42 protein-coding genes and 1 pseudogene (1 of these 43 running past the window's edge) are annotated in these 57,671 nt (G+C 45.3%); 32 read left to right on the top strand and 11 right to left on the bottom strand.

Translation table 11 applies throughout. The features are described from left to right. Nucleotides 1–71: 71 nt before the first annotated feature. A complete protein-coding gene (locus tag QUA13_RS15535) occupies nucleotides 72–170 on the bottom strand; it encodes a chemotaxis protein CheB (protein WP_333199839.1) in 99 nt (32 codons plus the stop codon). 284 nt (nucleotides 171–454) lie between these two features. On the opposite strand from QUA13_RS15535, the gene QUA13_RS15540 reads away from it, so the two are divergent. Then, a complete protein-coding gene (locus QUA13_RS15540; RefSeq protein WP_172184986.1) occupies nucleotides 455–817 on the top strand; it encodes a hypothetical protein in 363 nt (120 codons plus the stop codon). A gap of 347 nt (nucleotides 818–1,164) precedes the next feature. Beyond that, complete coding sequence (locus tag QUA13_RS15545; RefSeq protein WP_333199841.1) at nucleotides 1,165–2,187, top strand: tetratricopeptide repeat protein; 1,023 nt, start codon at nucleotides 1,165–1,167, stop codon at nucleotides 2,185–2,187. Nucleotides 2,188–2,278: 91 nt separating this feature from the next. Here the strand turns inward: QUA13_RS15545 and QUA13_RS15550 are convergent, their stop codons facing one another. The 3 genes from QUA13_RS15550 to QUA13_RS15560 all read right to left on the bottom strand — a co-directional run bounded on the left by QUA13_RS15550 (nucleotide 2,279) and on the right by QUA13_RS15560 (nucleotide 5,169). Beyond that, nucleotides 2,279–3,025 carry a hypothetical protein gene (locus QUA13_RS15550; RefSeq protein ID WP_333187860.1) on the bottom strand — a complete coding sequence of 249 codons (747 nt, stop codon included), beginning with the start codon at nucleotides 3,023–3,025 and terminating at the stop codon, nucleotides 2,279–2,281. Nucleotides 3,026–3,598: 573 nt separating this feature from the next. Next, nucleotides 3,599–4,321 carry a pyridoxine 5'-phosphate synthase gene (locus QUA13_RS15555; RefSeq protein ID WP_333199842.1) on the bottom strand — a complete coding sequence of 241 codons (723 nt, stop codon included), beginning with the start codon at nucleotides 4,319–4,321 and terminating at the stop codon, nucleotides 3,599–3,601. Nucleotides 4,322–4,383: 62 nt separating this feature from the next. After that, the gene (locus tag QUA13_RS15560; protein WP_333199844.1) at nucleotides 4,384–5,169 is read right to left on the bottom strand and encodes a nucleotidyltransferase domain-containing protein; all 786 of its coding nucleotides are present in this window, start codon (nucleotides 5,167–5,169) and stop codon (nucleotides 4,384–4,386) included. 315 nt (nucleotides 5,170–5,484) lie between these two features. On the opposite strand from QUA13_RS15560, the gene QUA13_RS15565 reads away from it, so the two are divergent. The 6 genes from QUA13_RS15565 to QUA13_RS15590 all read left to right on the top strand — a co-directional run bounded on the left by QUA13_RS15565 (nucleotide 5,485) and on the right by QUA13_RS15590 (nucleotide 13,733). After that, the gene (locus QUA13_RS15565) at nucleotides 5,485–6,345 is read left to right on the top strand and encodes a Tab2/Atab2 family RNA-binding protein (protein ID WP_333199846.1); all 861 of its coding nucleotides are present in this window, start codon (nucleotides 5,485–5,487) and stop codon (nucleotides 6,343–6,345) included. A 261-nt stretch (nucleotides 6,346–6,606) separates the two neighbouring features. After that, on the top strand, nucleotides 6,607–7,902 hold the full coding sequence (locus QUA13_RS15570) for a TldD/PmbA family protein (RefSeq protein WP_333199848.1): 1,296 nt from the start codon (nucleotides 6,607–6,609) through the stop codon (nucleotides 7,900–7,902). Nucleotides 7,903–8,044: 142 nt separating this feature from the next. Beyond that, a complete protein-coding gene (locus tag QUA13_RS15575) occupies nucleotides 8,045–9,001 on the top strand; it encodes a GDSL-type esterase/lipase family protein (protein WP_333199850.1) in 957 nt (318 codons plus the stop codon). 369 nt (nucleotides 9,002–9,370) lie between these two features. Then, nucleotides 9,371–12,184, top strand: coding sequence for a chloride channel protein (locus tag QUA13_RS15580; RefSeq protein WP_333199852.1), 2,814 nt, complete (start codon nucleotides 9,371–9,373; stop codon nucleotides 12,182–12,184). Nucleotides 12,185–12,366: 182 nt separating this feature from the next. Continuing rightward, nucleotides 12,367–13,488, top strand: a complete 1,122-nt coding sequence (locus tag QUA13_RS15585; RefSeq protein WP_333199854.1) for a glycosyltransferase family 4 protein — start codon at nucleotides 12,367–12,369, stop codon at nucleotides 13,486–13,488. 11 nt (nucleotides 13,489–13,499) lie between these two features. Further along, nucleotides 13,500–13,733, top strand: a complete 234-nt coding sequence (locus QUA13_RS15590) for a hypothetical protein (protein WP_333187882.1) — start codon at nucleotides 13,500–13,502, stop codon at nucleotides 13,731–13,733. A 153-nt stretch (nucleotides 13,734–13,886) separates the two neighbouring features. On the opposite strand, the gene QUA13_RS15595 is transcribed toward QUA13_RS15590, so the two are convergent. Next, nucleotides 13,887–14,822: an exopolyphosphatase gene (locus QUA13_RS15595; protein WP_172185008.1), complete on the bottom strand. Its 936-nt coding sequence runs from the start codon at nucleotides 14,820–14,822 to the stop codon at nucleotides 13,887–13,889. A gap of 66 nt (nucleotides 14,823–14,888) precedes the next feature. Between QUA13_RS15595 and bioF the strand changes: the two genes are divergently transcribed. From bioF to QUA13_RS15640, 8 genes are all read left to right on the top strand, one after another. Continuing rightward, the gene (gene bioF / locus QUA13_RS15600; protein WP_333199856.1) at nucleotides 14,889–16,061 is read left to right on the top strand and encodes an 8-amino-7-oxononanoate synthase; all 1,173 of its coding nucleotides are present in this window, start codon (nucleotides 14,889–14,891) and stop codon (nucleotides 16,059–16,061) included. Nucleotides 16,062–16,342: 281 nt separating this feature from the next. Continuing rightward, nucleotides 16,343–16,492 (top strand): arginine synthesis PII-interacting regulator PirA, encoded by a 150-nt coding sequence (pirA, locus tag QUA13_RS15605; RefSeq protein ID WP_172185012.1) that lies wholly within the window; start codon nucleotides 16,343–16,345, stop codon nucleotides 16,490–16,492. A 976-nt stretch (nucleotides 16,493–17,468) separates the two neighbouring features. Next, nucleotides 17,469–20,399, top strand: a complete 2,931-nt coding sequence (locus QUA13_RS15615; protein WP_333199858.1) for an ATP-binding protein — start codon at nucleotides 17,469–17,471, stop codon at nucleotides 20,397–20,399. A 148-nt stretch (nucleotides 20,400–20,547) separates the two neighbouring features. Next, complete coding sequence (locus tag QUA13_RS15620) at nucleotides 20,548–20,706, top strand: hypothetical protein (protein ID WP_333199860.1); 159 nt, start codon at nucleotides 20,548–20,550, stop codon at nucleotides 20,704–20,706. A gap of 342 nt (nucleotides 20,707–21,048) precedes the next feature. After that, nucleotides 21,049–23,979, top strand: a complete 2,931-nt coding sequence (locus tag QUA13_RS15625) for an ATP-binding protein (protein ID WP_333199862.1) — start codon at nucleotides 21,049–21,051, stop codon at nucleotides 23,977–23,979. Nucleotides 23,980–23,983: 4 nt separating this feature from the next. Beyond that, on the top strand, nucleotides 23,984–24,355 hold the full coding sequence (locus tag QUA13_RS15630; RefSeq protein ID WP_333199864.1) for a response regulator: 372 nt from the start codon (nucleotides 23,984–23,986) through the stop codon (nucleotides 24,353–24,355). Nucleotides 24,356–24,455: 100 nt separating this feature from the next. Continuing rightward, nucleotides 24,456–25,793 (top strand): response regulator, encoded by a 1,338-nt coding sequence (locus QUA13_RS15635; RefSeq protein ID WP_333199866.1) that lies wholly within the window; start codon nucleotides 24,456–24,458, stop codon nucleotides 25,791–25,793. Nucleotides 25,794–25,978: 185 nt separating this feature from the next. Continuing rightward, nucleotides 25,979–27,343 (top strand): response regulator, encoded by a 1,365-nt coding sequence (locus QUA13_RS15640; RefSeq protein WP_333199903.1) that lies wholly within the window; start codon nucleotides 25,979–25,981, stop codon nucleotides 27,341–27,343. 258 nt (nucleotides 27,344–27,601) lie between these two features. On the opposite strand, the gene QUA13_RS15645 is transcribed toward QUA13_RS15640, so the two are convergent. Next, nucleotides 27,602–28,969, bottom strand: a complete 1,368-nt coding sequence (locus tag QUA13_RS15645; protein ID WP_172190825.1) for a TldD/PmbA family protein — start codon at nucleotides 28,967–28,969, stop codon at nucleotides 27,602–27,604. A 456-nt stretch (nucleotides 28,970–29,425) separates the two neighbouring features. Here QUA13_RS15645 and QUA13_RS15650 point away from each other — a divergent pair, with 456 nt between their 5' ends. From QUA13_RS15650 to QUA13_RS15665, 4 genes are all read left to right on the top strand, one after another. Further along, the gene (locus QUA13_RS15650) at nucleotides 29,426–33,703 is read left to right on the top strand and encodes a PAS domain S-box protein (protein ID WP_333199868.1); all 4,278 of its coding nucleotides are present in this window, start codon (nucleotides 29,426–29,428) and stop codon (nucleotides 33,701–33,703) included. A 364-nt stretch (nucleotides 33,704–34,067) separates the two neighbouring features. Continuing rightward, nucleotides 34,068–34,907, top strand: a complete 840-nt coding sequence (locus QUA13_RS15655) for a DUF1361 domain-containing protein (RefSeq protein WP_333199870.1) — start codon at nucleotides 34,068–34,070, stop codon at nucleotides 34,905–34,907. A 299-nt stretch (nucleotides 34,908–35,206) separates the two neighbouring features. Then, entirely contained in the window at nucleotides 35,207–37,171 is a 1,965-nt protein-coding gene (locus QUA13_RS15660; protein WP_333199872.1) for an ABC transporter ATP-binding protein/permease, read from the top strand. Nucleotides 37,172–37,606: 435 nt separating this feature from the next. Continuing rightward, nucleotides 37,607–39,250 (top strand): NB-ARC domain-containing protein, encoded by a 1,644-nt coding sequence (locus QUA13_RS15665; protein WP_333199874.1) that lies wholly within the window; start codon nucleotides 37,607–37,609, stop codon nucleotides 39,248–39,250. Between the two features lie 67 nt (nucleotides 39,251–39,317). Here QUA13_RS15665 and QUA13_RS15670 read toward each other — a convergent pair whose 3' ends face one another. Together QUA13_RS15670 and QUA13_RS15675 are read right to left on the bottom strand one after the other, a co-directional pair. Then, entirely contained in the window at nucleotides 39,318–41,048 is a 1,731-nt protein-coding gene (locus tag QUA13_RS15670; RefSeq protein ID WP_333199876.1) for an NAD(P)H-quinone oxidoreductase subunit 4, read from the bottom strand. Between the two features lie 249 nt (nucleotides 41,049–41,297). Further along, a complete protein-coding gene (locus QUA13_RS15675) occupies nucleotides 41,298–42,227 on the bottom strand; it encodes an ADP-ribosylglycohydrolase family protein (protein WP_333199878.1) in 930 nt (309 codons plus the stop codon). Between the two features lie 316 nt (nucleotides 42,228–42,543). On the opposite strand from QUA13_RS15675, the gene minC reads away from it, so the two are divergent. The 8 genes from minC (at nucleotide 42,544) to QUA13_RS15715 (ending at nucleotide 49,149) form a co-directional block, all read left to right on the top strand. Beyond that, nucleotides 42,544–43,347 (top strand): septum site-determining protein MinC, encoded by an 804-nt coding sequence (gene minC / locus QUA13_RS15680; RefSeq protein ID WP_172190818.1) that lies wholly within the window; start codon nucleotides 42,544–42,546, stop codon nucleotides 43,345–43,347. Nucleotides 43,348–43,655: 308 nt separating this feature from the next. Next, nucleotides 43,656–44,462: a septum site-determining protein MinD gene (gene minD / locus QUA13_RS15685; protein ID WP_172190817.1), complete on the top strand. Its 807-nt coding sequence runs from the start codon at nucleotides 43,656–43,658 to the stop codon at nucleotides 44,460–44,462. A 215-nt stretch (nucleotides 44,463–44,677) separates the two neighbouring features. Continuing rightward, nucleotides 44,678–45,049, top strand: a complete 372-nt coding sequence (gene minE / locus QUA13_RS15690; RefSeq protein ID WP_333199880.1) for a cell division topological specificity factor MinE — start codon at nucleotides 44,678–44,680, stop codon at nucleotides 45,047–45,049. Nucleotides 45,050–45,252: 203 nt separating this feature from the next. After that, nucleotides 45,253–45,501 (top strand): hypothetical protein, encoded by a 249-nt coding sequence (locus QUA13_RS15695; protein ID WP_333199882.1) that lies wholly within the window; start codon nucleotides 45,253–45,255, stop codon nucleotides 45,499–45,501. Between the two features lie 157 nt (nucleotides 45,502–45,658). Next, the gene (locus QUA13_RS15700; protein WP_333199884.1) at nucleotides 45,659–46,234 is read left to right on the top strand and encodes a TerD family protein; all 576 of its coding nucleotides are present in this window, start codon (nucleotides 45,659–45,661) and stop codon (nucleotides 46,232–46,234) included. Nucleotides 46,235–46,246: 12 nt separating this feature from the next. Then, a complete protein-coding gene (locus tag QUA13_RS15705) occupies nucleotides 46,247–46,849 on the top strand; it encodes a TerD family protein (RefSeq protein WP_333199886.1) in 603 nt (200 codons plus the stop codon). A gap of 123 nt (nucleotides 46,850–46,972) precedes the next feature. Beyond that, a complete protein-coding gene (locus QUA13_RS15710) occupies nucleotides 46,973–48,331 on the top strand; it encodes a VWA domain-containing protein (protein ID WP_333199888.1) in 1,359 nt (452 codons plus the stop codon). Between the two features lie 116 nt (nucleotides 48,332–48,447). Next, nucleotides 48,448–49,149 carry a zinc-dependent metalloprotease family protein gene (locus QUA13_RS15715; protein ID WP_333199889.1) on the top strand — a complete coding sequence of 234 codons (702 nt, stop codon included), beginning with the start codon at nucleotides 48,448–48,450 and terminating at the stop codon, nucleotides 49,147–49,149. 27 nt (nucleotides 49,150–49,176) lie between these two features. Here QUA13_RS15715 and QUA13_RS15720 read toward each other — a convergent pair whose 3' ends face one another. Then, nucleotides 49,177–49,632, bottom strand: a complete 456-nt coding sequence (locus QUA13_RS15720) for a TerB family tellurite resistance protein (protein WP_333199891.1) — start codon at nucleotides 49,630–49,632, stop codon at nucleotides 49,177–49,179. A gap of 443 nt (nucleotides 49,633–50,075) precedes the next feature. Further along, nucleotides 50,076–51,245 (bottom strand): DUF58 domain-containing protein, encoded by a 1,170-nt coding sequence (locus QUA13_RS15725; protein WP_333199893.1) that lies wholly within the window; start codon nucleotides 51,243–51,245, stop codon nucleotides 50,076–50,078. A 288-nt stretch (nucleotides 51,246–51,533) separates the two neighbouring features. On the opposite strand from QUA13_RS15725, the gene QUA13_RS15730 reads away from it, so the two are divergent. From QUA13_RS15730 to QUA13_RS15745, 4 genes are all read left to right on the top strand, one after another. Then, on the top strand, nucleotides 51,534–52,817 hold the full coding sequence (locus QUA13_RS15730) for a PilT/PilU family type 4a pilus ATPase (protein ID WP_333199895.1): 1,284 nt from the start codon (nucleotides 51,534–51,536) through the stop codon (nucleotides 52,815–52,817). Nucleotides 52,818–53,395: 578 nt separating this feature from the next. Further along, complete coding sequence (locus QUA13_RS15735) at nucleotides 53,396–55,027, top strand: polysaccharide biosynthesis protein (protein WP_333199897.1); 1,632 nt, start codon at nucleotides 53,396–53,398, stop codon at nucleotides 55,025–55,027. 432 nt (nucleotides 55,028–55,459) lie between these two features. After that, nucleotides 55,460–56,665, top strand: coding sequence for a glycosyltransferase family 2 protein (locus tag QUA13_RS15740; protein ID WP_333199899.1), 1,206 nt, complete (start codon nucleotides 55,460–55,462; stop codon nucleotides 56,663–56,665). Between the two features lie 249 nt (nucleotides 56,666–56,914). Beyond that, a complete protein-coding gene (locus QUA13_RS15745; RefSeq protein ID WP_333199901.1) occupies nucleotides 56,915–57,481 on the top strand; it encodes a DUF4365 domain-containing protein in 567 nt (188 codons plus the stop codon). On the opposite strand, the pseudogene QUA13_RS15750 reads toward QUA13_RS15745, so the two are convergent. After that, nucleotides 57,471–57,671, bottom strand: a pseudogene (locus QUA13_RS15750) (IS4 family transposase); its annotated part runs 264 nt beyond the window's last position; the annotation flags it as partial. The gene QUA13_RS15745 and the pseudogene QUA13_RS15750 sit on opposite strands and share 11 nt — an antisense overlap.

Raw genomic sequence — 57,671 nt, forward strand, 5'->3', positions numbered from 1 at the left:
TTCGTAATTCATATTATTAAGCTCATTTTTTCTTTTATTTTACCTAGAACGATCGCACTTTCGCAAGAGGTCTATTGAATAATCGCAATGGCCACACCGAAGTTTGCTGGTAGGCGGGAGAGAATGGCGGCTAGAGCTTTGGGACCACCTGTTGAGGAGCCGATCGCCACTAGGGGAGGAAGTAGGGAGGAAGGTGTAGACCCCTAGGCCTCGGCGGGCAAAAATGCGCTCCTTCGCTGTTGCCAGTAACTCTTCTAGGGCTTGGCATCTCGAATTATTTTAAAAAAATATATTTTCGTATCTGCCTTTAGATACATTTTGGATCTTTCTTTAGGTATACTTTGTTAAAAGAGTTGCGGTAGAGCCTGCGTCAGCTACGCTAGGGCAGAGCCTGGTAGCGGCTACTGTTTTTACTCTGATTAGTGCTTTAAAAACATAAAAGCCAGTGCCAAGCATGAATCATTTAGAACTCGAACAAGAAATTGGGAAGATGGCTAGAGCGATGATGACTCGCAATAGCTTAATTGGTAAAGATTTGATTGCGGATCTGAGAGGGCGGCTGTCTGTTGACAGTGTAGCTGCTTTGATGATTGTCAGTATTGAGCGTTTGATTTGGTATGACTGCGAGTCCGTGATCTGGAGTTTGAGTTATTTGATTCCTGCTGACGTGATGGAAGAAATTCGCCGGATTACTGCGCTGGTTGTTTGCCAGCGGTTGATGGGCAAAGGTTTTGTGCTGGGGAAAGATTTTAGTATTGATGCAACAGGCCAGTTGCTGTTGAATGAGAATGCTAAAACAGCGGTTGTGGTTGCTTGAATTGGGCAAGCAGAGGTTCGATCGCACTATGAGATTTGCAGTTAGACTTTGGGCTGCCTTGGACTCTTTGTGTAACTGCAAACCTAATTCGGGATGCGGTAAATAGTTCCGCGATTCACGCTGATTTGAGATGCGCAGCACCTCTAACAAGCGATGAGTGGGGTTAGCGAAAAAACCATCTTACGAGAGGAAAATATTTAGTTTCGACCGCCAATTGTTGAGTTTGTTACTGGTAGTTTGTACGGGCGATCGCCCTGTATCAAATATTTCAGATTTTTAGTGGAATTACCGTTTTATTCCAGCTATGGTTTCAGGTAAAATCATCCCTAAGATAGATACAAAATATTATGAACTTAATTCAAAACTTGGAAGCGGCTTGGTATTACCATCTGGGTTCGCGTCACCTCGAAGCTAACGACGATCGTGCTGCTCTGGCGAACTTTAACAGAGCTGTGAAGTTGCAATCAGATCATTATAAGGCTTGGTTTGGGCGAGGCATGGCTTTGGGGAACCTAGAACGGCACTTAGAGGCGTTACATAGTTTTGATGAGGCCTTGGCGGTGCAGCCGAATGCGAGCTTTGGCTGGCACAACCGGGCTATTGCTTTAGGAAAGTTGGGTCAGCACTTGGAGGCTCTCAACAGTTTTGACAGGGCTCTGGAGTTTAGTCCGTGGGCGGCGAGTATTTGGCACAACCGGGGACTGACGCTGATAGATATGGGGCTTTACAATAAAGCGGTTCTGAGTTTCGATCGCTCTTTAGATTTGCACCCGGAGGCTGCTGGGGCGTGGTACAACCGAGGTAATGCTCTGTTGGAACTCAAGCTTTACTATATGGCGCTCAACAGTTTTGACAGGGCGATCGAGTTTAACCCTGACGACGCGAAGGCTTGGTACAATCGCGGTATAGCTGCCAACTCAATGGGACTTTACAAACAAGCAGTGGCTAGTTTTAGTCGATCGCTCGATCTGAAACCGGGCCGAGCCGAAGCTGTGGGCGAACGGAGAGTGGCTTTGGGGAAATTAGTAGGTTTAAATCAGACAAATGCCAAGTTCACTCCCACATCTGAGTGTCCCTTTGAAGATTATTTAATTTGGTATAACCGGGGTGTAGAATTGGCGCGAAAAGGCGACTACTCGGAGGCGATTGCTTGCTACGAAATTGCTTTAGAAATAAATCCTGATTTTGCTAATGCTTTTTACAATAAAGCTTGCTGTTATGCGCTACTGGGATTTGCTGATTTGGCTCTTGACAATTTGCAGCGGGCTGTGGAGTTTATCCCTAATTTATACCGAGAACTAGCTTTAGCTGACTCGGATTTAAGCTGCATTTGGAAACAAGAACGTTTTGAAGCGCTGATCCAAGGTTGATTTTGTGCAAAAAACAGCTCGCCGATCGGGCGAGCTGTGGTAATTGGGCGGCGCAAGTTCGATCGCGCGACAGTATTTTTGCCATCTTTAGCTATCGCACATAAACTTTGATGGAGGGCTTGACCGGCCTTTTGGCAACTACCATCACCCGGTAGATGCCGGATTCGGGGAGTTGAGCAAAAGTTTGACCTTCGCCTTGATCTAGGAGTTGTCCCGACGGAGATTCGATCGCCAGATCTAGATTTTTGTTGCTAGCAGTTACCCTGATTGTCTGTCCCTGCTTGCCTTGAACCGTGATGGGCTGGATTTGGTAGCCGGACATTTTGAGTTTGATTGTGGCTTCTTTTTCCCTGAATGCTATGGGCATTGCGCGATCGGGCCTATAAGTCCACTTGGCGTTAAAGTCGCGTCCGAGTACGAAGCTGCTGGTCTGACCTTTCGGGGTAACTCGCACGCGGTAGATGCCGGACTCTGGTAACTGACCCACCCACTGATTGTCGCTTTTTTCAATAACCCCCATATTTTCACCATTGGGACTGTAAAGTTCGGCTTTCAGTTGTCCCGCCCACAAGGAGAGAGTGAGTTCTCGCCCTTTGACGCCTTCAAAAATATAGGTTGTGGGTTGGTTGATGGTTTCTCGAATTTCCGAGGTTGACATTCGCTCGATCGGTTCGATGTTGGGAACTGCGGCAGATGTAGCGGTTTTATTAACGGTTTCTGTAATTTCCGAGGCAGCCATCAGCTCGCTCGGTGCAATTTTTGGAGCTACTGGGCTGGCAAATACAGATTTGGCCGCCATCACGAGTAGCATTCCAGTCAGTAAAATTAGTTTTTTCATGTCGCACTTCCGATTGGTAATGAGTTGTATATGGTTACTTGTGTTTGCCTGTTTTCACCGGATTAAATCTGGCGATCGCACAGAGGCTACAGCAGTATGGAGAATACAGGTAAATATCCCGTACTTGCACAAAACCTGCTGGTAGCAGATTGGCAGTGCTGGAGCTAAGTAGTAGCCTCAGTTTTTCGAGACATTTCAATGATACTCCCTACACATAATATCATTAGAGAATATTAGTAATTTGGTCGAGGAAAATTCAAGCTGTTTCGGAGGATCTTGCTTCAAAAATGCCCCCACCCAAAAAACGCGGTGTTTTGGCTGTGGGAGGAGCGTTGCTACTAGAAAAAGCTAGCCCCCGCAGGGGGTGACGGCCCCTACTGCTACCTATTTTTGGACGATCGACTAATTCTGTATGGCGATAGACACCGCACCTTACCATATTCGTAGCGTGTTAAACAACTTTTTGCGTAAGTTTTGATCCTGTATGCTTGTCGGGGCGGATTTCGTGAGTCTCTCTGATACAAATGAGTTTACCGCGGTAAAATCCGCCCTTCCCCACGAGGTTAATTTGTACTACGAACCTGCCAGGATTTTTAGGTAAGCTTGTACTGTGTTGGACAAGCCCATTTCTAGCGCTTCTGCAATTAAAGCATGACCTATCGATACTTCTAGTATATCAGGAATAGAGCAAAATTTAGCTAAGTTTTGCAAATTTAAATCATGTCCGGCATTCACTCCCAAGCCTGCTGATTGAGCGGCTTGAGCTGCTAAGACATATTGTTGAAAAACAGATTCTACTCTACCTTCGCGAAAAGCAGTTGCATAGGGTTCCGTGTACAGTTCTACTCTGTCTGCTCCAACTTCTTTTGCTAGCGGCATGAGAGCAGCATCTGCGTCCATAAACAAGCTGACTCTGATGCCGTTGTTTTTTAATTTTTGAATGATTGGTAAGAGCCGATCGCGATTTTCGGGAATATTCCAACCGCTATCCGATGTTAGCACGTCGGGAGCGTCCGGCACTAAGGTACACTGAGCCGGTTTTACGTCGCAAACTATATCCATAAATGGCGGCTGAAACGGATTTCCTTCGATGTTGAACTCGACAGTTAGCATTTTGGCTAATTCGTAAACATCGGCAGCTTTGATGTGCCTTTCGTCGGGGCGGGGATGGACTGTAACGCCGTGAGCTCCGGCAGCAATTACTGTTTTTGCGGCTTCCGTAACGCTGGGGATACCGATGTTTCGAGAGTTTCTGAGAAGGGCGATTCTGTTGATGTTAACGCTGAGTTTTGTCACGGGATGTTAATCTTTAAGGTTGATGCTACTATATTAATCGTTTTTGGTACAAAACCTTGATCCTATTGCGGTAGTCTTAGGGTATTATCAAAGTAAAAATTAGCTTCTGCAAGCGGTAAGCTTTCTGCAAAAAAAGCCTCAGCTATTTGCTGTTTGGCAGCTAAATCTTCAAGGCTGGCGATGCAGAAAAGCGGTGCGGTGCGATCGACTATTTCGGGCGGAAAGTCTCGGCTAAAATATTTTAGTTCAAAGTCGTATCTCTGAGGACGGTAAATCATGCCCAGCAGTTCGACTAATGGTAGAAGCGTCCAGTTGTGATAGTTGCCGATCGCATCTACTAAATGTCCGCGATAAATCTCTTTTTTTACCAGAGGTTGCAGCAAATCGAAACGGATTTTAATTTCGTTGAATCTCAACTGCATTGTAGATAAATGTTTGCTTCGATCCAAAGGAGGCGGTACAATTAAATTAGCTTTGTCAAAGGCGATCGGCACTTTTCCGTGTCTCTCTATTTCCAGAAAATCGTTGCTGCTGCTGCGCCGGAAAACAGCAAAATCAATTAGCAAAAAGGGTGGAGTTTCTTTGAGCCGCCAGAAACACTGCGACTGACCGTGCCAAGCGGGTTCGGAAACTCGATATTTGAGTTCGATTTCGCCAATTTCTGCGAGGGCTTTTTCAACAATCTCAAATGTTTCTTCCACGCAGTTATCTTCAACCACAACCGCAATATCGAGGTCAGACCACTCGTCGGTGTATCCGTGGGCTGCTGAACCTCCTTGCCATAAAGCGAGAACAAAATCTAAAGGTTGTAAGGTTGAAACAATCTTTTCGAGAATGATTTGTCTCATGGAATCAAGCTATACAGTTGGTTTTCCCTGGCTTGCACAAGTTTAACAAACGATCGCAGGTTGAGATTGCTCCGCGACAGTTCTCCCAAGAGTTGCTAATGCGTCCGGTTGTGCGCTGCTGCCAAAAATTACACGGGAAGCTGCAAGGGAAAGTGGCAATCTTTGGGAAAGTGCGATCGCCCTAGAGTTGACAGAGGCATAATTAGTTGGGTTAATGCGATCCCCAGCGATTGAAAATCAATGTTGAATTCTCAAAATCAGAAACCTGCCCGCTGTCCGGTAACATGAGAAAGGATTAATTTTTAACAGCGCGGCATGGCTACTATTTGGGAACTCGACTTTTACAGCCGTCCAATCATAGACGAGCGAGAGAAAAAAAAATGGGAAGTGTTGATCTGCGAAAGCCCGCTGAATGTAGGCGACAAGGCCGAATCTCTGTTTCGCTACTCGCAATTCTGCTCCAGTTCAACCGTGAATTCCCTGTGGCTGGCGGATGCAATTAAAGATGCGATCGCCGCAGCACCGAAACCACCCGAAAAAATCCGCTTTTTCCGCCGCCAAATGGCGAACATGATTACTAAAGCCTGCGAGGAGTTGGACATTCCCGCCGCCTGCAGCCGCCGCACCCTCGCCCTCAGCCTGTGGCTGGAAGAACGGATGCAAGACGTTTATCCCGCCGAACCGGGCTATCAACCGGTTGTGAACCCGAGCGTTCAATTTGTACCCGAAACGCCAGTTGCGCTGCCGGATGCTTTAATCGGCGAAAAATGGGCGTTTGTGAGTTTGCCGATCGCAGCTTTTGACGAAATGTCCGACTGGGATATCGGATTTGGCGAAGCTTTCGGACTGCCGATGACACGCCTGGGCCCGGAAACGCAAATTCCGGGACTTATTATCTACTCGTCGAGAGCAGCAGCCCTGGCAGGTTGGATGTCGGGTTTGGAGTTGGCTTTTCTCAAATTTGACAGCGGCCCCCCCGCTAGGCTGGTATTAGATACGGGAGCTAACGATCGCTGGATTTTAGCTAATCTCAGAGACGCAGCAACTGAGAGAGAAGCGAAAGGATTTGAAGCCGCTAAAAAGCAAGCAAAAAAAGTACATTTTTTAGCAATTCAGTCGAAGCCGGAATCGGAATCTTTTGCAGGGTTTTGGCTGCTGCACGAACTAACTATTTAGTCATTAGTCATTAGTCAACAGTCATCAGTCAGCAGTTAATCTACAGTTATTTAGAAAGAGAGTTAACAGCTATATTGACTAATAACTAATGACTAATGACTGTAAAATCTTGTTCTCGCCCATTCCACCAGTTCCCCAAAAGAATCTAAATGTAGGCTCGTGCTCCCAACCCATACCCAGTAAGTCATTGCCAATTCTTTAATCGAAAATCGAAAATCGAAAATCGAAAATCGAATCGCCCATTACCAACCACAGACAACAATGACCAATGACCAATCAGCAGAACAACTGCTAGAATTAGCCACCAAAGCAGGTGCAGAAGCTGCTGAGGTATTGGAATCGCAATCGCTCTCGCGGCCGGTCTTTTTTGAAGCAAACCGCCTCAAACAGCTAGAAACCGCCCAAGCAGAAGGCATTGCCCTGCGGCTGTGGCGGGACGGGCGGCCGGGTTTGGCGGTGGCCTACGGGCCCGTGGAACCGCAAATTTTGGTGGACAGGGCGATCGCGCTTTCGCAACTCAACGAACCGGAAACCATCGAACTCGGCACCGGTGAGAAAGTTGTTTATCCCGATCGCGGAGTGTCGGTGCCGGCCGAACAGCTAGTAAACTGGGGAAAAGAGGCGATCGCGATCGTCCGCGAAGCCTATCCCGAAAGCCTCTGCACCGCCGAACTAGACTGCGAAATCGAAAGCACCCGCTTGCTGAACACCAGAGGCTTGGATTCCAGTCACACCGACACCACTCTCAGCGGTTACTTGTCAGCAGAATTAGTGCGGGGAGAAGATTTCCTCAACATTTGGGAAGGCGAAACCGAACGCGGTACCCTCGACTTAAACACCAGCGCCAAGAGGGTTTTGCAGCGTTTAGAATGGGCCAAAGATAATGTTGCTCCCGCCACGGGCCGCGTGCCGGTGCTGTTTACAGCCAAAGCAGCCGATTTACTGTGGGGGACTGTCTGTGCGGCGTTGAACGGCAAACAGGTACTCGAGGGCGCTTCGCCTTGGAACGATCGATTAGGCCAACAAGTAACATCGCCTCTTGTCACCCTCTCGCAGCAGCCGGATACCGGGCCCTATAGCTGTCCTTTTGATGACGAAGGTACTCCCACTCGGGCGATCGTCTTTATTAACAAAGGAGTGTTGCAGTTATTTTATACCGATCGCACCACCGGTCGAGCCTTGGGTAGCGGCACCACCGGCAACGGATTTCGCCCGGGTTTGGGCAGCTATCCCACGCCGAGTTTGTTCAATGTTTTGATTAAACCAGGTTCGCTTTCGCTAATCGATTTAATCGCTCAATTAGACGACGGAATTGTAGTCGATCAAATGCTTGGTGGCAGTGCCGGAATTTCCGGCGATTTTTCGATTAACGTCGATCTCGGCTACCGAGTCAAAAAAGGTCAAATAGTCGGCAGAATCAAAGACACAATGGTAGCCGGCAACGTCTACAGCGTTCTCAAACAATTGGTAGAATTGGGAGGAGACTCCGAGTGGAACGGTTCTTGCCACACACCGTCTCTAATTGTAGAGGGATTGTCCGTCATCGGCAAAAATTAAAGTCAGTTGGCAGTTGGCAGTTGGCAGTTGGCAGTTGTTAGTTGTTAGTAGTCATCAATCATCAGTTAACAGTCAACAGTCAACAGTCACCAATTCCCAATTCCCAATTTTCAATTCCCAATTCCTAATCCCCACACATACTATGCGTATTTGTTTTATCGGCGATTCTTTTGTAAACGGTACTTGCGATCCCAAATGTCTCGGTTGGACAGGACGGATTTGCGCGGCTGCTTGCGGACAAGGACACGATATTACCTACTACAATTTAGGAATCAGGGGAGAAACCAGTGCCGATATAGAAACTCGCTGGTTCAGCGAAGTTTCTTGCCGCTTACCTCACTACGGCGACGGCAGAATAGTATTTTCCTTTGGCGTCAACGACACTTACCTAGAAAATGAAAAAATTCGCATTGAAATTGAGAAATCAATTGAAAATGCGCGATATATTCTCAAGTCTGCCCAAGAAAGAGTCCCTGTTTTAATGGTAGGGCCACCGCCAGTTATCGATGCCGATCGCACAAGCCGGATTGCCAACTTATCGGAACAATTTGCTCAAGTTTGCAGCGAGTTAAACGTGCCTTATCTAGATGTTTGCACCCCCCTGCAACAATCGGAAATTTGGCAAAAAGAACTTACCGAAAACGATGGAGCCCATCCCCGCGCGGCCGGTTACGCTGAATTGGCTAAAATAGTTCACAATTGGGACGGTTGGAAAGCTTGGTTTAAAAATATCAATATATCAGATCGAGAGACAGTAATGCTGTTCCGAGCCGTCGGCAAAAAAGAAATGGAACTGATTAAAGAAAGCGATTTTCTGGCATTCCCGCCGCGCTTATCCTTTCAGCCTACTTTTTATCCGGTACTTCACAAAGCCTATGCCATACAAATCGCGCGAGATTGGAATACAAGAGATGCAGCATCGGGATATTTCGGCTATGTCACCCGCTTTCGGGTTGCGGCAGAATTCTTAAAAAGATATCCCGTTCAAAATGTGGGTAGTTCAATACAAGAAGAGTATTGGATTCCGGCAGAAGAATTGGTCGAATTTAATCGCAACATTGTCGGAAAAATTGAGATTTTTGCTGAATATCAACCGTAGAATAGAAGCAATGACAGAGGTTAAATTTTAATCAATTTGAATTTGTAAGTTTTGACTGCTACGACCCTCTCATAGATTGGGAAAGCGGAATACTACCAGCCTTGAGACAATTGCTGTCAAGTCGCGAGATAGATTTGGGTAAATCGCAGACACGAGAAAACTGGATTTGGGGCGACACTGCCGGCCTGCGGCTAGCCTGATTTAGAAGTGCCGGATTTGAAAACACTGGTGGAGGCTATAGGGTAAAAAAATCGCAGATTGATATCAAATCCGGTAGCATCGGAATTACAGCAGATTTCAGGTAAGTATCGAAGGATTTTTTGCTAAAGTTTGATCGAGCAGACAATTCTCAGGTAATCAACGCTATTTATGCCGTATATTACTATCCCTAAACAATTTAGGGAACCTTCCAGGGTCATCGCATCTCAACTTTTTTTACGGCCGAAACGCCTCGCTATTTTTGAAGCTTGTCTGATCGGTTTAATTTCAGGACTGGCTGGCGTTTTGCTCAAATCAGGAGTTGGATGGCTCGGCAGTTGGCGAGTTGCTACCTCGACAGTAATTCCAGCTTGGATATTACTGCCCAGCGTCGGTTTATGCGGCGGGTTGCTAACAGGTTTCTTGGTTGAGCGTTTTGCTCCCGAAACTGCCGGCAGCGGCATTCCTCACGTCAAAGCTGCTCTCGGCGGAGTCAATCTTTCCTTAGATTTGCGAGTAGCTGTCGCCAAACTTCTGACCACTATTTTAGCAGTTGGTTCCGGTTTAACTTTAGGCAGGCAAGGCCCAACTGTGCAAATAGGAGCATCTTTGGCCGGCTGGATAGGTCACTTGATGCCTACTTCCCCAGACTACCGCCGACAATTGATTGCTTGCGGTGCTGCTGCGGGATTGGCTGCTGGTTTCAATACTCCGATTGCAGGAGTTTTGTTTGTAGTTGAAGAACTGCTGCACGACGTTTCGGGATTGACTTTAGGGACTGCAATTATCGCTTCATTTATCGGTGCAGTTGTCTCGCAGCTTTTGGGCGGCGATAGTTTAAGTTTGAACCTTCGCGAGTACCAAAGCAGTTTTGAGGCTCAGGAAATTCCGTTTTACATACTGTTAGGAGTTTTAGCGGGATTGCTGGGAGCTTTGTTCACCAAAGGGATTGTTGCTAGCTTGCAATTTAACAGGCGATCGCTCAAATTAGCTTTGCCCGCGCGAGTGGCTCTAGCTGGCATAATCTGCGGTTCAGTAATAGCTTTTCTCCCAGAAGGTTTCCGCAACAATACGGGTTTGCGGGAGTTTTTGCTGACCGGTGAAGCAAGCGGCATAACGAGTTTAATTGCTTTTGTAGCTCACTTTTTTCTAACAATTATTTCCGCTGCTTCTGGAGCTCCGGGAGGATTGTTCTCCCCTTCCCTAGTTATGGGTTCTGCACTCGGTCACATGGTGGGCATTGTGCAGGCAGATATCCTGGGTATCGGTTTGCCGGTAACTTATGCTTTGGCGGGAATGGGAGCGTTTTTTTGCGCGGTTACTAGAGCGCCGATTACTGCGGTAGTAATTGTGTTTGAAATTACGGCGGATTTCAAATTAGTGCTGCCTTTGATGATCTGTTCTGTAGTTGCTTATTTAATGGCAGAAAAGGTAGAGAGCGGCTCGCTGTACAATCACCTTTTGGAGTTTAACGGCATTGAACTGACAAAGGCACAAGCTGCCAGCAATACTTTAAGCGACTTGTACGCAGAGGACGTGATGCAGCGCCGAGTTGAAACTCTTTCGAGTCTGCTGACTTTCGATGAAGTGATGCAGGCATTTTCGCGATCGCACCACCGAGGATTTCCAGTAGTTGAAGATGGCAAATTAGTCGGAATTGTCAGTCAAACCGATTTGGCAAATGCCAGCGAGCGCAATTTTTCCGGAGACTCGCTGCTCAAAGAATTTATGACTTTACACCCGATCGCAGTCAAAGCAAAAGATACTTTAAGCGAGGTATTGTACAGGCTCAACAACTACAATATCAGCCGCTTGCCAGTCATAGAAGGCCGCCGTTTGGTGGGAATTATTACCCGCAGCGACATTATCCGAGTGGAATCCGATCGCCTCAGCGGAGAAACAACTCAAGGCCCGCATCCAGAACCTTCCTATGTTGTCTATCAAACCAGGGCTCCGCAAGTCGGAAACGGCCGCTTATTAGTGCCGCTTTCCAACCCCCAAACAGCACCCGCTTTGCTGCGGCTGGCCGCGGCGATTGCGCGCGATCGCAATTACGAATTAGAATGCCTGCAAATCATCTTAGTACCGCGCAACAGTTCCCCCTCAGAAAGCGCCGTGCGGACAACCAAAAGCCGCCGCCTGCTGCAACAAGCCGAGCGAATTGTTCGCAATTGGAACTTGCCAGTCCACACCCAAATACGGGTAGCTCACGACGTGCCTAACGCGATTTTGGAGACAATTAGGGAGCGGCATATCGATTTAATTTTGATGGGCTGGCAAGGCGAATTTTCCACAAAAGGACGCATTTTTGGTGATGTTGTGGATACCGTAATTCGGCAAGCCGGCTGCGAGGTTATTTTGGTTAAATGGAGCGAAAAAATATTAGCAACCCGCAAGAAAAATGAGTTTTCCTCCTCTTTTAACGGGCGGAAATATGCGTCTATAGAATGGGAGTTAAAGCCCGAAGGAATTGACGGCGCAGATAATCCCGCATTGGCGATCGGCTCAGATTCATCAGCGACTCCAGAGACTGAACTTCCCCCGCCGAATTCAGACATTCCAGCGCCAGAATTGGGACTGCACACGCTGATGGGTTTGCAGCGCTGGTTGGTGCCTATTCGCGGCGGTTACAAGCAAGCTGCGGCTTTGCGGCTGCTACCTGCTTTGGTGGCTGCGAGTGCTGTACCGGAGATTAAATTGTGTCAGGTTCACCAGCCTTCTGTTGCACAACCCGATCGCCGCGAATTAAAGCAAGCGGCGGAGTTTATCCAGCGCAGGGTTAGCTGTTCGATAATAGCGACTTCGGTTTGCGCTACATCGGTTTCTGATGCTTTAATTGATTTGGCTCAGAACGATCAGTGCGATGCGATCGTTCTGGGAGCGAGCCGCGAAGGGCTGCTGAAGCAGGTGATTCAGGGGAACATCCCGGAAGCTGTGGCGCGCGGGTGCGACTGTACAGTCATTTTAGTGCGATCGGCCAATTAGCCCTTAGTTAGTTGTTATTTGTTATTTATTAGTTGTTATTTGTTGGTATTTTAGCCTTCCAGTCTTGTTCCCAGGCTCTGCCTGGAAATACATACCCGGAGGCTCTGCCTCCAATAATCAATAATCAATAACCAATAATTAATAACTAATAATTAATAACTAATAATTAATAACTAATAAATATGGTTCACTTTAACGTCGGCTTTCAACACTTTAACTCCTTCGCCGACATTACACTATCCCTGGCGAAAACTTTAGACCAGATGGGAATTCCTATTTCTGTCGAACCCTCGACAATCGCCTCTCACCTCACCCGCAATTCCACAACAGAAGAAAACCACCTGTTACAGAAGTGGATGAACACCGCACCCTCAGATTTATTTCAGATAAAATGGTCTCATTACTGGAAACCTTATTTTTTAAAAGAACTCAAGGGACATCTCAACTTAGAACTTTTTGCTATCAATTACGAATTCGCCAAAAACACTGATGATTATGATTACTGGATTTACGATGCTGTCAATAACTTATCCCACAAACTAGCCGTCAGCCAATATTCTAAAAACGTCTTAATAAAAGCTGGATGTCCGGCGAAAAACGTATCAGTCATGCCTCTAGGTTTCAATCCTTTAATCTCGCAACTCTATTTTCCCAAACCGCAAAAAAACCAAAAAGATGTAAAATATATTCTGCACATGACCAATTCTTTTGATTTGTATAGATTTGGCACGGATGTCGCCATTCAAGCTTTTTATGAAGAGTTTCAAGACAATTCCAACGTAGAGTTAATTATCAAAGATGGCGGCAAAAATCCAGAGGTTATAGTGGAACATCTCGTCAATATCCAAAAGCGCCTCGGCAAGTTAAAGCCAAAAATTGTGATAATGCCTAAATTTTATAATAAAGCAGAACTAGCTGATTTATACTTGTCAGCCGATGCTTTTTTAGCTCCGTTTCGCGGCGAGGGTTTTGCGATTAAAATTTTGGATGCCTTTGCAGCAGGTTTGCCAGTCGCTATGACTATGTACGGAGGCCCGACTGAGTACGCCAATGCTGATAACTGCTATCCCATTGCTTACGATCTCATGCCTGTCGGAAAGTGTTACGATACTGAGTATCTAAAAATTAGAAATGCTCCTCATTGGGCAGAACCAAATGTTCAGTCTGTTCGGGAACAGTTGCGAAAACTTGTTGAAGACCCAATGCGTTTTCAGGTAGCTCAAAAAGCTAAAGAGACGGCGGATTTATTTAATTGGGAAGCTGCGGCTCAAAAATTGCTAAGATTAATGCGAGAATTGTTTTAGGAGCCGAAATTATGGGACTCGAACGTAAAATGTTTAGGGGAATGTTTTCACCGGGGGAAGTGGTACGATTGAAACAGCCTTGTTTTACTCCCGGGCGATTGTTTGAGGCAGGAAAATATAACGCTGATGAGTTGCCGGATATCGCTTTTGATATGGGTTTGGTAGACCATTTGCCGCCAGTCAAAGGCAAGAGTTCAGAAAATCTCAATGCCCCGAACCCGCCATCTCAAAACCTTGAGGACTAAACTCCCGTTTGCAGTAAGGACTTTAGTCCTGGAAATTCCCGTTTGTAGTAAGGACTTCAGTTCTGAAAATCCCTGTTTGTAGTAAGAACTTTAGCCCTGAAAAATAAAATCATCAAAGACTCAAGTCCTGACTGCAAAAAAGATAAAGCCAATTTAACCATTTTGCTCTATCTGGGCAATTAACTCTTTCAAAACTTTACTAGCTTTATCATTCTCAATCTGACAAGTTCCGGCATTGTGGTGCCCGCCGCCCCCATATCTTAACATTAACTCCCCAATATTTGTTTTAGAAGTTTTGTTAAAGATTGACTTGCCAACTGCGAAAACAGTATTTTGTTGTTTCAGTCCCCACAGTGCGTGAATCGATATATTGCACTCGGGGAACAAAGCGTAAATGACAAAACGATTTCCCGCATAAATCACATCTTCGTTGCGCAAATCCAAAACAACTAAATTATTATAAACTTTGGCACAGCGCTGTATTTGCTCTTTAAATTTTTCTTCTTGATCGAAGTAGAGGTCTACTCTTTCTTTCACATCAGGAAGCTGCAAGATTTGATCGATGGTATGATTTTTGCAGTAATCGATTAACTGCATCATTAACTGATAATTGGAAACCGTAAATTCTTTAAACCTTCCCAATCCGGTTCGGGCGTCCATTATGAAGTTTAACAGCACCCATTCTTGTGGATGCAGAACCTCTTCTTTGGCAAATTGAGCGGAATCTGATTTATCAACTGCCTGCATCATCGCGTCGGAAATATCAGGAAACTTTGCTTTGCCTCCATAATATTTGTACAGAACCCTAGCTGCGGAAGCTGCATAGGGGTCGATGATGTGGTTGATTTTGATTTTCTCGTGTCTGAGAGTTTCGCTGAAATGGTGATCGAATGCTAGATGAATTCCCTCAACATAGGGTAAATTGGTGCTAATATCGTTATTTGTTATTTCGATTTTTCCATCCTGCATATCTTTAGGATGCACGAATTTAATCTCGTCGATCATATCGAGTTCTTTGAGCAAAACGGCACAGACAAGACCGTCAAAATCGCTGCGGGTGACTAATCTGTATTTTTTAGTGAGTGGCATATGCTTGTGTGATAGGCAGGGACTGACTATAAGACAATATAACTTATTACCCGATCGCTTTCCAAAATGAACGCTGACCCTTACGCTTGGATAGAGAAGTCTCTCGACACTATTCGCCGCGCCCATTGGTATCGATCGCCACAATCGATCGAGAGTTCCCCCGGGCCTGTGGTAGAATTAGCAGGCCGTCGGCTGATTAACTTTGCCAGCAACGATTATCTGGGACTTGCCGGCGATGACAGGTTAATTCAAGCGGCTATAGCTGCAACTAAGGAATTTGGTACGGGCGCGACGGGTTCGAGGTTGCTAAGCGGACACCGCGATTTGCACCGAGAGTTAGAACTGGCTATTGCTAATTTAAAACAAACTGAAGATGCTTTAGTCTTCAGTTCCGGATATTTGGCGAATTTAGGGGCGATCGTATCCGTTGTCGGCAAGCGCGATTTAATATTATCTGACAAGTACAACCATTCGAGCCTGAAAAACGGAGCCGCACTCAGCGGTGCAACTGCCCTAGAGTACAGTCACTGCAATCTTGAGGATTTAACGGCCAAGTTAGAGCAAAATCGGGCGAGATACCGCAAGTGTTTAATTATTACCGATAGCGTATTTAGTATGGATGGGGACTTGTGTCCGCTGCCGCAGTTGTTAGCTTTGGCCGGAAAATTTAACTGCATGGTATTAGTAGATGAAGCTCACGCTACAGGAGTTTTCGGTGCTAGCGGTGCCGGTTGTGCAGAACATTTCGGGTGTACGGGAACACCGCTGATGCAAGTGGGGACACTCAGCAAAGCTTTGGGAAGTCTGGGCGGCTACGTTGCGGGCTCTGCTGCTTTAATTGATTTTCTGCGTAATCGAGCTGCGAGTTGGATTTATACTACGGCATTGACGCCTGCTGACGCGGCGGCTGCTTTGGAAGCTGTAAGAATTGTACAGCAAGAACCAGAACGCCGAGTTCGGTTGCGACAAAATATCGAAACCTTCAAATATTGCGCGATTACCAATCACCAATTACCAATTACCAATTCCCTCTCCCCAATTTTCAGTCTTCCGTTAAAAGATGCAGCCGCAGCTTTAATAGCGGGCAGCAAGCTCAAGGAAATGGGTATTTTTGCTGCGGCGATTCGGCCTCCGACTGTCAGCGTCAGCCGAATTCGGATTTCGCTGATGGCAACTCACGAGCTCGCACACCTTCAGCAGTTGGTAGAGGCGCTGGAGCAAGTTTTGAGTTTTGACTAAATGTTGGGTGCGCATTGCGTCGCTTACCCTTTGAGTAAATGTTGGGTGATGGGGAGTATTTCTACTTCTGCCTTTTGCAGCTCTAGCCTTCTGCTGCTCTAGGCTTTTGCCTTCTTTGGGATTGTCAAGATATCGCTATTGACTTCTGGTCAATATTGTACAGTAGTTTGGTCTATCGGTCAACAACTGTAAATTTTTTGTAAATTTAGATACTTTTTGAAATTTAGCGCTATATTAGAGAAGTAGCAGGTACACCAAATTTAACATAAGGAACGTCCACCATGAACACAAATCGTCAAAACGTAAAAAAAGTCGCAGAAACCCACCGCGCTAACATTCACAAGCAACTGATGCACCGCATAGAAGTAGCAAGATCCAGTGGAAACCAAGATTTGGTTCGGGTGCTTGAAGAGGAAATGAGACAGCTTTAAAGAAGCTGCAACTAGAATTTGCCCGTAGTTTGGTTTAGAGGGTTGTGCGAGAAATGCAGAATTCCGGCAACCGCTACCTGTGAACTTTTGACTCCTCTGTTAGTTGGTAGAAAAAACCCCGGTTTCTTCAAGAAACCGGGGTTTTTTATTGAGAAGGAAGAATAAACAAGGAAGAGGGAACAGTCCTGGACGCCTAAACTTTATCTGTAGGGTGCGCTTCTGTCCACAGAGACTCTAGAAATAGCGCAGTGAACCATTTTTTGCGTAAGTTATGAAGTCAAAAGAAATAGGGAAGAAGGAAGAACAGGACTTACGCTGCATTCCTTCTATTTTTACACTATCTGTAGTAGTAAAGTGCGCCGAAGCGCACCCTACTAATAACTACAGGACTACGCAACTGGTTAAGGTGAGGGCGCGAGCACGCCCTCACCTTAACCGATCCGGGGCACTGACAAGTTGACAGTCGCGACTAACGACCAAACTCAAGCCAGCACGAAGGACGTACAAAAACTGTGTGCTATTCGTTGGAAAATTGAGCAATTTCCTAGGGGAATTAAGCAACTAATCGGCAGAGAGTATTGCCAGTGCCGTCAAGCTATAATTCCAATAAATCATATTGCTTACCATGAACTTGTGTGGGTTTGGCGCTCAAAAGTTTAGCCGATAAAATTCGTCAAACAATATATCAAATTAAACACGGGATGCTATCAAATTATTTAATTAATCGACTAAAAATTTCCGATGTTCAGATGTTTATTGTCTAATTTTAGGGTGCCGGTACACGGATCTGTGGCAGTTGCGTAAGTCCTGGTAATATTAAAGATGGATTGAGATAGATGTTCATGGGGTTGACTGGGAAAGGCCGCTTTGCCAAAATTTAAGAGTAGCAAAAATACTTAATACAAAAAAGTTGAACTCTATAAAGCGGAACATCGGGGTGGCGACTGCAAAATCCAAAAAATAATAGGTAAAACTGATGGCGACAGACATCCGACACCAGCCGGAAAACGGCTACCACTCAGATCCAACTCAGCCTTCCCCAAGAGAAAATCTGAATAGGCGATCGCCTATGCGTTTGGAGCGAACCCTCAGTTCCTTAGAAACTTGGGGCTTTGGCCTGACTTCTCATCTCGGTTGGCTGAGCATTGCGCCGACGCTCCAAGGCGCTCTCGGAACTGGGGCGCTTTTAGTCTGGTTGCCTGGAATGCTCGTCGGTATGATGCTGAACTTGCAAATGAAACGCTTAGGCGAGCATTGGCCAAACGTAGCCGGAGGAACGCCGAACTATACCACTCGACTGCTAAAAAACTACCCGGCTATAGGACTTTATGCAGCCCTGGGATATTACATAGGCTGGGCTTGTGGTGGGGCGTTTAACGCCATCCTACTCACAGACACGATCGCCATCAACCTGGAGCCATTGGGGATTACTTTTCCGAAGCGCCTATTGCAAATTGGATTTACAGTGCTACCCCTGATTGTGGCTTGGAGCGGCACTAGGGGGTTGAGCATCCTGCATTTATTTTTCATCATCCCGGCTATTGGATTCTTATTTACTTTTTCCGTTCAAGGGTTGGGCTGGTTAGCCTTCTCTCCAAGCAGTCCGGGCTTTTTTCCCACCACCGTGCCGAGCCTCAGCTTTTTGGACTGGGTAAAATGGTACTTCTTTGCAACGATTATAGTTTATGCCTGTGAAACGGCTGCTTCATTTGTCGCCGATAGTCGCCGTCCTGGGGAAACGCTGCGGTTTTTGAGAATCTCGACGGGTTTTATGCCTCTGACCTTTATGGGTGTTTCCTGGATCGTGATGCGATCGCCCATTACTCCAGAGATCGCCGCCAATCCGTTCTCAAGTCTCATAGTAGCAGCCCGACCTTTCTGGGGCGATTCAGCTCCCCTGCTCGTAACATTCCTAGTCTTCTCCGGCTGGCTGCTTTCTTCGACAACTTACATGTCCATCAGTCCCCGCATTTTGTATCAACTTGCCGTAGACGGAAAAATTTCCCCCGTCTTCGCTGTGGTGTCTCGACGGGGAGTTTTTGGCCCGGCCCTGATGGCTACGCTGTTTGTCAGCCTGTTGTTTCTAATTTGGGGGGACTTAGCTCATATAGTAGTCGTGGCAGGTGTTAGTTACCTGGTCTCGATTATGGCAGTCCATCTAGCACTGTGGCTGCAAAGAAAGCGGCCAGAGGTTCTGTGGCCGTGGTGGTCTCTAGGCTTCTTTATGATAGAGACGGTTGTTTTGGTTTGTGGCGGATTGGCTTGGGGGTGGCAAGATTTCATCCTGGGTCTACTGTGTCCGATCGTCTTGTGGGCAGCGGATGGGGCGATGCGACGCATAAACTTTCCCCCCTTCCATGCGGAGTGGTGGATTAAACTTTACAGGACGCAGAGCAATCGCCTGGTCGCAGATTTTGTAACGTTTCAAGTGGTAATCCTGATTTTACTGGTCTGTAGCGCTGTGGCGATCGGTTGGAGTTCTGGGATCAGATTAAACGCTAACTCTAGTGTTGGTTCTAATCTTTTGCTGGCGCTGCTTTTGTTAGTTGCTTTTGTGGCGGTGGCGATCGCCTGCTGGACGAGTTTACCTCAGGTTGTATCAATGGATGAAGCACGGGAGGGAGCAGAACAACTATTTACCATTGCCCTAGATGCGATCGTAGTGCTGGATGAAAAAGGTGTAATTCGCCAGACTAATCCCGCTGCTGAAAGCGTCTTCGGAATAGATTCTACTAGGCTAATTGGGTCTTACCTCAACAAATTTCTACCTGGATTAGCGGCTCAGCCAGAGCAGTGGCTCAGTCGCAGCGAACAAAATCTCAAGCTGCCCGATGGAGACTCGCGCATCCTGGAAGTTGCCATCTCCGACCGATTCTCTCAAGATGCTTCGACAACCAATCAGGATCTGCAAGAATATGTGGCGATCGTCCGCGATATCACCGATCGCAAGCAAGCCCAAGAAGCACTGCAAAAAGCTAATGAGGAACTAGAAATCAAAGTTGAGGAGCGTACATCTGAACTCACCCATACTGTGGAGCAATTGCAAAATGAGATTGAAGAGCGCCAGCGGATAGAAGTAAATCTCAGAGCTATGCAAAATCAGATTGTTGTCCAAGAAAAATTAGCTTCTCTGGGCAGTTTAACAGCCGGAATTGCCCACGAAATCAGGAACCCTTTAAACTTTGTCAACAATTTCTCAGAACTTTCTGCTGAATTAACCGAAGAACTGTTTGAAGAACTGGAAAATCAAGGAGAACGGTTAGAGCCAAAAACAAATGAATACATTACCGAGCTGTTAACCGATCTCAAAGGAAATCTTAAAAAAATTCATCAACACGGTCAAAGAGCTGACAAAATCGTGGGCAATATGCTGTTGCATTCGAGAGGACAAAGCGGTCATTGGGAAGCCACAGATATCAATAGTTTATTGGCCGAATATATCAATCTAGCTTATCACGGGATGCGAGCTAAAGAAACAGCTTTTAACATTACCATAGAAACCGACTATGACAATGACATTGGCCAAGTAGAGGTCGTGCCACAAGACATAGGTAGGGTGTTTCTTAACATTATTAGCAATGCTTGCTATGCAGCTCATAAAAAGCAACAAGAAATGGGGTCAGGATTTTCACCTATACTTGACGTGAAAACTCGCAATCTGGAAGGTCGGATTGAAATCCGCATTCGCGATAATGGCGCAGGTATAAAGCCAGAGGTACTCGATAAAATTTTCAATCCATTTTTTACGACAAAGCCACCAGCAGAAGGTACTGGTCTAGGTCTTTCTATCAGTCACGATGTTGTCGTCCAGCAACATCGCGGAGAACTAAAAGTAGAAACAGAAGTAGGAAATTACACAGAGTTTATCATCACATTGCCGAAAAAAACAGCAGAAATCAAGGAGTAAAAAAATGAGAGTAATGGTTGTAGACGACGAGGAAGGTATTCAGTTATTGTTCAAAATTTCGGGTAAGAATCAGTGTTAAAGATCGTGGATCGGGATGACGAGCGAGGTAAGAAAGCGACTGTTTAGTCCTTTCTTTACAAATAAACCTGTGGGTGAAGGCACTGGCTGGGGATGCTGCATCAGCTATCAGATTGTGCATAAGCACGGCGGAGATTTGAGGTGTTTATCGCAGCCAGATCGGGGTACAGAATTTGCGATCGAGATTCTCACTAGGCAGAGCGATCGGGTAGAGATGAAAGCGAGTTAAGGGGAGTTAAACAAAAAATCAGGGTAAAGCCTGGTAAAATCTAGCTCGCGATGATCGCATTTTTCCAATTTCTTTGTAATACCGGAAGTCCATAAACACCCAACGACTTAGCCGAAGCCCTTAAGGGCTTCGGCTAAAAGAACGCGAAATTAGCAAAAGCCAGAAGTCAGAAATAAAATGTAATATTTAAGAGGGATTGAGATAGATTTTCATGGTTGACTGGGAAAGGCAGCTTTGCCAAAATTTAAGAGTGGCAAAAATACTTAACAAAAAAAGTTGAACTCTCTAAAGCTGAATATCGGGGTAGCGATTGCAACATCCAAAAAATAATAGGTAAAATTGATGGCGATAGGCATCCGACACCAGCCGGAAAACGGCTACCACTCAGAACCAACTCAGCCTTTCCCAAGAGAAAATCTTAATAGCCGATCGCTCATGCGCCTCCCCCGAACCCTGACTGCCGTCGAAACATCGGGCTTTGGTCTCACCTGCCAGGCCAATTGGTTTACCCTCGCCCCAGCCATTCAAGCAGCGATTGGGCCTAACGCCATTTTCGTCTGGTTGCCCGGTATCATCATCGGCATGATGATCAACCTACAGGTGAAACGCATCGGGGAGTATTTTCCAGAAATGGCTGGGGGAACGCCCAACTATACCACTCGAATGCTGAAAAATTATCCGGGTCTGGGAAGCTATGTAGCGATCGGATACTTTTTAAGCTGGCTAGCAACACTTCCGATTTCTGCGCTCGTCATCACGCAACTCATCAAAGTCAACCTTGATAGTTTAGGTGTTAGCTGTCCCGAAGCTTTACTGGCTGTTAGCTTCACCCTTCTCCCCTTCATTTTGACATTCAGCGGCACTCGCGCCTTAAGTATTCTCCACGCCTTTTTTGTGCTGCCGACAGTCGGCGTATTATTAATTTTTTCTATTTACGGTCTGTTTTGGTTAGCTTTTTCCCCAGACAGTCCCGGCTTTTTCCCCACCACTTGGCCGCTATTCACCTTTATCGACTGGGCTAAGTGGTTTTACTTTGGTACATACATCTACTACTGCTGTGACTCAGCCGCCTGTTTTGTAGCCGATAGCCGCAACCCTACTAAAACCTTGGAGTTTCTCAAAATTTCCGCACTGGCAATGCTGCCTATTATTTTAGGAGGTTCCTGGGTATTGATGCGCTTGGCCACCGACCCCGGTCTGAAAGATGACGTATTCTTGAATGTATTAGCGGCCTGTCAGGTATTATGGGGGCCCTGGGTTCCCCCCCTGGTCACCTTTCTAGTCGTCGGTACCGGTCTTCTGAGTTGCGCCACCATAGTTTCCAACTGCCCCCGGATGTTATACCAACTTGCCGTAGATGGACATATTTCGCCAACATTCGCAGTTGTATCCCGACGGGGCGTATTTGGATTTGGACTCGTCCTGGTTTTGGTTCTCAGTTTAATCTGTCTAGCTTGGGGAAATATACCTCGGCTGGTGGCGATTACTAATGTTGGCTTTGTTGTCTGCCTGACGATGTTCCATCTGTCACTATGGCTGCGACGGGGTAGGCCAGAAGTTCGGTGGCCTTGGTGGTCGCTAGCCTTCTTCGTACTAGATGTGGTGGTTCTAGTAGTGGGAGGCTTGGCTTGGGGCTGGGAAGATTTTATCATTGGGTTGTTTTTTCCCCTTGCCGTTTTAGCAGTCGATGCAGGGATGAGTCGCATTGCCTTTGCCCCCTTCCATCCGTCGTGGTGGATTCAGCGTTACCGCAATAGTAGCAAGGTTAAAATCCCAGATTTTGTAGCGTCTCAGGTTGTAGTTTTGATCTTGCTGATCGTCAGCGCCGTTGCGATCGGCTGGATTTTTTGCCTCAAATTATATGCTAATTCCAGTGTTGGTTTGAATTTATTGGTAGTGCTACTCCTGACAGTTGCTTTTGTGGGGGTGGCCGTTGCCTGCTGGACAAGCTTACCCCAAGTCATCTCAATGGACGAAGCAAGAGAGGGAGCAGAACAGCTTTTTACAATTGCCCTAGATGCTATTGTAGTGCTGGATGAAAATGGTGTAATTCGTCAGACTAATCCCGCTGCCGAAAGTGTCTTCGGCATAGGTGCTACTGGGCTAATTGGGTCTTACCTGAACAAATTACTACCTGGATTAGCGGCTCAGCCAGAGCAGTGGCTCAGTCGCAGCGAACAAAATCTCAAGCTGCCCGATGGAGACTCGCGCATCCTGGAAGTTGCCATCTCCGACCGATTCTCTCAAGATGCTTCGACAACCAATCAGGATCTGCAAGAATATGTGGCGATCGTCCGCGATATCACCGATCGCAAGCAAGCCCAAGAAGCACTGCAAAAAGCTAATGAGGAACTAGAAATCAAAGTTGAGGAGCGTACATCTGAACTCACCCATACTGTGGAGCAATTGCAAAATGAGATTGAAGAGCGCCAGCGGATAGAAGTAAATCTCAGAGCTATGCAAAATCAGATTGTTGTCCAAGAAAAACTAGCTTCTCTGGGCAGTTTAACAGCAGGGATTGCCCACGAAATCAGAAATCCCTTAAATTTTGTCAACAATTTCTCAGAACTTTCTGCTGAATTAACCGAAGAACTGTTTGAAAAAATTGAAAATCAAGCAGAACGTTTAGATCCTGAAACCAGTGAGGATATTGCCGAGCTATTAACCGACCTCACAGCTAATCTTAAAAAAATCAATCAACACGGTCAAAGAGCCGACAAAATCGTTGGCAATATGCTGTTGCATTCGAGAGGACAAAGCGGTCATTGGGAAGCCACAGATATCAATAGTTTATTGGCCGAATATATCAATCTAGCCTATCACGGGATGCGAGCCAAGGAAGCTAATTTTAACATTACCATAGAAACTGACTATGACAATGACATTGGCCAAGTAGAGGTCGTGCCACAAGACATAGGTAGGGTTTTTCTTAACATTATTAGCAATGCTTGCTATGCAGCTCATAAAAAGCAAGAAGAAATGGGGTCAGGATTTTCACCTATACTTGACGTGAAAACTCGAAATCTGGAAGGTCAGATTGAAATCCGCATTCGCGATAATGGCGCAGGTATAAAGCCAGAGATCCTCGATAAAATTTTTAATCCATTTTTTACGACAAAGCCACCGGCAGAAGGTACTGGTCTAGGTCTTTCTATCAGTCAGGATGTTGTCGTCCAGCAACATCGCGGAGAACTAAAAGTCGAAACAGAAGTAGGAAATTACACAGAGTTTATCATCACATTGCCGAAAAAAACAGCAGAAATTCAGGAGTAAAAGAATGAAAGTAATGGTTGTAGACGACGAGGAAGATATTCAGTCTTTGTTTACTCAAAAATTTAGAAAAGAAATCAAATCAGGGCAAATTAAATTTTATTTTGCCCTGTCAGCAGAGGCTGCATTAGACTACTTAGAAAACAATAAAGAAGCGTCGATTGTTTTGATTTTGTCTGATATTAATATGCCAGGAATGAATGGGATAGAACTGCTCAGAATTATCAAAGAAAAGTTTCCCGATCTAAAAGTTTTTATGATTACCGCTTATGGAGATGAAAGAAATTACCAAACCGCAATCGCTTATGGAGCTGATGACTATATTACTAAACCTGTTAATTTTGAGAGCCTGAAAAATAAAATAATCAATTTGGAGTAAATTCACAATAAAACATAATTGGTAATTGGTAATTGGTAATTGGTACCTTCCCATCCTCTCCTTCTGCCTTCAGGGTCCTACTAGCAACTGAGAGACTAATATGTCAGTAAAAATACTGTTTGTAGATGACGAAGAAAATTTAGAGTATGTAATTTCCCAGGTATTTAGAAAAAATATCCGCACGGAAGGATGGCAGATTTTTTTTGCTCGTAATGGTTTAGAAGCGCTGGAAAAATTGAAAGAACACCTGGATCTGGATATAGTATTGACCGACCTTAATATGCCTGAAATGGATGGCCTGACTTTACTATCTAGACTTAATCAAATAGACCTACCGCTGAAAACAATAGTTATATCAGCCTATAGCGACATGGAAAATATCAGAAATGCCATGAACTTAGGTGCCTTTGACTTTCTAACCAAGCCGATAGATTTGGAGGATTTAAAGATTACCATCAACAAAACGCTGCGTGACGTGCAACACTTAAAAGAAAACCAGCGCTTGCGGGAATCAGAAGCTCGCGCTAGAGAACAAGCTCAGGATTTACAACAAGGTCTGCAAGAGCTAAAAAAGACCCAAGCTCAACTAATTCAGACCGCAAAAATGTCTTCTTTGGGTCAACTGGTTGCGGGAATTGCTCATGAAATTAACAACCCTGCTAGCTTTATCTATGGCAATATTAGCCACGTCAGTGATTATATCCACAACCTAACCCACCTGCTAAATCTCTATCAGCAGCAGTACGACCCACCCACTTCTGAGATTGAAGCTGAAATCAAAGCCATAGATTTAGAATTTATGATAGCAGATTTATCCCAAACTCTGGCTTCGATGAAATGTGGTGTTAACCGCATTCACAAGATTGTTTTGTCTTTGCGTAACTTCTCAAGGCTGGATGAAGCTAACATAAAGTCTGTTGATATTCACGAAGGGATCAAAAGCAGCCTGCTGATTTTGGATAACCGACTTCAAACAACGAGAACGCGTCCAGAGATTCAAGTGTTTGAGGAGTACAGCCATCTGCCTTTGGTAGAATGCTATGCTGGAGAACTAAATCAGGTGTTTATTAACATTCTTTCTAATGCGATTGATGCTTTGAATGAGTACAATAAACAACGGTCACTAGATGAGAACTCGGCTCTCCAGAGCGCCATTAGTATTCGCACTGTTCTGCTAGAGGAAAGTTCCCGTGTCGTCATTCAAATTCGGGACAATGGGCTGGGAATGACCGCAGACGTGAAAGACCGTATTTATGAACCTTTTTTTACTACTAAGCCTGTAGGTCAGGGTACTGGTTTGGGTCTCTATATCAGCTACCAAATTATAGTGGAAAAGCATGGCGGCACATTGAAGTGTGTTTCAGAGATGGGGGAGGGAGCGGAGTTCTGGATAGAAATTCCAATCACACAAACTAAGGCTGAATTCGACCTTATCTAATCAATCGCCCTCTACCAAACTCAGAGCCTATTACAGCCCTTAGGTTTGCCATTGTAGAAATCAGCCTTTTCATGACTCTTGCAATAATAATATATAATAGAACTTAAAGTATATAAATATTACTCGGATAAGTTAATCAATGCAAGGGGCAAAAAATGTCGCATCCGACCGAAAAATATCGCAATATGTCAGCAAAAATACTGTTTGTGGATGACGAGCCAGATTTAGAATCTCTAATTTCCCAGAAATTTAGAAAAAAGATCCGTGCGGAAGAATACCAGGTTTTTTTTGCGTATAATGGCGTAGAAGCGCTGGCAAAGTTACAAGAACAACCGGATATAGACATTGTGCTGACTGACATTAATATGCCAGTTATGGATGGGATCGTTTTGTTAGGGAAACTTAATCAGATAGCTTCCCTAGTCAAAACAATAGTTATATCGGCTTATGGCGACTTAGGAAATATTAGAAAGGCGATGAACGCCGGAGCCTTTGATTTTTTGACTAAGCCTATAAATTTTCAGGATTTAGAAATTACAATTAACAAAACATTGTCCCACGTACAACAGCTAAAGGAAAACGAGCGCTCCCGCCAAGAAAGAGAGGAGAAATTGCAGCAATCGGAAGCGCGAGAGCGAGAAAAAGCTATTCAACTAGAAATTGCACTCCAAAATTTACAGCGCACCCAAGCTCAGCTTATTCAGACTGAGAAAATGTCTAGCTTAGGACAACTCATTGCAGGTATTGCCCACGAAATTAATAATCCCGTTAATTTTATCTATGGCAATTTAACTTATGTCAATGAGTATACTCAGCAGCTATTGGGTTTAATAAACCTTTACGAGCAGCACGGTGCCCACAATCACCCTGAAATCGAAGTTTTAATTAAAAACATAGAGCTAGAATTTATCCGAGAAGATCTGCCGAAAATGCTATCTTCGATGAAAATAGGGGCTGAACGTATCCGTCAGATTGTGCTGACGTTGCGGAACTTCTCGCGGCTTGACGAAGCTGAGATGAAACCCGTTAATATTCACGATGGCATCGACAGCACTATAGTCATTTTGCAGAGTCGGCTCAAGCCTAAGCCGGATTATCCACCTATTCAAATTATTCAAGAATACGGAGATTTGCCAAAAATAGAATGTTATGCCTCTCAGTTGAATCAGGTATTTATGAATTTGCTGAGCAATGCCATTGATGGCTTGAATTACTATGACAAAAAACGCAGCCTGGAGCAAATAAAAAAAGATCCTAGTACGATTACAATTCGTACTTCTATGCTGAATGACGATTGGGTAAGAATCAGTGTTAAAGACAATGGGCTGGGGATAACAAGTGAGGTAAGAACGCATCTGTTTAGTCCTTTCTTCACAACTAAACCTGTGGGTCAAGGAACTGGTTTGGGATTATCTATTAGCTATCAGATTGTGGTGGATAAGCACGGCGGAGATTTGAGATGTTTATCGCAGCCAGCAGATAGGGGTGCAGAATTTGTGATTGAGATTCCCATTAGGCAACGCGCTCAGGTAAAGAGGGAGGCCACTTAAGGAGAATTCAACAAAAAATCAGGGTAAAGCTTGGTAGAATCTAGATCGCGATCGCACTTTCCCAATTTCTGTGTAATTTATGAAGTCTCCCAAACACCAAACGACCTAGCTGAAGCCCTCGAAAGTAGATTTTGAGTCGTGGGTCAACTTGTCAGTTTTCCGGACTGGTTAAGGCGAGGCGTGAGGGCGCGAACACGCCTTCACCATGTGCCAGTTGCGTAAGTTTTGAACTAATAATTAATGACTAATCACTAATGATTATCTTCCTCCGACGACGACATTTTTAATCCGCAAATGGGGGCCGCCGACGCTTACGGGTAAACCGCTCTGGCCGCCTTTACCGCAACCGCCGTAGGCATAAACCGAGTCGTTTCCTATCGACTCAATATCTTTTAACGTCTGAAATACATTGCCACTTAAAGTGACATCGCTAACAGGTTCAGCCAATTTGCCGTCGCGAATCATAAACCCTTGAGCCGCTGCAAAGGTAAACATTTCGCCGTTGGTTTGTCCTCCCAACATCCGCACTGCATACACTCCTTCGTCAATGTCGGCAACCATTTCGTCAAAAGAATGTTCGCCAGACTCGATCGCAGTATTAGTCATCCGCACCAAAGGCATAAAAGTAGCACTCAAAGCCCGGGCATTTCCTGTCGGACTTTCGCCCATTTTGCCCGCAGTCTCGCGATTGTGCATTCGAGTCGTTAAAACTCCATTTTTAATTAAATGCTTGCACTGAGCCGGCACGCCTTCGTCGTCGTATTTCAAAGTTCCCGGCAATCCCGGCACAGTTGCGTCGTCAATTACATTCAATTGTTCGATCGCCACCGGCTTGCCCAAAGTCAACAATTCCTGCATTTTCGGGTTTTCGTAAATGCCGTCTGCTTCCGACAAATGCCCGAAAGCTTCGTGAATAAAAACCCCCGACAAATAAGGGTCTAAAATCACCGGATACTGGCCGCCTTTCACCGACTTTGCCTCTAGTTGGCCCACTGCTCGAACGGCAGCACTCTTAACACGATCTTCAATATTTGTCAAGACATCGTAATCCGATCGCGAGTGAATCGACTCAAACCCTTGGCGGACGACACCGCCCTCGCCGCGGGCGATCGCCCCGAAACGCCCCGTCACGTCCAAGCGCTCTTGAGCGATGCAAGTGCCTTGAGAATTCACAAAATAAGTAATCCCGAATCTGTCGCTGTAACCAGCCATTGTCGTCTGAATTCGCGGGTCGTAATCTAACAGCAACTGGTTGTAAGATTCGAGCAATTTTCGCTTTTCGGCTAGAGTAATAGAGCGCGGATCGCGACCCAATTCCACCGCTACATAATCTTGAATCGGGGTGACATCTGCTAGTAGAGTTTTTTCGCTACCAACCAAACGAGACTGCACTACAGCTTCTTCAATGCGATCTTTTAACTCAGCTAAACCGTTAAAAGTTACAAAACTCCAGCCGCCTTTGTGACAGGCGCGGATGCCGCCGGCGAGACTGAAACTGCGGTTGACAGCATCTAACTGAGGGCCGCGAAAACTAATCGCAGTTGACTCGCTTTGTTCGAGGCGAACTTCCAGATAATCCACGCGATCGCGGTAAGGTGCGATCGCTTCCATCAACTGTTCTTGCATCAAATTGCCCCTATGAATGATTCGGCGTAGCGCTGAAAAAAATTATTGCTAACTATATTTTAGCTAATAATTCCCGTCTTTCGGGTACGCGCTCCCCCACCGCTGTGGTACGGCAGCGCGCACCCTACCCGATAAATGGCGAGTCAGTCGATTTTAGATTTTAGATTTTAGATTTTAGATTTTAGATCGATCCCGTCCTGAGTCTGCTAAGGAATGAATCCGGGGACTTATGACCACATTACTTTCGGTCAGTCGATTTGATATTTAAAACTTTGTCTATAGAATTGAGGATTAGAGGTTTACAGATCGCCGGCGTTCGGCGGGCGTCCTAGAACAAAAAAAACTCGCGCCGGCTTGCGAAAAGCCCGGTATCCCGGAAATCTTGCATCTGCCTATAAAAATGGAACTAAACTAAATCTATCTAAAGACGTAAAGATCTACCTTAACCGCCGGCAGATGGAATACTTTAAGATTAAAAAATTTCAAATTTTACCCTATTTAGCAGCAATTTCGGCATCAGTAGCCATTTTGATCGGAGTTGGTATTTTAGATCGATCGGAACAACAGCGGTTTTGTCAGTACAACCGCGCTAGCACCCTCGATCGGCTCAGCACAGTCCGTTCTAAGCTGGAAAGCTCTTTGAATTCCCGGCTGTTTTTGATGCGGGGTTTGGGGGCTTACCTTTCCAACAACCCAAATATCACCGAAGCCGAGTTTGCAGCGACGGCGAGAATTCTGATGGCACAGCAACCGGGCATTCGCGCCATAACTTTAGTTAAAGGCACGACGGTCGCTTACATTTATCCGCGGGACGGAAATGAATCGGCGATCGGCGTTGACTTGACGGCGCTACCCGAACAGCGGGAAATGGTCGAAGATGTCATCAACACCAGAAAAACTTTGCTGGCCGGGCCCGTGAAATTATTGGAGGGGGACGAGACGTTTATCAGCCGATCGCCGATTTTTCTCACACCCTCCGGCGCCGAGCCCGAAACAGGAGTTTACTGGGGCTTGACAGGCCTGATCCTCGACAAAAACTCCCTAATTGAGGAAGCGGGACTCAACGACTCCTCAGCGAAGCTGCAATACGCTTTGCGGGGCAAAGACGGGAGGGGAGCATCCGGCGCAGTATTTTTCGGTGACGAGTCAATTTTTCAGGACAATCCCGTGGTGCTGGAAGTGACTTTGCCCAACGGTTCCTGGCAGTTGGCAGCAATTCCGGCAGGAGGATGGCCTGCGAATTCGCCGTTTCGGGGGTGGCTGCTCTTTGGAGGCGACTTGCTGGCACTTTTGAGCGGGGTGGGGGTTTTTAGCTGGGTGTACAGCCGTGCGAAACTGCGTTCAAGCGAAGCTAAGTACCGACAACTTGTTGAGAATGCTAACAGCATTATTGTGCAGTTAGACAGTGAAGGCAAGATTACTTTTTTTAACGAGTTTGGTGAAGCTTTTTTCGGGTATTCAGAAGCAGAAATCATCGGCAAAAGTGCGATCGGCACAATTATACCGAAAACAGATTTCTCCGAGAGTGACCTCGCGGCAATGATTCGAGATTTTTTGGCACAGCCGGAAAAATACTTCCAACACGAAAAGGAAAACATCCGCAGCAATGGAGAAAGGGTGTGGATAGCGTGGACAAATAAACCTTTACTAGATGCGAATGGAAATTTGGCAGGACTGCTTTGTATCGGGACGGATATTAGCGATCGCAAACAAGCTGAAATCGCCCTTCAAGCTTCGGAATCGGAACTTCGAGCTTTGTTCGCTGCCATGAACGACGTAATTTTTGTCATTGATATTGAGGGCCGTTATCTGAAAATTGCTCCCACAAATCCCGAACTTTTATACAAACCGTCGGCGGAACTTATAAACAAAACTCTGCACGATATCCTGCCACCAGAAACAGCCGATTTTTTCCTCAGTCAAATTCAACTTACCGCCGATACAAAACAAACCCATTCCATAGAATACAGCCTGCAAATTGACCACCAAGAAGTTTGGTTTGTCGCTAACATTTCTCCTATGCAGGAAAACACTTTTATTTGGATAGCCCGCGACATTACAGAGCGCAAGCAAGCTGAAAATTGGTTAACCGGTCAGAAACAAATTTTAGAAATGATTGCTAAGGGCGCAACTCTTGGCGAGACTTTAAATACTTTAGTTAAAATTATCGAGCAGCAATCTAGAGATGTCATGGGTTCGATATTACTTATAGCTCCCGATGGCAAACATTTACTTCACGGAGCCGCGCCCAGTTTGCCCGACAGCTACAATGCTGCTATTCATGGCATAGCCATCGGCCCGGATGTCGGTTCCTGCGGCACTGCTGCCTTTAGTCGCCAACAGGTAATCGTTACAGATATTGCCAGCGATCCTTTGTGGAAAAATTTTCGAGATTTAGCCTTGAGTTTTGGACTGAGAGCTTGCTTTTCTACTCCTATTTTCTCATCTCAGGGTCAAGTTTTGGGAACTTTTGGAATGTATTATCCCCAACCGCGCTACCCCCAAAAAATTGAGTTGCAATTGATAGAAGCGATTATTAATTTATCAGGAATTGCGATCGAACGCAAACAGGCAGAAGAAAGTCTCAAACAACTCAATCAAGAGCTAGAAAATAGAGTCAAACAGAGAACTGCTCAATTGATGCAAACTGAAGAACGCTGGCAGTTAGCACTCAAAGGCAACAATGACGGAATTTGGGACTGGAACTTGCAAACAGGGGAAGTGTTCTTGTCCGAGCGATTTAAGGAAATCACCGGATACGAAAACAGCTCAATTCTAGATTACTTGGACGAATGGAAAAGGGGCACGCATCCCGAGGATTTAGCCTTAGTAATGCAAGCTCTCCAAGACCATTTAAACAAGAAAACGCCGCATTACATCACCGAATACCGCTGCTGGTGCTATAACAGCGCCTACAAATGGATACTCAGTCGGGGACAAGCTTTGTGGGACGCATCTGGAAAAGCAGTCCGCATGGTTGGTTCAATTACTGACATTACGGAGCGAAAACAAGCAGAGGAAGCACTGCGGGAAAGTGAGGCAAGATTCCAAAAGCTGTCTGCTAATTTGCCGGGAATCATTTATCAATGTTTGTTGCGTGCAGATGGCTCTGTTAGTTTCCCTTACATGAGTCCTGCTTCCCTAGAAATGTTTGAGTTAGAACCAGAAGCTGTTCTGCAAAATTCGGCTTTGCTAACAGATTTGGTTCATCCCGACGAGCGCCAAAATTACTACGAATCTATTGCTATTTCAGCGCAAACTTTGCAACCTTGGCACTGGGAAGGACGGCTGGTGCTGCCTTCGGGCGAGGTTCGCTGGTTTCAGACAAATTCGCGTCCTGAAGCTAAAGAAAACGGCGATATTCTTTGGGACGGCATCACCATTGATGTTACCCATCGCAAACAAGCTGAATTAGCTTTGCAAGAAAGCCAGCAGTTCATTAAAAAAGTAGCCGATGCTACTCCCGGTATTTTGTATCTCTACGACTTGGAAGAACAGCGAAATATCTACACTAATACTTCAATGTTCGCGCTTTTGGGCTATACCAACGACGAAATTACAGCGATGGATTCGTCACTCATGCCTCAGTTAATACACCCTGAAGATTTCCATAAAATTGTGAAACATCACGCGAGCTTTGCAGGAATTGAAGATGGCGAAACTAGGGAAATTGAGTACCGGATACGGGCAGCAGACGGTCAAATTATGTGGCTGCAAAGTCGGGATAGTATTTTTAGCAGGAATGCTGACGGTCAGGCTAAGGTAATAATTGGAGTTTCCCAGGATATTACGACTCGCAAGCAAGCAGAGGAAGCACTGCGACAAAGCGAGGGACGAGAAAGAGAAAAAGCTCGAGATTTAGAGTCAGCGCTGCTAGAATTGCAATCTACTCAAACTCAGCTCATTCAAACTGAAAAAATGTCTTCTTTGGGGCAATTAGTTGCCGGCATCGCTCACGAAATTAATAATCCCGTTAACTTCATTCACGCTAACATTGATTATCTCAACCAGTATACAAAAGAGTTGCTCGATCTGGTGACTCTTTACGAACAGGAGTATCCCGAACCAAATTCAAAAATTGTCGATCGCATTCAAGAGATAGATTTGGATTTCATGGCTGAGGATTTAAGAAAACTCGTGGGTTCTATGCAGGTAGGAACCGAGCGCATCCGGCAAATTGTTTTGTCCCTCAGGAATTTCTCGCGGCTGGACGAATCGGCAATGAAGCCGGTCGATATTCACGCGGGAATTGAAAGCACTTTGTTAATTTTGCAGCACCGCTTGAAGAGTCGGGACAGCCGCCCGGAAATTGAAATAATTAAGGAGTTCGGGAAACTGCCGCCGGTAGAGTGCTATCCGAGCCAACTGAATCAGGTGTTTATGAATATTATTGCTAATGGAATTGATGCTATTGAAGAACGATATCAAAAGTTATCGGTTCCACCATCGCAGATCGAGAACGGCCGGATTGTTATTTTCACTGGTGTAACGGCCCAGAAGACTGCGATCGTGGAAATTTCGGACAACGGTACGGGCATTCCCGAGGCGATAGTCGATCGCATTTTTAACCCGTTTTTTACTACAAAAGCTGTGGGAAAAGGAACGGGTTTAGGAATGTCTATCGCGCACTCGATTGTGGTGGAAAAGCACAATGGCAAGATAGAGTGTATTTCGTCCATAGGATGCGGAACGACTTTTAGGATTCAGATTCCGATCGACAAAGTGTATAAGTAGTAGCGTGCGTCAGTCGATTTTAGATTTTAGATTTTAGATTTTAGATTGACTCCACAGTGCTAGGGTGCGTCAGTCGATTTTAGATTTTAGATTTTAGATTTTAGATTGACTCCACAGTGGTAGGGTGCGTCAGTCGATTTTAGATTTTAGATTTTAGATTTTAGATTGACTCGACAGTGCTAGGGTGCGTCAGTCGATTTTAGATTTTAGATTTTAGATTTTAGATTGACTCGACAGTGCTAGGGTGCGTCAGCAGTTCTTGATTTTCAGGCGCGGGCGTGGAGTCATAAGCTGACGCACCCTACAAGTTAACGACTAAGATAGATTGAAGCTGCATCAAACCTTTAATTGTATAAAAATTGACATGATGGGATTAATCCTGGAAGCGCTGGAAGCAATGGGACACAATGTCCGCTGGATGTCTTGGAATTTGTTTTTGGCTTTAGTACCGCTGGGCCTGAGTTTTTTGCTGTTCCGCAAACCCCGATCGCGCTGGCTGCTGTGGGGTACGGCCTTTCTCCTGGGCGCTACTTTTTTGCCCAGCACGCGCCACGTTTTGGCCTATCTGAAGCACATTGTGCAAGATGTGGGCAAAACTTACGTTTTGGGGGCGATCGTGATTACGCTGGCACTGATGGCTTTAGACATCTGGGTACTGCGGCAGCGCGGAGTTCGCTCTCTCCGCTGGTGGGGCGGTTTTTTGGCGTCGATCGCCTTTTTGCCCAATGCGCCCTACGTTTTAACTGATATCATTCACCTGATCGAGCAGATTAAAGAGGGGTACTCGGCGTGGACTGTGGCTCTAGCTTTGATCCCGCAGTATCTGGTGTTTATGCTGCTCGGGTTTGGGGCTTACGTGCTGTCGGTGATGAATTTGGGTTACTATTTGAAGCAACAGGGTTGGAGTAAATTTATCCTGGCAACGGAGATAACTATACACGCACTTTCGGCGATCGGGATTTATTTAGGGCGATTTATACGCTTCAACAGTTGGGACATTCTGACTAACCCCGATGCGCTGGTTAACACCGTAATGAACGATTTGATTGGCAAGCGTCCGGTTTTAGTAATGGCTGTAACTTTTGTAGTAATTGCTGTTTTGTATTGGGTAATGAAACAAGTAATTTTAGGGATGAGCCAGCGGTTTTACAGCAGCCAATCGCAGTCGGAGTTAGCCGGCGACAGCGCGACTTCTTCCAGCTAGATAGATTTGAGATTTGAGATTTGCTACACAACTAACGTCCCAACTTTTTTATCTCCTGACCTAATTTCTCTGCAAATATAGCAACGGGTCTGACGATGAAAACGTTCTTAATTGTTAAAACTTTTGGTTTTATTGTCTTGGGCATAAGTGCCTTCAGACCCGACTACCGAAAGACTCAGGCTATATCAGTCTTTCGGTAATGCCATTTTTTTACCTGAACTCTTGAATAAATTACTGCCACAATGGGTAATAAAACTTGATATGTTAGAAAAGTCGAAGTAGTTCTGTAAAAAGCAAAGATGAATCGATTTGACCGTCAGTTGTGGCAGAGATTTATTGCGATCGCTCAGCCTTACTTTTATCCTTTAGAGCCTGGGGGCGGCAGAATCTTTTTAGGATTAGTGGCGCTGTTGTTGCTATTTCTGTTCGCTGCGATGTTTGTGGCTGTCAGTGTTGTCAGTTTGGCTGCTCAAGCCTTTTTTCCAGAGGCTTTTAACGGGGTTGCGGCTGGCTTAGCTACTTTGATCAAAGGAATTATCTACTCACCGACAATTGCGATCGTTGGTTTAATGCTAATACTCCCGCTGGCTGCTTTTGTCTTTTTCAGAAGCAAGTTGATACCGCGCTGGAAGCAGTGGATAATGTTAGCTCTGCTGCTATTTTTGTCGCTGTCTGTTAGCGGAATTAACGTAGTCATTAGCTATATTAGTAATTTTTTCACGACAGCGCTGGCTGAAAAAGATCAGATTACTTTTTGGCGGTTTATGTGGGTTTATGCTGGAGTTTTTATTATCGGTACCCCGATAGTTGTTATTTACGGGTATACCCAAGATAAACTGGGATTGTACTGGCGAGAGTGGATGACTGATAGTTTCCTGGGTAGTTATTTTCAAAACCGCGCTTATTACGAAATCAATTCTCAAAAGGAAATCGACAATCCCGACCAGCGGATTGCTGAAGATATCAAATCATTCACTAGCACGAGTTTAGATTTTTTGCTCCTGATGTTGGGAGCAGTTATCGATATTATTTCTTTTACAGGCATTCTGTGGTCTATTTCCAAAGGTCTTTCGATCGGACTAATTATTTATGCTGTCTTTGGCACGACAGTCATGATAATTTTTGGCAAAAGGTTGATATTTTTGAACTTCAATCAGCTCTCCAAAGAGGCTGACTTTCGCTATGGATTGGTTCACATTCGGGACAATGCAGAATCAATTGCTTTTTACCGGGGAGAAGCACAGGAATCTGCTCAGGTAAAACACCGATTTTTACAAGCTGTTCGGAACTTTAATTTGCTAATTGGTTGGCAGCGGAATCTGGGATATTTTAGAGTTGGCTATAGATATGCAACTTATATTATACCCTCTTTATTCCTGGCTTCTATCTACTTTGCAGGTGAGATCAGATACGGCGATATTACTCAAGCTGAATTTGCTTTCCGTCAGGTTTCAGAAGCATTTTCTTTGGTTGTATATAGGATTGAAAGCTTGAGTTTATTTGCAGCGGGCATTAATCGTTTAGCCACGTTTAATGAGTCTCTAAGAAATGAAAAAAGTGCTGTACAACTAGACTTCAGAACAATCGATACAGTTATAAGTTCTCAGTTGACATTGGAACACGTTACTTTAGATACTCCGAAGCAGCAAAAGACTTTGATTAGGGATTTGTCGGTAGCGGTGTCGCCAGGGGAAGGACTGTTAATTGTCGGTCAAAGCGGTGCTGGGAAGAGTTCTTTGCTGCGAGCAATTGCGGGTTTGTGGGACTCGGGAACGGGTCGTTTGGCGCGGCCGGAACTCGGAAAAATGCTGTTTTTGCCGCAGCGTCCTTATATGATTTTGGGTAGTTTGCGATCGCAACTTATCTATCCCAACACCAGCAGCGAGATTGATGAGGAAAAATTGCGCCGCGTTTTGGCATCAGTAAACTTAGCAGATTTGCCGGACAGATTGGGCGGTTTTGATGCGGATTTAGATTGGGCTGAGATTTTGTCGCTGGGAGAACAGCAGCGTTTAGCTTTTGCTAGATTGTTGTTGACGGAACCGCCATATGCTATTTTGGATGAGGCGACAAGTGCTTTGGATTTGAAGAACGAGCAACATTTATACGAGCAGTTGCAAGCCACTAAAACTACGTTTGTGAGTGTCGGCCACCGATTGAGTTTAGTGAAATATCACCACCAGGTTTTGGAACTTTTGGGCGATGGGAGTTGGCGGCTGGTTTCGACGGAAGAATACCGCGCTAGTGCGAAGGTTTTTGACTGATAAAGCGCTGCTTTCATGAATTGTGAATTTACCCGGTTGTTGGTTCGCGGTGGGTGGTGGCGCGGTTAGATTTATAGTTTGGTTCTACAGATTAATCGCCGCGCCTCCACCCACCCGACAATAGGTTCTACGGGTACGATCGCAGCAACAATTAATGCCGATCGATTCCCGGTTACTCCTACCCTTTTAAATTAAAGAATTAAAAAATTGAAGAATTGCGAATCACTGATTATGTATGGGTTTGGATCGCGGGCCTACAGTTGCATTCTTTGTTGAAACTGGTATCACAATCGATAATTGAGTATAAATATCTAAAACTGCCCAAACAGCAAAAAGCAAGCTGAACGTTTGCAGGTTCGATTCAATTGCTCGCCCGCGAGAACTCACATAATATAATAGAAGATAGATTTTTTTAGTATAGGCGAGATTCTTACCTTGACTACTCCGATTCCTCAAAACTTTGTGCAAACGATCGCCAAACAGCGCGCAGTCACAGATGCCGAGTTAGAAACAGTCTTTATGGCTCTTGACGGTCAATCTACGGCGACAATTGCAACCAAGCTTGGCATTAGCGACATCGCCGTTCGCAAAAGACTCGGCGAAGTTTACAAAAAGTTTCAGATCGGGGGGAACGGCCCTGGAAAGCTTTCGGAATTGAGGCATCAGTTGCTGTTTTCATACCACACCGACCAGGGAACGAGCGATTTTAGTCGAGGTAAAGGATCTCTATTCAACCTGGCGGCCGGGGGCCGACAGCAAGATTGGGGTCAAGCACCGGATGTTTCGGTTTTTTACGGACGGACTGAAGAATTAACTACTTTAAAGCAGTGGATTTTATCAGATAATTGTCGCCTGGTAGCGCTGCTGGGTTTGGCTGGTAGCGGCAAAACAACTCTGTCGGTGCAGTTGGCAAAACAGGTACAGAATGAGTTTGATTTTGTGATTTGGCGATCGCTGCGATCGACACCAGCACCATCCGACTTCCTAAGTAACTTAATTGAACTTTTTTCTAACCAACAAAAACCCGATCTGCCGTTAGCGGAGCCCTCGAAGAGGATCGACCTCAACGGGAAAATTTCGCGCTTGGTAGAGGAGCTACGGAAGCAGCGCTGTCTAGTAATTTTAGATGATTTTGAAGCGGTTCTCAGACCCCAAGAATTAGCCGGACACTACCGCGAAGGCTACGAAGGATATCGAGATTTAATTGTGCGGCTCTGTGAAGTCAATCACAATAGCTCTTTAGTGCTAGTTAGTTCGGAAGAACCTACGGAACTGGCTTTGTTGGGGGGAGAAAAAGTGCGGTCTTTAAAACCTGCGATTTCCGAGGAAATTGCGCGGGAGATTTTCCAAGAAAAAGGTTTATCTGCTTCCGATCGAGAGTGGGAAATCTTGTTATCTCGGTACGGAGGCAATCTGTTAGCGTTGAAGATTGTGGCGATAACGATTCACGAATTTTTCGAGGGGAACGTTTTAAAGTTTTTAGAAGCGACAGCCTTATTTATTGAAGAACATATCAGTAATTTGCTAGCGCAGCAGTTCGATCGAATGTCTAGTTCTGAACAAGAGATTGCTTACTGGATTGCTATTGCTCCAAGCCAGATTTCCCTGGCGACTTTACGAGAGCAGATGTTGGTCAATTCATCGCTTTCAGATTTGCTAAAAAAGCTCGATTCTCTGGGTCGTCGCTCGTTGATTGACAAAATCAGTGAGGGCGGGGAAACTGTTTTTATGCTTCAGCCTTTGATCGTGCAATATGTGAGCGACCGATTAGTGGAGCAGATTCGAGCAGAGGTTTTGGAGACGGTTAAGACGCAAGGAATAGACAGAATGGGGCTGTTGAAAACTCACAATTTGAGCGTCAATATTGCTAAAGGAAAAGGAGGGAAAGAGGCTCGAAGCAGCTCTCTTTTAGAATTAGTAAAAAATCGGTTGCAAGTGTTGTTTTTGAAGACTACAGGAGCTGAAGAACCGCTCAATATCTTGAATAAAGTTGCCTCCGATCTGGAGGATAAATCGGTTATTGAGGTGGGATATGCTAGGGAGAATCTGGCGGCAATTATTTCGGAACTTCAGTCTTAACAAAAAAGCGATCGCCCTTTGACAAAAGCGATCGCCCAATTTTCAACACAAACAGAATTCGATAAAATTATTTGACAATTCCAAAAACCGATGCAGATTCAGACCCGATAATTTTGCCCAAAGTCGGCGCTTTTTGAGCTTGGGCAATTCTGGGAACCAAAAATCCCTTCGCATAAATCTGAGGATTGTCTTGAGCGATTTGGATATAAGATTGCCGGACTGTGGCGTTCACTGCCACAGTCTTCGCGTCGTAGACTTGCATCGCCATGTTGGGATAAAAACCAATGCCGACAATCGGTATCAAAAAGCAAAATGCGATCGCCACTTCCCGAGGTTTAGCATCAATAAACGGTGCATCACCAGGCAAAACGCAACTATTACCAAAACAAACCGCTTCATCCAGATTGTTTCTCTGATTCTGCAAATTTAGATCCTCAAGGTCGCAAGCCGCTAGTGTCCCACAATTGTAAAATAACTGTCGCAGCATCGAGAGCAAATAAATCGGCGTCAAAATCAGTCCAACTGCCGCCAGGAACACAGTCACCGCGCGGAAAGAACCGCTGTACATATCGCTAGTGGCGACGCCCACAAACACTGACAATTCGCTAGCAAAACCGCTCATTCCGGGGAGTGCCAAGGATGCCATCGCGCCTGCGGTAAACAAGGCAAACACTTTCGGCATGACTTTCCCAATCTCGCCCATCTCGTCCATGATCATTGTATGGGTGCGATCGTAAGTAACGCCAGCCAGGAAAAACAATACTGAGGCGATTAAACCGTGGGAAATCATTTGCAACAGCGCCCCGTTGATTCCCAAATCCGTGAAAGAAGCAATACCCAACAACACGAATCCCATGTGAGAAATCGACGAATTCGCTAAGCGGCGCTTCATGTTAGTTTGGCCGAAGGAATTCAGCGCGCCGTAGATAATATTGACCACGCCGAGCACGGCCATAATCGGTGCAAAGTAAACGTGTGCTTTGGGGAGAAGTTCCAAATTCAGCCGAATCAGTCCGTATCCGCCCATTTTCAGCAATACACCGGCCAGAATCATCGATACGGGAGAAGATGCTTCGCCGTGGGCATCAGGTAGCCAAGTGTGGAAAGGGAAAATTGCCAGTTTCACGCCGAAGGCAATTAACAATCCCGCATAAAGCAGTAATTCTAAACCCAGTGGGTAGTCCTTCAAGCCTAGTTCTACCATGTCGAAGGTGGGGGTGCCTCCGCCGTAGAATGCCATTGCTAAGGCAGCTATTAAAATAAAGATGGAAGCGCCCGCGGTGTAAATCAAGAATTTGGTAGCTGCGTAGCGGCGGTTTTGTCCGCCCCAAATCGAGATTAGCAGGTACACGGGAATTAGTTCTAGTTCCCAGACAATGAAGAGTAACAGTATGTCTTGGGCGACGAACACTCCTATTTGTGCGGAGTACATCACCAGCATCAAGAAGTAAAAGAGTCGTGGCTTGCGATCGACTTCCCATGCAGCAAAAATAGATAGCGTCGTCACCAATCCCGCCAACAGTACCAGCGGAACTGACAGTCCGTCAACGGAAACAGACCAGTTGAGGCCTAAAGAAGGTATCCAGGAATATTGTTCTACGATTTGGAAACTAGAGATACTCGGATCGTAATGTGTCCAAAACACCCAGCACATTAATACAAAATCTGCAATACCTACGCCTAGCGCATACCAGCGGACGGTTTTGCCGTCTGTATCCGGCAGAAAAGGGATGGCGAGGGAAGCTAGGAGGGGTAGGATGACTATTGCGGTCAGCCAAGGAAATTGATCCGCTATCATGATAGTGAGAATAAATACTTAGTTGGAAGTTACCAAGATTATAATACTAAATTTAATCAAAAATTAAGATTTGTAAATAAATCTTTTTTTTTTAGAGATATGGAGAGTAAATCTGCTAAACACAACTTGCTGCAAAAGTCAAGAAGTTTTGCAGTTATTACTCAGGAGTCATTAGTCGCAGTTTAGCGGTTGACAATTACCGATGACCGATTACTCTGTTGTCATGCAGTGGAAAACTGTGGTAAACATTCAGATCGATCGAGATAAAGTCAAGAGTCGATCGGCGAAAGATGCAATTAAAGGGAGATACGCCAATTGCGAGATCCATTTTTCCGGTATTCCCTCCTCCCCGTAAAAAGCCCCCGCCAATTGTCCGTAAACCGCACCAGTTGTATCCGCGTCGTCGCCCAAATTCACAGCCAACAAACAGCCTTCAGCAAAAGAAGAACTGTTGTAAAATGCCCAAAGTGCCGCCTCCAAAGACTTGACAACATAACCAGTACCTTTGATTTCAGGAGGTTGTCGCCGCTTAAAAGAACCCGCCGCAATCTCATCAATCTCTGCCACCAGCGGATTTGCTGCCCAAGATCCAGAAATCGGACAATATCTTTCCGAAAGCAACACATCTTTAGCAACTCCATTCACAGCGCCCGCAATTAAAGCACCAAAATAGCGGCAAGCATCCACACAAGTAGCAGCACCGTGAGTAGTTCTCGAACTTTCGGCAGATTTTTCTATTACTTCTAAAGGATTTGTAGCATAAAACAAAGGCACGGGAGCCAAGCGCATAATCGAACCATTTCCAGCAGTCCCAGCATCGGTAGAACCACAGAAAGGTTTTCCTGTATTTTTAAACTGCCAAAGTGCTTGTCGCACCGTATTGCCAATATCAAAACACGCACCAGTGCTGCTCAAATGTCCCTCTCGCCACCACCGCACATAAGTTTCTAACTGATGGACAGGATCGAAACCTTGTTTCTCAATCAAACTTTCAGCCAAACAAAGCGCCATCGAAGTATCGTCCGTCCACTCGCCCGGTTGCAGTCGAAACGGGCCGCCGCCAACCATATCGTTAATAGGTGTAAATCTTCCGGGGCGACAGAACTCTAAAGTTGTTCCCAAAGCATCGCCAACTGCTAAACCGAGAAGACTGCCGCGATAAAGTTCTATTTGCTGCATAACGTAATTGAAAATTAATAATTAGTAACCGCTAGTGAATTCAAAACCATTTCTCTCTGCATCTTACCTGCCTGTATAACAATCGATGCCAAAATTGTCAAATTCTCTCATTCTCTCTTCTCTTAATTCTCTTTCTCTGTGTTCTCTGCGCCCTCTGCGGTTCATTAAAACAAAATCTTGTTCACAAACGAAATAGAATTGCCCTAACTACCGTTAAAAATAAAAAAACAAGACTTTTCCCCCCAAAGGCTGAGGCAAAAGACGACTCAGGCTAATATTGATGTTAACCTGTCCCTACCCGAGATCAAACTGTCCCATGACACCCGATGCCTCCGCCGCAGCCGCTGCTGCCGCCCCTCAATCAACACCCGAAGTCAGCTTAGAGTTGCAAGTCCGACTCAAGACAGAAGATGGACAGCTACTGTTGCTACTCCCCCCAGAAACCAACAGCGAACCCGCAACAGCCACGGCCTCGACTTGGACTGAACTTTGGCAGCAGCTAAAAGTCAGGCTGAATGCAGGAGAACGCTTTTGGCAGCCTAACGCAGAAGTACAATTGATGGGGAACGATCGACTTTTAGATATCCGCCAACTGCAAGAGATAGCCTCTGCCCTCTCGGAAGTGGAACTGCAACTCAAACGAGTCCACACCAGTCGCCGCCAAACCGCCGTTGCCGCAGCTACGGCAGGCTATTGTGTAGAACAGCAGCCTCCGGTTTCTTCCCTGAATAAAGCCGCCGCCGAAAAACCGCAATCGCTGGCGGAACCTTTATATTTGCAGATGACAGTGCGATCGGGCGTAGAAATTCGTCATCCAGGCACCGTCGTACTTTTGGGAGACGTAAATCCAGGCGGCTCAGTCATCGCCGGAGGCGATATCCTAGTTTGGGGCCGTTTGCGGGGAGTCGTGCACGCCGGTGCCGGTGGCAACACCAAAAGCGTGATTATGACCTTGCAGATGGAACCGATGGTGATTAGGATTGCTAAGTATGTTGCCAGAGGCCCAGAAACCTCACCCGCTCAGTTTTTCCCGGAAGTCGCCTATGTGACGCCTCAAGGGATTCGGATCGGTAGAGCCTCTGATTTTGACAAATCGCAGTTAGTTGGGGGTAATGAGTAATCGATAATTGGTAATTGGTAATTGGTCATTGTTAATGGGTAATTGTTAATACTATTTCTCTTTAAGCCTGCACTCGATCATTTTTGCCTTGGGTAAATCTGTCACTAAAAGACGATTTGAAAAATCAGTGCAAATTAATAGATAATAGTAGAACAAGGAGAGTATTGAGTGTTGAGTTAATTCACTGAATAACAGATTACTGCAAAATTTCCAAAGAATAGTTGCCAATTATCAATTACTAATTCCCAATTACTAATTCCCAATTACTAATTCCCAATTACTAATTCCCAATAAATCTAAAATCGCTTATGGCTCGCATTATTGTTGTTACATCAGGGAAAGGCGGGGTAGGAAAAACCACCTCTACAGCCAATCTCGGCATGGCTTTAGCTAAGCGGGGACGCAACGTTGCCGTAATTGATGCCGATTTCGGTCTCAGAAATTTGGACTTGCTGCTGGGCTTAGAAAATCGGATTGTTTACACGGCATTAGAAGTTCTCGCAGGAGAGTGTCGGTTAGAGCAAGCTTTGGTGAAAGACAAGCGGCAGCCGCGCTTGGTGCTGTTGCCGGCTGCCCAAACTCGGATGAAAGATGCCATCAGCGCCGAGCAAATGAAGCAGCTTGTGGGGATGTTGGGAGCAAAATACGACTATATTTTGATCGACTCTCCTGCTGGAATTGAACAAGGTTTTCAAAATGCGATCGCCCCGGCCCAAGAAGGCATCATTGTCACCACTCCAGAAATCGCTGCTGTCCGCGATGCCGATCGAGTCATCGGCCTGCTGGAAGCCAACAACGTCAAGAAAATCAACCTGATCGTCAACCGGATCAGACCCGCAATGGTGCTGGCAAATGATATGATGTCGGTGCAAGACGTGCGGGAAATCCTCGCGATTCCGCTGTTAGGCGTCGTTCCCGACGACGAGCGCGTCATCGTTTCCACCAACCGAGGCGAACCATTAGTATTGTCGGAAACGGCCTCTTTAGCTGGAACTGCCTTCGACAATATTGCCCGCCGCTTAGAAGGCGAAAAAGTTGAATTTCTAGATCTCAATCCCCGTCGGGAAAACTTCTTCACTCGCCTCCGCAAGTTCTTAAACACTAAAATTATGTGATGTGCTCATTGGCGATCGGTCTTTAACCGCAGCAACTGCATCACAAAAACTAGCCGAGATTTCCCCCAGTGACACCAGTTCCCAAAAAGAATGAAACTGTAGGTCAACTCCAAACCCTTAGGGAATGAGTGATTCCCCAATCGAAAATCGAAAATCGAAAATCGAAAACGGTATGACCTTTTCTATGCCTAACCCTTGACAAACCAGCCCGACCCATGATACACACACTTCTCGAACGACTTTTCCCGCGCACCCCTGACAACAGCCGCGACGAGGTAAAACGGCGCCTCAAACTGGTTCTAGCCCACGATCGCTCAGAACTCAGCCCAGAAATGGTTGAGTCGATGCGCCGAGAAATTCTAGAGGTGGTATCTCGCTACGTGGAAATCGATACCACCGGGTCTGAGTTCTCGCTGGAAAGTGACCAGCGAGCCACAGCACTGATTGCAAATCTCCCGATCCGGCGAGTCAGGCACGAACATCCATCGGGGAATTTGCCCCAGAGTTTGCCCCAAAATCGGCCCGAGTATGTACCTGAGTATGTACCTGAGTATGTAGTCGAAACTCTCCCAGACACTAAAGAGTGATAGGGATTAACATTTTTATTTCAGACAACGAGTTCGATCGGCTCGATCGCCATTTAAATTAAACTATAGCAACCGCTTTCGTCGGTTAGAAAATAGACTAGAATTAGTCGCCATTCGGGGCGCTCGATCGCCCCGACAAGGGGTCCAAATCTTACAGTTACAACCTCCGTTATCAGGTCATCCGAGCGATCGAGCTAAATGGCATGAACAAAATCGAAGCCGCTCAAGAGTTTGGAATCAGTTGCAACACCATCGACTTGTGGCGTCGATCGGCAAAGCGAAACACGAGACTTCCAAGCTGTTCGATCGACCCCCTGGTAATGGTCACTTGCATCACAAAACGAGCAAAGTTCCGAGAGTTTGTCAAACTACACAAGCACAATACCCAAGCTGACATTGCACAACTGTGGGAGGCAGGGCATGATTGCTTTGTACTCAGACCAAAAAAATAATTAAGAGTTGTAATCACTATTGACATCTGCACAATTAGCTAATATTCTTTTTATTTAAGATTAAAAATTCTACAACTCTTTTCAGCAAAAACTTAAAAAAGTTTTCAAGTCCGCGCCTCCCTCCATAACCACTTTTAATCAAGAGGAAGATTGAATCATGGCAGTATCTCTGACCAAAGGACAACGGGTATCGCTAGAAAAAATTTCACCAGGCCTCTCAGAAGTATTCATCGGACTGGGATGGGATGTTAAAGCTACAGACACGGGTTCTGACTTTGACCTAGACTCATCATTGTTCCTCTTAGGTGCTAATGAAAAATTAATTTCTGACAACCACTTCATTTTTTATAACAATCTCACAAGTCCCGATCCAGACAAATCCGTGCAGCACATGGGAGATAACCTCACCGGGGCAGGGGAGGGGGATGATGAAGTTATCAAAATCAACCTCAAAAAAGTGCCTAACGATATCCAAAAAATTCTTGTAACTGTAACCATCCATGAAGCACAGCAACGCCGTCAAAATTTTGGTCAGGTGCAAAATTCCTTCGTGCGGATCGTTAATTCCCAAACACAACAGGAAGCGGTTCGCTATGACCTTGTAGAAGATTATTCCATAGAGACAGCGCTGATCATGGCTGAACTTTACCGGAAAGACGGCGAGTGGCGTCTCAATGCAGTGGGAGCCGGTTATCAAGGTGGTTTACAAGCATTACTCGATCGTTATAGCTAAAAGGTAAAACACATGGGAATTAACCTACAAAAAGGACAGCGCATCTCCCTTTCCAAAGAAGCGCCCGGGCTAACAAAACTGATCTGCGGATTAGGGTGGGATGTAGCAAAACGCTCAGGTGGGGGTTTGTTTGGGGCTTTTAGCAATGCTCCCGATTATGATCTGGATGCCTCAGTGATGTGTTTAGATCGAAATGACAAAGTGAATGATATGGCAAATATCGTTTATTTTGGCAATCTCTCCCACCGTTCAGGAGCTATTACGCATCTAGGTGATAATCTGACTGGAGCGGGAGAGGGAGATGACGAGCAAATTCTCGTCGATTTATCTCGAATGCCCTCGCAAATTGTCAAACTGGTTTTTACAGTTAACATTTACGATTGCATTGCACGCAAGCAAGACTTCGGACAAGTTCAAAATGCGTTTGTGCGTTTGGTTAATACGTCTAATAATCATGAACTCGCAAAATATAACCTATCAGGTTCTGAATACAAAGGCATGACTGGGATGCTCATGGCAGAAATCTACAAGCATAATGATGAGTGGAAAATGGCGGCCATCGGTAACGGTGTTAAGGTTAATGGGTTACAGGAACTTGTGAAAACCTATGCTTAACAACTCCTTCGGTACATAGATGCTCCTTACTTCCTGGAATCCGAAGTGGGCTACAACGATCGAAACCTTTTTTTGCTGACAATAGCTAATCAGCCGAATTTACATTGAAGGAAAACCAATAGAATGGGAATCCAATTAACCAAAGGTGAAAGGTTAAATCTTTCTAAAGCTGCTCCAGATTTAAAACAGGTGGCGATTGGCTTAGGTTGGGATGTGAGCCAGGTTGGTCAGAGCTATGATATTGATGCTTCTGTGTTTATGTTAGGTGCTGCTGGCAAAATAATTCATGAAAAATACTTTGTATTCTATAATAATCTGAAATCACTGGATGGCTCTTTAAGACATTCAGGAGATAACAGAACTGGGCAAGGCGAAGATGATGATGAGACTATCTACGTAGATTTGACAAAAGTCAAGATTGCTATTGAGCAAATAGTTTTTGTTGTCACTATTCACGAAGGGCTGGAAAAAAATCAAAATTTCAGCCAAGTTAAAAATGCGTTTATCAGGCTTTACAACCAGGAAACAGGAGTCGAGTTAGCTCGGTACGATTTAAAAGAAGCTTTTTCTCAAGAGACAGCGTTGGAGTTTGGCAGATTATATAGAAAAGACTTAGAATGGAGATTTAAATCAGTAGGAGAAGGCTATAAAGCCGGCTTGCAAAGTTTTGTTGATCGATATTTTGTCGATACTCAACAGGAAGAGAAGAAAGTTGAGAGTTCTGTATTAACTTATGAAAAAGAAACCCAACAGGCACCTATTGATATTACAAAAAAAGCCGACATCAGCCTTTTAAAAGCAAAAGTAGATATTTGTCTTAAAAAGAAAGGAATTGATAATATCCTAGCAAGAGTTGCTTTGGTTTTGGATATTTCTGGCTCTATGAGCCATCAATATAGTTCTGGTGCAGTGCAAGCGTTCCTTGAAAGAATAGTTCCAGTAGCTAGCAGACTAGATGATGATGGTACATTAGATGTTTGGTTTTTTGGCTCAACATTCAAAAGAACAAGCTCGGTGACGGAGACAAATGTTGATGACTATATCACAAAAGAAGTCGGCGAAATGAAGAGAGCTTTAGTTGTTTTTAAAATGCCTTCTCTGATGCTGGAATTAGGCGGGGGAAACAATGAAAGTTTGGTAATACAAGATGTCATAAAAAAGTATACTCAGGAAAAGCCTAGTAAACTGCCTGCATTTATTGTTTTCCTTAGTGATGGAGGCGTTACTAACGAGCAAGAAATTAAAAAATTTATAGTTGACGCTGCAAAGTATCCGATCTTTTGGCAATTTGTTGGATTGGCTGGTTTTAACTATGGAATTCTGGAAAGACTAGACAGTATGGGTGGCCGGGTGGTTGATAACGCTAACTTTTTTCATTTAGACGATTTGGGAAACATCACTGATGAACAATTGTATGAAAGACTGCTCAATGAATTTCCCGCTTGGATTAAGCAGGCAAGATTGAAAGGAATATTAAAATAGGGAAATCAGAGCCTTTTGTTGCGGACTGTGGCAACTATCAACTCACCCCATAGCCCTAGCTGAAATTAGCTCAAATTAACAAGAACATTACGATAAAAAATTCCTACACTCAGTCAATGTCGCTCTACGATCGCCTAGACTTAACCAAACACAATCGCAAGCTAAAACTCCCCCTCTCTCAACGGCTAAACCTGACTAGAACCCCCAAACTCTGCTGTCACGGCTGTCGTTCCCGTATCCAGCCTCAATGGGAGTTTTGCCCTTGCTGTGGAATAGTTCTAATTGATAATGATAGCGATTTTCGCCGTTGTATTTGGGTAGATGTATCAGGAATGGATGTCGCACCCGAAAATAAAGAAGCGATCTTTTCCCTACTGATGGACGCATTCTCCAAACTCTACGGCGCATTTAGAAGCATCAAAATATTTTTGACCTCCGATCCCCCCGATCCCAAAGAGTGGGGCGAAGATTTTACCCATGTTTATATATTCGCTGACAGCCAGCCCGTTGACTATCTTGGCGTGGCTAGCTTCAAGTCGGGAATGGTTACAGATCGGGCGATTATTCGGATTGACCAAGTATTCTATGCTTCATACAATGCCAGCCTTAGTCTCAATCAATTATCTAACTTAATTGCAAATACCATTGCCCATGAAATAGGACATACACTAGGGCTCGATCATTCTGCACTTCCCACCGATGTCATGCACAATGGACTCGTTCATACTGTTCATAGCTTAATGCCTCCATCATTTCATGCAGAGCAAATAAACTCCATGAACAATGCTATTCGCAGATATAAAGCCTTGAATAATTGATTGGCATGAACCAGAGAATAGCTAAATTTAGAGGTCGAATTCCCCAGGATTAATACCCACAGCATGGCAAGCTTCTCTAACAACCTTCTTTTCATCTTTGTCAAAATTACCATCCGCACCGCCGATAATAATCCCTATTTGGATGACTGCCCGACCTTGGTCTAGTTTTTTATTGAGTTTGGCTATGGCTTGGATAGCCTCAACCTTACCAAAATCGAAGTCTTGTGATAGCTTCTCACAATAAAAATCAAATTTTTGCTTCAACTCCGACGCCGGAAAAATTTTGAGTGTTTCATTTGAAACTATTAGAGCCGTCGTTTTTTGTCTTTCAGCAGCATTGATAGTGCCATCAGCAGCAGCAATCAATGCACATATTGCCATTGAGGCATCAGCAAAATCATTATTTTTAAACTTGGAAATGTTGGTTTGCAGAGAATCGTTGATTTGTGATACGTTCTGCTTTAATTGCTCCCAGAAACTCATTTTTTCTCCTATTTGGTGAATGAGATATGATGTTTGCGACCGGAGTCGGAGTAATCTAAGCTGCTCTTAACTTGCCAAGCAATTGCCGGGCCCTGTAAGACGCTCAAGTTTATGGATTACACTCCTGTAGTTTATCATGTTTCTTAAAATTTTAGATTAATAAATTATTTCGGAGTCAATTTGCAGCCGACTGATAAATATCCGTTGCTACCAGCAAGGAACTAGGGTCATAAAATTAGCACATTGAAGCACTTCCAGTCTCTGTCCCAACCGACGAAAGCAGTTGCTAAATCTTTCTACAATTAAAATCTTGTGGGGCGGGAACTCTTAGCGCGCTCCAAATATGCGATAGAAATGGGAAAAGTTTGTGATACCTGAAAACTCATGAAGTTAATCCTCATAACTAATCGCTCTTTCCAGAGCAGCTTGCGTCCCGGACTATCTTAATAACTAATCGCTCTTTCCAGAGGATCTTGTAACTGGAGTTCTAAGGGTCGGTCGGAGCGAATTTCTAAACCGGGTAAATCATGTTTGACTAACATTTTTTCGCCTGTTTCAGCAGTGGCGCTCGGCCAGAGTACCCAGCGGCTGCCAGGGGAAAGAGTGCTTAAACTTGCAGAGTTTTGAGTCAGCCAAATTATCGGCAGTTTCGACCGATTATCGATCGCATCTTCTCCAGCATTAACTGCAGCTAAAGTTTCCAAAACTACCCTGTTCCCAGAGACGAGTCCAGTCCCGGCAGTCCAAAGTTTGACGTTTAACAGGCGCTTGCTAGCATAGAAGTACAGGGATGCAGCTACAGTTACGGCTCGTTCAAATTCTTCTGGCTGCCACGCCGCAGCGCTGTCGAGAGCAATAATAATTTCTTGACCGCCGGCGGCAACTTCTAATTCTCTCACCCGCAGTTCTCCGTAGCGGGCGCTGGTGCGCCAGTGAATCAGGCGGGTGGGGTCTCCGTGGCGGTAAGGTCTCAGGTTGCGGGTGAGGCCTTCTGTAGCAGCTTGCGATCGACTGCGATTGTAAAATTGCGGGCTGTCTTCTTGACCGATGCGATCGATCAAAGGGCAAGTGCTCAACGGCAAAACTTGTGGATAGACAATTGCCACCGCTTTGACTGGGCGACTGCGCCGGCACCAAAACAACCCTAAAGGCGCTGCAGTCCTCAAGTTTACCTCTTGCCACCGATAGACGCCCCGCTGCCGGACTTCTAAATAGTATGTATCCCTGTATATACTGTTAGGGTCTATGACTTCGATCGGGCGGACGATTGGTTCTCCCAGTACAAACGGCAAGATGTCTACCACTTGCAACAAAGTCTTAGGTTCGCTGGCGCTATTTTCGATTTCTAGTTCGACGGTGATTCGATCGCCAGCACTCACCGGTTCGATCGGGCGGCGGCGGACTTCCAAGGAACGGAGCGATTTTCCCGGCAAAACCGCCGCTACTCCCAACAACGCCAAACCCCCACCGCTAAGCGCGTACAGCCACCCAGACATTGTATTGGTCGCAGACCCAAAAAAGAAAACCGTCATCCCCAAGAGCAGCCAACCCGCGTAGGCGGGGGTAACAGCGCGATTTTCGAGCCAGTCGGCAATTTTGTGACCGATGTTCATAGGAGTTGCAATTGTTAATTACTCGATCGCCCCATCAAGCCTAATTGTAAAATATTCTCAGCATTTAGCACCGAATTAGCTGCGAGCCATTAGATTAGAAATCGGGCATTTTTTCGCCATAAATCACATTGACCCCGCCCAAAAACGGATACAAGCCCCCGACACTCAGTCAGGGTCGATCCCCAAATTTTAGACTCTAGTTCCTGCTCCCAGATTAATCTGTGGAGTAAATCTAAAATCTAAAATCTAAAATCTAAAATCTAAAATAGACTGACTGGAGACCAAAAAATGAACCCATTAAACAATCCTACACCCGTTCAACCAGAGGCTCAAGCCCGCCGACGAACACCGCCGCCACCGCCGCCCTTGGCTGTAACACCCGCGCCTCCTGCACCCGCGCCTCCTGCACCCGCGCCTGCCCAGCAGCAGCGGCCTGTCGAGACACCCGTCAGCACGATCGAACAAATGGTCAGAGACGCCCATAGCGCAGGAGCTTCCGACATTCACATTCGAGTCGGCCAAGTACCTCGATTTCGGATTCGGGGCGTGATGCAAGTAGCAACTACCCACCCCAAAGTAACGCCAGAAATTTTTGAACATTACCTAGCCGAAATTCTCACCCCCGAACAGCGAAAACAGTTTGCAACTACCAAGGAATTAGATTCAGCAATTTTTTATCCGGGCTTCGTGCGGTGTCGGCTAAACTGTTTTGATTCCCTCAGCGGCGGTGCCCTAGTATTGCGGTTGATCAGTTTGGAAATACCTACTATCGATTCCTTGAGGTTGCCAGAAGTTTTCAAAAATATCATTTTGCGATCGCAGGGATTAATATTGGTTACGGGGCCTACCGGTTCGGGGAAATCGACAACCGTAGCTGCGATGATCGACCACCTCAATCAGATGGAGCAAAAGCACGTAGTTACAATTGAAGACCCGATTGAATTCATTCACCCTTCTAAAAAATGCTTGGTCAGCCAGCGGGAAGTCGGCTTGCATACCCACGAGTTTCAGCAGGCTTTGCGGGCAGTTTTGCGGGAAGATCCGGATGTAATTCTGATCGGGGAAATGCGCGATCGCGTTACCATCAATACAGCATTGCAAGCAGCTCAAACTGGTCACTTAGTATTGGGAACTCTCCACACTCGCAGCGCCATTAACGCTCTTAATCGGTTGTTGAACCTGTACCCGCCTGAGGAACAACAGGCGATGCGGATTCAAATTTGCGATTCTTTAGTAGCGGTAATTGCCCAACTTTTGCTGCCAACAGTGGACAACCGTCGGGTAGCAGTTCACGATATTTTGGTGAATACACCTGCCATGCACGATTACTTGATGAAAGGTGCTGATGACGAAGCTTTCCGGTTGATGGAACATGATACTTACGAAGGAATGCAGATTATCAACCAGGGTCTTTACAAACTGGTGCTCGAAGGCAGAGTGACGATCGAAGAAGCAGCAAAAACTTCTCCCGAAGCCAGCGATTTAGACCGCCGCTTGCGGACAGGAGGCTACGATGTTGCGGACGCTCGCGGCTTTGAAGGCAGCAAAAAAGAACGCACCGTTCGCGCCTAGTCGCACCACACATACAGGGGTAGGCACAGCAGGACTACCCCACCGCTCGGGTAGCAATTTTTTCAGTGGAGCGAAATATTGGGCGTTATTATGCGTAATATTACTTAATTTTTTCAGCTTATTTAGTAGCAACAAATACATTTTTCTTACGTAATAAAATGCTACTATCTATGTCAAGGATATTGTTAAGTTTTTTAAACACCGACCCTACTTTACATTAACTTTAAAATTGCGTGAAAACTCGCAGGTGATTACAAAGAAATAGTAAAGATCTGTTATTAGTATTGCCAACAGTCAGCAACTTAAGTTTATAGTTGTAGAGACAAAATTTGAACAGAGAAGGTTCCGACTTTGCCGATCGCAAAAGTAAGCAGGTAAAAAAAGCGCTTAATAAAACTACAAGTAGGCTTAATACAAGTAATTAGTAGCAGAGCCGATCGCGTGTCTTTCCGATTAAGTAGCTTTCAGTCTAAAAAATCCTAAATCTAGACAGGCTTTTAAAGATTCTGTCCATCAAAAATCTGTTTAACAATTTAGAATCAGCAACCGTATTCCTAGAAATTAAAGGAGACCAAAAAGTGAAGAGTGCATTTAACCCCTCAGAAGTGTTTGAAGGTGCCAGCAAAGCAGAAATCATCGATCGCATCCAGCAGCTAGTTCCCCCGGGTTCTCCGGAACCGCAAGATCCTGAAATCCTAGCGGCCTTACAAACTCTCACCGCACAGCTAATCGCAGCCTATCAAGCCGACGGACAATTAGAAAGCGAACCTTTTAGCGACGTGCGCGGTCGCACAATTCACCTATACGCATCCGCAGTCAGCAGCCAAATCAAAGGAAAAAGCATCCTCATTACCGGTGGAGAAGGATGTGTCGGTCGTTTCTTAATCGCAAAACTCCTCGAACTAGGCGCCACGAAAATCATTTCCGCAGACAACGCCCGATGTCAAAACCCCGAAGAAAATCTCCCGCTTTTTACCAAAGAAGGTGCAGTAACTTTCTATGCCGCAGACATTCGCAACTTCGAGGCGCTGAAACACATATTTGAGATAGAAAAACCAGAAATTGTTTTTCACTTAGCAGCCCAACGCCAACCCGGACTAGCTGAAATCAAAATCAGAGAAACAGTTACAACCAGCCTGTTAGGATGTAAACACATCATCCAACTGTGCGAAGAATACGGCATAGAACACTGCATCTTCTCTTCCACAGGCAAAACATCTCGATATTTTACAACCGAAGTTTACGCCGCCTCCAAAAAGTTTGCCGAATGGCAATTTGCCAAAGCAGCTCAAGAAGGAGATGTCACTTACGGGATGGTTCGCTTTACTCATATGTTGGAAAATAGCTTGTTTTGCGAGCAAATGTCTAACAAAGTAAAGCAAGGTAAAACTGTCAACGTTCACGCACCGCACCGCTACGTAACCGCTCAAAATCTTGTCGAAGCCGTACATTTATTGCTGAATTCGCTGGTTGTGTCCGTTCCCGGAAAACTGAAATTTGTCGCCGTGAGTAATCTCGGGTGGCCGACAGAAACCTTGGAAGTAGCTCTTTATAAAATTCTTGAATCAGGCAAAAATTTGCCGATTTATTTTCAAGGACTTTTGCCGGGATACGAAGAACCATTTTTCCTCGGACAGTTTGACTGGAAAAAACCTACAGACATTCACCTCCTAATTAATGTTTTGGAAGATCCTTTTAGAAGTGTTGATGATGCTGGTGACATGGTGAGTGTAGAATTAGCTCCTTTTTCTTTGCGCGTGTTAGATAAACAAGTGTCGAAGCTGGAAAGCTTAATCGGCGATCCAGCTTTCCCGGAAGTGCAAATCAAGCACGCTCTTGTCGCAGCAGAAAAAGAAGTGATTGCTTCCTCTTTTGCGTGGAGTTCCCCCGAAGACTTGTTGAAGATTTTGCAGTGGGGGATACATCCGAAGAAATTGCAAGGTTACGGAACGGAAATCGCTGACTACAGCGAGATTATCGAACTCCTCCTGCAAGGAATATACGGGCGGCTTAACCAAGAAGTCCTGAACAGTGCTGGAGTTACTGCTGATGAATTTGATGACTTAGTGGAGAGTCTTTCTACGCTGGATTCTATTCAAGCAGAAGTGGGATATTTGCGATCGGTGTCGAGATATATCAGAGAATTTGCACCCCCCGCACAGTTCACCACCAAAAAATCTGAACCTTTTGCTATCCCCGATGCAGCGTAGCTTAAACATAGTTTTGAGTTTGGAGATTGCTTCCTGACTTGCCACCCACAGGGGGTGAATGAGCTAAACATCGACCAAGTTGTTAGTTAATTACAAACAGAACACCCAGAAACCAGTTTTCTCCAAGAAACCTGGTTTCTAAGCGTGTTTAAGGTTTAGTTAAATTGATATACTTACCTTTTTTAGAATCGACATGATATGATATTATTTGCAATCCCATAAGAGAAATCAAATTAATTTGTAGCGAGGACACCAGTGCTAGTAGTTTTATTAGGACTTAAGCCATCATTACCAACGTTATAAGGGTGATTTTTCGAGCGCATGATATGATGATACTTTAGATAGCGTTGTGCAATGAGTTAACAAAGATACGATTAAATTAAATGGACTCAATGAACGCAACAAATAAAATTAAATTAAGGTACTAGAATTGTGGAAATAAATCAGCTACTGTTTTTATTGATTGATGTTGTGCTATTGGCGATCGCCCTGATCCTTCTCATTCCCGTTGCAGTTCTATTTCTAGAATGCTGTGCAGCTTTCTTGTCCGACCTGGGCGAGACAGCGGAAACTAAAGCGCCCCGCCCCAAAGTAGCAGTTTTAATTCCCGCTTACAACGAAGCAGCAGGAATTGCCACCACCATCTCCACCATATTGCCGCAGCTAACACCTCAAGACCGCTTGTTAGTGATTGCTGACAACTGCACGGACGCCACGGCAGAAATCGCCCGTAACTGCGGTGCAAATGCGATCGAGCGCCAAGACACACAGCGCAAGGGCAAAGGATACGCACTGGATTTCGGCTTGCAGTCGATCGAATCCGACCCCCCAGAAGTAGTAATCATGGTTGACGCAGACTGCATTTGTCAGCCAGACTCTATAGAAAAATTAGCCCGGGTTGCAGTTGCCGAACAAAGACCAGTGCAAGCGACTTATTTAATGGAACAGCCGCCCAATCCTACTCCAAAAGATTCAATTTCTGCTTTAGCCTTTCTCGTGAAAAACTTAGTCCGTCCCAGCGGATTAAAACAGTTAGGATTTCCATCATTGCTAACAGGAACTGGCATGGCTTTTCCGTGGTCGATAATTCGATCGGTTACTCTAGCAAGCAGCAATATTGTTGAAGATATGCAGATGAGTTTGGATTTGGCGATCGCCGGACATCCAACCGTATTCTGCCCCGAAGCCAACGTCACCGGGTGTTTGCCACAGCAGCAGCAAGCAGCCAAAAGTCAAAGAACCCGATGGGAACACGGTCACATACAGACATTATTAACTCAAACTCCCCGGCTGACAGCAGCATCTTTACAGCAAAAACGGTTTGACTTATTGGCGATCGCCCTTGACTTATCCGTCCCTCCCCTTTCGCTGTTAGTCGCTATCTGGCTAGCCACTTTTGCCGCCTCATTACTAGCAGCAACCTTGGGAACATCGCCGATTCCTGCTATCTTGTTAGGAGTACAAGGACTGCTAATTTTAGTTTCAATTGTCAGCGCTTGGGCTAAATTCGGGCGTGCCGATATTTCCGGCGCAACTCTTTTATCCGTACCTTTTTACATCCTGTGGAAAATCCCTTTGTATCTGGGTTTTCTCCTGAAGCGGCAAACTAAATGGGTGCGGACAGAACGCGATGTTTAGTATTCGGTAGGGTGCGTCAGCCAAATAGTTGACGCAACTAAAAAATCTCGTTTCTGACGCACCTTACGACGCATAATATGTAAATATAAGTAACTTTTTTGAGTGCCACGACTCATGTTTTTGAGTGGGATTGTGTGCCGAACTTGATCCAGAAAAGGAGATTCCCACGGGGAGTAAGAAGGTTGACATAGATGATAAATCTGCGGTTTTAGGTTAAACAAACTATTATACCGGATCTGCGATACAATTATGAAAGCTGATTCAAACTCTCGTACTGGAAGAATTGGTGTTGCCGGAACAGCCTTACTCTTTGAGAGATTAGGTTGGATCTTTCGTGAGCAACCTATAGAAGACTATGGTATCGATGCTCACCTTGAAGTGGTTGAGAGTAATACAGCAACAGGTAAATTAATTGCACTTCAGATCAAATCTGGGAAAAGTTGGTTTAAGGAGAAAACCACTGATGGCTTTGTTTTTCGTGGCAAGACAGATCATCTAGAATACTGGCAGAAACACTCATTACCTGTCATGGTTGTTTTATATGATGATGAGGAAGAAATTGCTTATTGGCAGGCAGTTAATAGCAGTAATGTCCCGAAGACCAATAAGGCATGGAAACTTATTATCCCTTTTGAACAGCAGATCAATATTCTATCGCTTAAAAAAATTCAAGAGTTTAGTAGAAAACTGACTGCGACTAATGGTTACACAATCCTTTCATTTCAGGATGTTAGTCATGGTGGGGCAAAAAGATATTCTGCAAACATTCTTCTAAGCAAGGAATCTGGGGGGGTGACAAAGAGGTCTACGAGATAGACTGTATAAGGGTTGCTGCCCGCATACCTTGTTGATAAAAGCGGCGTTTAGAAGGAGTTAACTTCATTAACTGTTCTACCTCGTCAGAATATTGTTCGAGATAATTAACCCACTTTTGTCCATCTGAACCAACACCAAATGTACTCCGTCTTCGATATCTTTTTTTAGGTTCTTTGCGGCGAGATACGTA

Source organism: Microcoleus sp. S28C3, from assembly GCF_036700785.1.
GTDB classification, from domain to species: domain Bacteria; phylum Cyanobacteriota; class Cyanobacteriia; order Cyanobacteriales; family Microcoleaceae; genus Microcoleus; species Microcoleus asticus.

Coding starts and splice junctions, on each gene's coding strand:
- QUA13_RS15540 (WP_172184986.1), top strand. CDS start 455: ATGAATCATTTAGAACTCGAACAAGAAATTGGGAAGATGGCTAGAGCG.
- QUA13_RS15545 (WP_333199841.1), top strand. CDS start 1,165: ATGAACTTAATTCAAAACTTGGAAGCGGCTTGGTATTACCATCTGGGT.
- QUA13_RS15550 (WP_333187860.1), bottom strand. CDS start 3,025: ATGAAAAAACTAATTTTACTGACTGGAATGCTACTCGTGATGGCGGCC.
- QUA13_RS15560 (WP_333199844.1), bottom strand. CDS start 5,169: ATGAGACAAATCATTCTCGAAAAGATTGTTTCAACCTTACAACCTTTA.
- QUA13_RS15565 (WP_333199846.1), top strand. CDS start 5,485: ATGGCTACTATTTGGGAACTCGACTTTTACAGCCGTCCAATCATAGAC.
- QUA13_RS15570 (WP_333199848.1), top strand. CDS start 6,607: ATGACCAATGACCAATCAGCAGAACAACTGCTAGAATTAGCCACCAAA.
- QUA13_RS15575 (WP_333199850.1), top strand. CDS start 8,045: ATGCGTATTTGTTTTATCGGCGATTCTTTTGTAAACGGTACTTGCGAT.
- QUA13_RS15580 (WP_333199852.1), top strand. CDS start 9,371: ATGCCGTATATTACTATCCCTAAACAATTTAGGGAACCTTCCAGGGTC.
- QUA13_RS15585 (WP_333199854.1), top strand. CDS start 12,367: ATGGTTCACTTTAACGTCGGCTTTCAACACTTTAACTCCTTCGCCGAC.
- QUA13_RS15590 (WP_333187882.1), top strand. CDS start 13,500: ATGGGACTCGAACGTAAAATGTTTAGGGGAATGTTTTCACCGGGGGAA.
- QUA13_RS15595 (WP_172185008.1), bottom strand. CDS start 14,822: ATGCCACTCACTAAAAAATACAGATTAGTCACCCGCAGCGATTTTGAC.
- bioF (WP_333199856.1), top strand. CDS start 14,889: ATGAACGCTGACCCTTACGCTTGGATAGAGAAGTCTCTCGACACTATT.
- pirA (WP_172185012.1), top strand. CDS start 16,343: ATGAACACAAATCGTCAAAACGTAAAAAAAGTCGCAGAAACCCACCGC.
- QUA13_RS15615 (WP_333199858.1), top strand. CDS start 17,469: ATGGCGACAGACATCCGACACCAGCCGGAAAACGGCTACCACTCAGAT.
- QUA13_RS15625 (WP_333199862.1), top strand. CDS start 21,049: ATGGCGATAGGCATCCGACACCAGCCGGAAAACGGCTACCACTCAGAA.
- QUA13_RS15630 (WP_333199864.1), top strand. CDS start 23,984: ATGAAAGTAATGGTTGTAGACGACGAGGAAGATATTCAGTCTTTGTTT.
- QUA13_RS15635 (WP_333199866.1), top strand. CDS start 24,456: ATGTCAGTAAAAATACTGTTTGTAGATGACGAAGAAAATTTAGAGTAT.
- QUA13_RS15640 (WP_333199903.1), top strand. CDS start 25,979: ATGTCAGCAAAAATACTGTTTGTGGATGACGAGCCAGATTTAGAATCT.
- QUA13_RS15645 (WP_172190825.1), bottom strand. CDS start 28,969: ATGCAAGAACAGTTGATGGAAGCGATCGCACCTTACCGCGATCGCGTG.
- QUA13_RS15650 (WP_333199868.1), top strand. CDS start 29,426: ATGGAATACTTTAAGATTAAAAAATTTCAAATTTTACCCTATTTAGCA.
- QUA13_RS15655 (WP_333199870.1), top strand. CDS start 34,068: ATGATGGGATTAATCCTGGAAGCGCTGGAAGCAATGGGACACAATGTC.
- QUA13_RS15660 (WP_333199872.1), top strand. CDS start 35,207: ATGAATCGATTTGACCGTCAGTTGTGGCAGAGATTTATTGCGATCGCT.
- QUA13_RS15670 (WP_333199876.1), bottom strand. CDS start 41,048: ATGATAGCGGATCAATTTCCTTGGCTGACCGCAATAGTCATCCTACCC.
- QUA13_RS15675 (WP_333199878.1), bottom strand. CDS start 42,227: ATGCAGCAAATAGAACTTTATCGCGGCAGTCTTCTCGGTTTAGCAGTT.
- minC (WP_172190818.1), top strand. CDS start 42,544: ATGACACCCGATGCCTCCGCCGCAGCCGCTGCTGCCGCCCCTCAATCA.
- minD (WP_172190817.1), top strand. CDS start 43,656: ATGGCTCGCATTATTGTTGTTACATCAGGGAAAGGCGGGGTAGGAAAA.
- minE (WP_333199880.1), top strand. CDS start 44,678: ATGATACACACACTTCTCGAACGACTTTTCCCGCGCACCCCTGACAAC.
- QUA13_RS15695 (WP_333199882.1), top strand. CDS start 45,253: ATGAACAAAATCGAAGCCGCTCAAGAGTTTGGAATCAGTTGCAACACC.
- QUA13_RS15700 (WP_333199884.1), top strand. CDS start 45,659: ATGGCAGTATCTCTGACCAAAGGACAACGGGTATCGCTAGAAAAAATT.
- QUA13_RS15705 (WP_333199886.1), top strand. CDS start 46,247: ATGGGAATTAACCTACAAAAAGGACAGCGCATCTCCCTTTCCAAAGAA.
- QUA13_RS15710 (WP_333199888.1), top strand. CDS start 46,973: ATGGGAATCCAATTAACCAAAGGTGAAAGGTTAAATCTTTCTAAAGCT.
- QUA13_RS15715 (WP_333199889.1), top strand. CDS start 48,448: ATGTCGCTCTACGATCGCCTAGACTTAACCAAACACAATCGCAAGCTA.
- QUA13_RS15720 (WP_333199891.1), bottom strand. CDS start 49,632: ATGAGTTTCTGGGAGCAATTAAAGCAGAACGTATCACAAATCAACGAT.
- QUA13_RS15725 (WP_333199893.1), bottom strand. CDS start 51,245: ATGAACATCGGTCACAAAATTGCCGACTGGCTCGAAAATCGCGCTGTT.
- QUA13_RS15730 (WP_333199895.1), top strand. CDS start 51,534: ATGAACCCATTAAACAATCCTACACCCGTTCAACCAGAGGCTCAAGCC.
- QUA13_RS15745 (WP_333199901.1), top strand. CDS start 56,915: ATGAAAGCTGATTCAAACTCTCGTACTGGAAGAATTGGTGTTGCCGGA.